The sequence below is a fragment of the Desulfosporosinus sp. BICA1-9 genome (genome assembly GCF_000802135.1).
Window position 1 is genome coordinate 1 of the sequence record NZ_JUEE01000261.1, and the last position, 57671, is coordinate 57671.

Genomic DNA, 57671 nt, shown 5'->3' on the forward strand with positions numbered 1-57671 from the left:
GCAGTCATGGCTTGTGTCGGCGGTGGAAGCAACGCCATCGGCATGTTTGCTAATTTCATCCCCGACTCAAACGTCAGACTCATAGGGGTCGAGCCAGCTGGTCTAGGCTTAGAAACCGGAAAACATGCAGCCCCCCTCACTGCCGGAGCACCTGGAATCGTGCATGGTTTTAAATGTTACGTCATGGCAGACGAACATGGAGAGCCCCTTGCCACCCATTCCATTTCAGCTGGTCTGGACTATCCCGGTGTAGGACCAGAACACAGCTACCTGAAAGATATCGGTCGTGCCGAGTATGTGAGCATTACCGACCAAGAATCCCTGGACGCTTTCCACAGACTTTCTAGAACTGAAGGCATCATCCCAGCCCTTGAGAGTGCACACGCAGTCGCCTATGCCCTTAAGCTCGCTCCTACCATGAATCCTGACCAAATCCTAATCGTCAATCTATCCGGCCGCGGAGACAAAGACGTCGAACAAATCTTCAACATGGGTCACTGATATAATTTCACATTCTTTAAATGCTCTGCGTACGTTTTAGCAAATGCATGATACCCGTCCTTTTTAGCCACGAAGTATAAAAAATCCGTTTTAGCCGGATTCAAGACTGCTTCTAAGGAGGCATGACCGGGATTGGCAATCGGTCCTGGTGGCAAGCCTGGGTGGAGATAGGTATTATACGGTGAAGGAATCTGAAGATCCTTTTCATAAAGCACCGGTTTGGGAGTGCCGAGCAAAAATTGGATAGTAGCACAGGATTGAAGAGGTTGGTTAATCTTTAGCCGATTCAGAAACACGGCAGCGATCAAAGGGCGATCTGATTCTTTCACCGCCTCTTTTTCGACTAAAGAAGCTAGGGTAACCCACTCGGAAACGGAAAACTTCTTGCTATCGAGTTGAGTCTGTACGTCAGAAGTGAGTTCTTTCTCAAACTGTTTAAGAAAGATATCGATTATTGCATGAGGGCTCGATTGCCTACTAATTTCATAAGTATTGGGAAATAAATATCCCTCTAGACGATGGACCCCTTTAGGTGTATTTTTCAGAAATGAATAAGGGTAGGTGTCTTCCGTAATCACCTTGGTCAAATCTGTTTTATTCGAGATCCCCTTCTGTACTAATAAATCAATAATTTGTTCTGTGGTATACCCTTCTGGAATAGTCACACGCTGGGCATCTAACATCGTTGCCCCTTTTGTCAGGCGATTGATCATTTCCTCCGGGGACATCATCGGAGCTAATTGGTAATCCCCAACATAAAGCTTGAATTCATCGTTCCGTACACGCGCTAAATATCTAAACGCCCATGCACTGCGAATCAGCTGACGCTGTTCTAATTCCCCAGCTAATTGAGCAGCCGTTGTTCCCGGAGCAATCGTAATCTTTACACTATTGTCAGTAGTCGAATAGGGCTTTATAGCCCAAGACCACCAAGACAATAAACCAAAACCCCCAGCCATGGAAAGTAGAATAACCCACTTTAAGATACCGATGCCGAAGGACTTTTTCTTTCTGGACATTTCTCACTCCCTCTCCACTATGTTTCAGAAATACCTCGAGTCCCCACACGAAAAATCTGGTTGGTCGGTGCATACCAGTCACGACCCAAAAACTGCTTGCCTTCATTGCCATCCTTGTCTCGAGTCACCTTCCAGGTGTTGACAACGATCCCCTTCGAACCTTTTTGCTCCTGAACAACTCGTCCTGCAGAAAGTTTGGAGTCAAGGCGGTTCTCTACCTTATAGTTGAGTTCTTTCTCCACTTGTCGTTCAATACTGATGGATAATCCCGTCTTCTTACCCCATAGCCGAACAGTAAGAGCACCTGCTTTTACATCTGTCCGCAAATAGACGATACTCGTGGAATTATTTTTAAATTTAAAATCAAGATTAGGATAACTGACGGTTGCATCTTGACCTGGAGGTACATAACTAACGACAACCTCATGAGGTTTCCGTTCTATAATTTCTAAATTACTTAGCAAGACAGCATTATATAACGTCGAAGAGACTTGACAGATGCCACCTCCGGTTCCTTGCACATATTCCCCTTTGACAATTACGTAGGCCTCTTTGTACCCTGTCTCAGGCTCTCGGGGACCTACTGTCTGGTTGAATGAAAGAGTTTCCCCCGGAAGAAGAACTTTGCCGTCCAAAGCTTTAGCGGCCGCAGTTAAATTTGCAGAACGATTCTCCTCTTTGACTGAAAACTTTGTAGTGAACTCCCCGATCACCGAATCAAAAGCCAAAGCTTTTATCGACTCAGTCGTCACTGTTGCCGGAACCTCTTTCATTGGAAGGTCTATCCTTAACGGAACCTCAGTTAGAGAGGATTTTAGAATATCCCCGATTAACCGATCAACTTCCACTGTCTGGCCACTCTCTGACGGCTGAATAACCACCTTATCCTTTTCGATCTTATAAGAGGCATCTTTTGCTGGGCGATTAAATTTCTTCAACCTTTCCTGAAGCGCCTGACTTGCAACTAAAGGATCGACTTTAAGCACACTTGACACTGCCAATCCAGGGATACGTTGGGCCTCTTCAACTACCTTCTCTGTATCTACTTCAATACCCATGTCTCTTAAGGAAATCGGAATCTCTTTTTCATTGTACAACAGGATTCGCGTTTCTTCCAGCTTGTCATTTGCCCAGGTATCTATTTTCGTGGGTGCTTCAGATACTAGGGTGCCGCTGAGATCTAAATCATCCACTTTTACGCCATTTGAAATAACAATAGATTTTGTTTTGGTTCCTACCTTATTATGCGACGTACTTTCATTCTCTAAGGTGTGACTTGAAGGGATACATCCGATTAATAGGAACGTTAGCAATAGAAAACCTAACGTTGTATAGAAAGTCCGCATCCATGTTTGTCGTATTTGCTTCAAAATCCACACTCCTCTGCTTTCATCAATCTTAGTATTTCCGCAGAGCTTAACGTTTATCTCCAGATTTATTAACTTTCATTATAAACTATGAAATTTTCTTTATGAAAACATAAGAACCCGCTGAGATCGTCTCAACAGGTTCTTTGCAGCTATGAAAACAAAGGTGACAAGAGTTTATTCTTTTTCGTCGTCTTCGGATTCAACTAAGTTCTCCCAAGCGTCAGCAACTTTTTCCCACTCTTCATCGTCTTCGATGTCTTGGAGCATTTCGTTGCCCTCAGCATCTTTGCCTAATTTAAGAATAATAGCCTCATCTGCATCCTCTTCTTCGGTATCCTCGTCTGTAATAGGCATCAGAACAAAGTATGTCGAGCCTTCAAGTTCCAAGGTATCGAGATGGAGAAACTCGTGGTCTTTTCCCTCGTCATCTGTGAGTACGACTGTGTCAAATTCCTCAGCGTCATGCTCATCATGGTTATGTGGTTGGTCGGACATGTATTTCACCTCTTATCAAAGAATATGGTCATTGTACTATTGTAGGTAATGATTGTCAAATATCAGCCTGAATATTTCTTGACTGTCGACGATCCAGATAACCTTGGAGTATAAAAACAGCTGCCATCTTATCAATCACAAGCTTTCGCTTCGAGCGCGACACATCCGCTTCCAGAAGCGTCCGCTGTGCTGCCACCGTGCTTAATCGCTCATCCCACAATTCCACCGGAAGCCCAAACTCTAAACGCAAAACCTCTGTAAACTCATCTGTCAAGGCACAACGGGGCCCCAAGGTTCCATTCATATTTTTAGGATAACCTACGACAATCTCCATCACCTCATACTCGCGAATGAGTTCACGCAACTCTTCGATTTCCTTCTTGGACCGTTTAATGGTTTTAACCCCCTGGGCCGTCCAAAATAAAGCATCACTCATCGCCACACCAATCGTCTTCGAGCCAAAATCTAACCCCATAATCCGCATAATAGTTTCCTCCAGATATTTACACAATTTTAAGACAAAAATGCGGACAAGCTCTCCCGCAATACCCACAAAGCACACAGACCTCATTATCCACAACGGCTATTTCTTCAATCCTCAATGCACCCTGAGGGCATGCTTCCAAACATAACCCACACCCTTGGCACCAATCAGCCACATATAGTTTTCGTTCTCTGCACTTGACTTTTTCCCGCAACTTCGGAGGGATTTCTTGTCCTGAAACCAAGAGCAAATTATAATCCACTTCTTCCCGGCTGGACATTCCCAGAGCTAAAGCTTGCACACCCGGAATCTTTTGGATAAAACCTACGGCTTTTTCTGGATCATTCGTCAAATGACCGCCCCCGAAAACTTTCATGGCGTAAATCCCAATCCCAATTTCCGCAGCAAAAGTAACTGCCTCAAGCATCTCCTCTAATTTACCATCGATAATCCCTAGACCCTGATAATTTAAGATGGGATGGATCACATCAAGCCCAGGCTGAAGCGCCCCAGCCCTGACTCCTGCCACGGCATGGGTTGAAAGGCCAATCCAGCGCACAATCCCCTTTTCCTTGGCTTTTAGGAGTTCTTCCCAAGCCCTAATGTGCCCCTTGAGAGTTAAAGCGCTTTCCTGCTCATGGAGTAGAAAAAAGTCGAGCGTATCTCGATTAAGAGCAGTACGAGCTTTTTCCAGGCTCAAACGCATTTCCTCCGCCGTCACTGCGTAGCTCTTACTAACAATTTGAACGTCAGGATAATCTTTGATGACCGTAGCAATTTGCTCATAATTGGCATAGATTTCTGCCGTGTCAATCCAGTTAACCCCTTGTTCAAGAGCATAGCGCAAAACATTAGCCCCTTCAGCCGCTGTCAAACGTCCTTGTAATGGGGATATAGCTAAACTTCCAAAGCACACCTCTGAAACTTCCGATCCCCATAAACCAAGTTTGACCTGACGCATCTCATACTCCTTTCGAAACGCGAGGTGCGAAGTCCGAAGTTCGAAGTCCGAGATTAGAATATCTCGTTTCAGACTCTTATTTCGCGTGCTTCGAGTAACGTGCCTCGCATGGTGTTACTCGCTTCGCCTCGTGCCTAATGCATCGCTAAAGTTGAAACCCTCACCACTTTGAGTGAGGGTTTCAGCTTTAGCATTACTTACTTTTACTTTACTTTACTTTAATTAGCTTTAGCTCTAGCTACTTTAACTTTACATTAGCTTTAGCTACTTTTCTTTACTTTTCTTGCAAGTAGGTTCTGACCAACTCTTCAATCAGCTCAAAGCGTTCAAGTTTACGAATCATCGCGCGTGCCTGATTGTGGCTCGTAATATATACGGGGTCGCCAGACATGAGATAGCCAACCATCTGATTTATTGGGTCATAGCCTTTTTCTTGCAACGCAGCGTACACCTTCTGCAAAATATCGCGGGCAGAAACTTCCTCATCTCCCACTGCCTTAAACATCATGGTTTCTTCCATTCGATCCATTTTCCTGTCCCCCTTTCGCCTTTCGTTAGCACTGATCACCCAACTGTACAAGGGTGTTTTAAGTTAAAGCAAGAGCTTCTCTATTTTTTAAGAAATCCTCTTACTATTGTTGATACACGATCAATGGCTTCACCCAGTTTACTAGGATCTTTGCCTCCAGCTTGAGCCATGTCCGGCCGGCCGCCTCCGCTTCCGCCCGTAATTTTAGCAACTTCTTTTATAATCTGTCCGGCATGTAACCCACTTAAACCTGTAGGGCTTACAACCGTCACAAAATTCACCTTACCTTCGCTTGCCGCACCTAAGACGATGACTCCAGACTTGAGTTTGGCTCGTAAAAGATCTGCCATTTGACGAAGGCCTTCCATATCAGAAACATGCACCGTAGAGGCTAAGACTGGAATTCCCTCGATCTCAGTAACCCGTTTTAGCAATCCTTCCACTTCATTCTTGGCGAGTTTTGCCTGAAGTTGGCCAATTTCCCGTTCAAGGTCTTTGACTTGAGTCATCAACCCTTGGACGCGTTTTCCTACTTCTAAGGGTTGGGCTTTAAGGTTTTGGGCAACTTCCATGACTTGTTCATCAAGAGCACGGAAATACGCTAAGGACTCTAAGCCTGTGATTGCCTCAATCCTACGCAGACCAGCCCCGATTCCACCCTCGCTGAGAATTTTCACCAGCCCGATTTCTCCAGTATTTTTAACATGCGTCCCACCGCACAGTTCTTTGCTGACCATTCCCATATTAACAACTCGAACTGTTTCTCCATATTTCTCTCCGAAAAGTGCCGTAGCCCCGCTCAGTTTAGCCTCTTTCAAGAGCATTTCAGTGGCATCTACCGGCAGATTTTTCAGCACGGCTTCATTAATAATACCCTCAACTGCTCTAAGTCCCTCCGCCGTCAGCGGAGAAAAATGGGTAAAGTCAAAACGCAGGCGTTCTGGAGAAACTAAAGACCCTGCTTGCTGGACATGTTCCCCCAAAACAGAGCGCAGGGCAAAATGAAGCAGGTGCGTTGCGCTGTGATGGCGAGAGGTGGCTTGGCGGGCAACGAGATCTATTTCTGCATCGACTGTTTCCCCAACGTGCAACACTCCTGTGGTTACCTGAGCACGGTGATAAAGGGTGCCGGTAACACCTTTTTTCACTTCAAGCACACGAGCCTCGGCACGAGGGGTTCGGATCACTCCCCAATCAGACACCTGACCGCCGCTTTCTGCATAAAAAGGAGTCTCAGCAAGGAAGATCAGGACCTCTTCCCCTTCACCGGCATCCTGCTTCTCCTCGCCACTAACAAACAACCCTTCAATTCGAGTCGCTACTGAAAGCCTCTCATAACCAACAAATGGAGTCAGCCCTAAGAGTTTAGCTTTTTCCATGAGTTGTGGGCTTTCAACCACAGCACGCATTTGCTGAGATTGCTCTTTTGCCTTCAGGCGATGCTCTTCTGCCGCAGTTTGAAATGCCCCCATATCAACGGTTAAGCCTTGCTCTTCAAGCATTTCTTCCGTCAACTCTACCGGAAAGCCATAGGTTTCATAGAGATAAAAAGCATCCGTTCCGGCTAGAACAGTCTCCCCTTGTTTCATAAGTGCTTTAACCTTTTCCTGCAACAGCTGAGTGCCTTGCTCCAAAGTTGCTTGGAAGTTCTTTTCTTCTAAGTTTAAGTGATTTAAAATAAAATTCTCATTTTCCTTAAGCTCTGGATAGGCCTCAGAGTAATCTTTTTGGATCACCTGAAAAGCTGATTCCAAGAACGGTTTGTCAATTCCCAGAAGTTTGGCGTACCGGACAGCGCGCCGCAGAATACGTCGCAGAACATACCCTCTACCTTCATTGTTCGGGCGAATCCCATCTGCTAACATAAACGACACAGCTCGAACGTGGTCAGACACCACTTTTAAAGCCAAATCATTTTTGGCATTTTCCCTATATTTAACTCCAGCTAAGGTTGCCACATGGTCAATAATGGGACGGAATAGATCCGTATCGAAATTGGTCTCAACCCCTTGCATCACTGACGCAATCCGCTCTAAACCCATACCTGTGTCAATGTTTTGCTTCGGAAGAGGGGTTAGGACACCCGCTTCATCGCGGTTATACTGCATGAAGACTAAATTCCAGATCTCTAAAAAGCGATCACAATCACAGCCCATAGCACAACCAGGTTTGTCACAACTCCTGGCCTCTCCAAGATCGACATATATTTCTGAACAAGGTCCACACGGCCCTGTAGGACCGGCGGCCCAAAAATTTTCAGGATCTCCTAAGATTCGATCGGACTTAACGCCCGCTTTCTCCCAAATCATTCTGGCTTCTTCGTCTTCAGGATAGATAGTTACCCAAAGCTTTTCCACTGGGATTTTCAATACCTCGGTTATATACTCCCAAGCCCAGGGAATTGCCTCATTTTTAAAGTAGTCACCAAACGAAAAGTTTCCCAACATCTCGAAATATGTATGGTGGCGAGCTGTTTTCCCTACCTCTTCCAGATCCGGGGTACGAACGCATTTTTGAGCAGTTGTGGCTCTGGGAAAAGGTGGTTCTACCCGGCGTTGAAAATAGGGTTTAAAGGGAACCATGCCTGCGACAGTTAATAACAAGGTCGGATCATCTTTAGGGATCAGCGAGGCACTGGGCAAAACATTATGTCCTTTAGCCTCAAAATACTTTAAAAACATGTCCCTTAATTCATTACCAGAATACATACGAACACCCCTTTAGAATTCAATCTAAAATTAGCCAGCACAATAAAAAATAACCTCACCCTATAAATCAGGGGCGAGATTTTTTTGAGATCACCCTGCATATTTTACGGTTCAAAGAACTTACATCTTCTATTCATCTGACAAATTCCCCATTGTTTATAAAGTATATACAGGGAAAGTCTTATTTGTCAACCAAATTAAACTTTTGTCGAAACTAACCTAAAATATACATGATTCAAGATGACTCGCACAACAGCCGCTAACGGAACTGCCAAGAACATGCCCCAGAAGCCAGCAATCTCTCCACATGCCAAAAGGGCAAAAACGACCCACAGGGGATGGAGGCCTACACTTTCACCCATGAGCTTAGGCGAAATAATATTGCCCTCGAGCTGTTGTACGATAAAAATAATCAAAGTAACTTTCACGGCCATTGCAGGTGACTGCGTTAAAGCCAACAAGACTGCTGGTACCGCCCCAATCACTGGTCCAAAGTAGGGAATGAGATCAAATATTCCGCAGATCAAACCAATTAACAGAGCATATTCCATCCCCACTAATTTTACACCAATACCGATTAATATCCCTACAATCACGGCGACGACTAGGTCTCCCCGTATGAATTGGCGAATCACATGGTTGATATCTTGCCACAACCGTCGCCATTCCATCCTCCAGCGTTGTGGAATAATTCGAAAGAAGCCATTTCCTAGGCCCTTCCAGTCAGCTAGGAAATAGATGGCGATCACCGGGGATAACATGTAAAGAGTGAATGTAGACAATACATTAGGTAAACTAGCTAAGAAAAGGTTAAGCCGATCGGCAATTATGATCTCGCTTTGCGCTAATTGTTGATCCAATACCTGCGCCACACGGCTTGGCAAGCCAGTCGCCTTAAATTGCTCACGAAAGCCATCTATCATGACTGTAATTGACTCAATTGTCTTAGGTAACACTACCACCAATTTACTAAGTTCATTATAAATTATGGGCAGGATAAAAAATATTGCAGTAGCTAAAATCGCTATAATTATAGTGAAAACAATCGCTATGGATTTGTTCCTGCTGATCCTATAGCGTTCCAAGCCTTCGACAAAGGGATTAAGAAGAAAAGCAAGGACAAAAGCAAGAAAAAACGGACCTAAAATTGCCTTCACCTTGAAAAGAACCAAGATTGCTATGAGTAGGCAGGTTCCTGTAAAGATCCATTTCCAATACTTATACTTCATCTTATCTCCTTCCTATTAAAATTGAAGAAGCTATATTTATGCGTTCTTCTGACAAGAACCTTTTTCATTAATCAGTAATACCGTGTATTATCATAGGTATTGACTTGCAAAAAAAAGCGCGCGATGCGCGCTTTTAATTTCTGAATCTTAGTGAAATAGTTTGGTTCTTTTCAGCAACATGCGGCTACCTTTGGTCAAGACATTCATGCCACGTCACATAAGCATCGGCTTTTTCTTTTGTCGTGGACGAAGACACTGTCTTCGCACGTATTACCCTTCATGCAGATGTATAAAACTAGAGCACTCACTAAAGCGACACTCCCAGTAACCAAACCGCTTAGCATATGCTTAGATCTCATTATTCATCTCTCCATCTTTGTTTAGATATGGGTTACTCCATAGCAGCGCTGGAAACACCCGAGTCAATGGCTGGATCATCCCAAGCAACGAGAGAACCATCTTCCGCGAGATCATAAATAACCACTTTGTCAGTTTGGGTAGTAAATTCAACACAACAATCCCAACAATAGAACTGCTCTACCCCCACTTTACCAATAGCACGTCCACCGCAAACTGGACAATTCATGATAGTATACCCCCTTCATTTGCTTGGTCCAAGGGGGATACTTGATTATCAACGATCAATATGTCTTTTCCATCCATCATAACATGGGGTCTAAGAATCGTTCCCCTGCCATGAAGTAGGTCAGCGAAGAGCCCGTCCGAAACTTCAAATCCTACCATTCTTTCTACGGAATCATCGAGAAAAACATCTTCGATCGTGCCTCTAGCCTCTCCACCTTGGGTATAGACTTCATTCCCGACTTTGTCAGACCATCGCGTCCCCTTAAGTACTTCAACTGTTTTCTTGTTCACGGTCAGAGCATCCTTTCCAACCGTTATGATGGCCTTTCGCGGGATGCCTTTTGTGGACTGGAAGAAGTGTCCGCCCTCTAAGAGAATTCCTACAACCTCATCTTTGTCATTGTCGAGGACCAAATCATGTACCCAACCAATCGAGTCCCCGCTTTTTAGATCCAAAACAGGTAGTCCGACAATCTCTCGAGTGCGTCGCATGTTACCTCCTCCTCGCCAAAAAGTACTACCTATACTCTGCCCGACTATTCTAAACTTTATGCATGCGCTGACCAAGACTCGAACAAGGATGTTCGAGATTAGAGCATCGCCATGGATGGCAAGCTGCCGTGATGGTCGAGTGTCTCTGTAGCCAGGGATGGCGGAAGGAACCGCCGCTATAGATGCAGGGACTACACGTTCGAACCTCGATCCTCGAACTTCGAGCCTCGCATTAGTCCTCGAGGATCGGAAATAATTTTTCCCCCTCCAACGACTAAATCCCCTTGATAAAAGACCACTGCTTGACCGGGAGTTACAGCACGCTGTGGTTCATCAAAACAAACCTTTAAGTCATAGTCTGCTCCCATCTCAGCAGGATAAAGAGTCGCGTCAGCCCCTATGGAGTTATAACGAATTTTGGCTTTGACCTTCAGAGGTTCCTTTAGATCCGGAATCGATATCCAGTTTGGCTCGATCGCCCAGAGCGTATCAGTATATACATCCGGATCCTCCCCCAAAACAACCTCATTGCTTTCAGGATTCAACCCCACTACAAACATTGGTTTACCAAAGGTAACCCCAAGCCCTTTGCGCTGCCCCACTGTGAAGTGTAGAATCCCCTCGTGCTTACCTAACTTATTTCCTGCAAGGTCCACGAAATAACCTGCCTTAATGGGAACCTTGATACGCTCTCGAACAAACGAGGCATAATCATCATTGGGAACAAAACAGATCTCTTGACTTTCTGCTTTGTTCGCCACCCCCAAACCACGTTCTCTAGCCATTTCTCGAACCTGTTCTTTTTTGTAGCCTGCCAAAGGGAAAAGGGTGTGCTCCAGCTGTTCTTGGGTCAACATATACAGTGCATAGGTTTGATCTTTGCGCTGATCTGCGCTCTTACTTAAAAGAAATCGTTCACTTCCCGGATCTCGTAATACTTGAGCATAATGTCCAGTGGCTATGAACTCAGCCCCCAGCCCACGTGCCTTGCGGAGTAGTTCCCCAAATTTCACATACTTATTACAGGCTAAACATGGGTTTGGAGTTTCTCCATACAAATAAGACTGTGTGAAATAATCCACCACAGTCTCCTCGAAATACGACCGAAAATTCATGACATAATGGGGAATCCCCAGGATAAAGGCCACCCGCCTGGCGTCATCAATGGCTGAGTTCGAGCAACAGCCCCATTCCGTCTCCGGGCCCGCTGATTCCCAAATTTGTAACGTAACCCCGATCACGTCGTATCCTTCTTCTTTAAGTAAAGCGGCGGCCATGGAACTATCCACACCGCCGCTCATCCCCACAACCACTTTTGGTTTCGTTGTCAGAGCCATAATTATCATCTATTCCTTTGTTTGTTGTTTATCGCGATAATTACCAATCGCTTTATGGAGTGCATCAGCTGCCAGATTAGAACAATGCATTTTCGTTTCAGGTAGCCCTCCTAAAGCCTCAGCAACAGCCGCATTGGAAATTACCATCGCTTCGTCAATCGTCTTCCCCTTGACCATTTCAGTAACCATACTACTTGTGGCAACGGCAGCACCACAGCCAAAGGTTTTAAACTTGACGTCCTTAATAATGTCTCCCTCAATATCTAAATAAATACGCATAATATCTCCACATTTAGCGTTTCCTACTTCACCGACGCCATCCGGATTTTCCATTTCGCCAACATTACGAGGATTATTGAAATGATCCATTACTTTTTCTGTATACATTTTTCCGTCACTCCTTATTGTGCTTGTTGCTTATGAATAACCTGATCGTACAGCGGAGACATCATACGCAAACGCTCTACAATCTTCGGTAATTGTTCAAGAAGATAATCAATTTCCGCTTCCGTGTTTTGACGTCCTAAGGTAAAGCGCAGCGAGCCGTGAGCAATCTCATGGACCAGCCCCATAGCCAGGAGCACGTGGGAAGGATCTAATGACCCTGACGTACAAGCGGAGCCGCTTGAGGCAGCGATTCCTAACATGTCAAGTGATAATAACAAGGACTCTCCTTCAACATAACGAATACTGACATTCACATTATTGGGTAAGCGCTTTTCTCCAAGAGGTCCATTAACTTTTACGTATTCGATGCGCTCACTGATTCCATTCATGAGTTTATCGCGCAGTTTCGTTTGATGCTTAGTGTCGTCCGCCATTCGTTGCCCAGCCAGCTCACAAGCTTTGCCAAACCCTATGATTCCGGGTGTATTCTCTGTTCCGGCGCGACGCCTCTTTTCTTGGCCTCCCCCATGAGCCATAGGTACAACCCGTACCCCTTTTCGAATATATAAAGCCCCTACTCCCTTGGGACCATAAATCTTGTGACTGGAAACAGTCATTAGGTCTACATTCATCTCATCCACGTTAATAGGAATCTTGCCTAACGATTGAACTGCATCCACGTGAAACGTTATACCATGTTCTTTGGTCAGTCTACCAATCTCAGCAATTGGCTGGATCGATCCCACTTCATTATTGGCATGCATCACGCTGATTAAAATCGTATCCGGGCGAATTGCCTTTTTAACCTCATCGACTGAGAGAATTCCCTCTTCGTTTACAGGTATAACCGTTAGATCAAAGCCGTTTTTTTCTAAGTATTCACAGGTTTCAAGAACTGCGTGATGTTCGATACAAGAAGTAATAATGTGTTTCCCTTTTTTGCGGAGCGCTTCAGCAGTGCCTAAAATTGCAAGGTTGTCCGCCTCCGTCCCACCACTAGTAAAGGTAACCTCTTTAGGGGTAGCACCTATGAGCTCTGCTACTTGGCTTCTTGCTTGCTCTAAGGCTTGTTTAGCCTCCCTACCAAAACCGTGAACACTAGACGGATTGCCATATTTCTCAGTGTAATAAGTCATCATCAAAGCAGCCACTTCTGGATCAACCGGAGTGGTTGCACTGTGGTCTAAATAAACTCGCATGACGGGGTTCACTCCCTTTATTATAATTTCTTGCGTGTGAAGCATTGCTTTAAATATAGTACATATATAAGCTCCGCTCCGTTTCAATTTTTTTGGCATCTTCGAGCATCGTTTCCAGAGTGATCGAATCAAGAACATCCGTGATGGAGTCTCTTACCTTTTCCCAAATTGTTCGTGTGACACAAAATTCAGCTTTGGAACATATTTCCGGGGCCTCTTCTGATACACAATCCGATGGCGCAATGGGCCCTTCTAGGACGCGAATAATATCTCCAATTCTTATTTTATCGGGTTCTCTTCCCAGTAAGTAACCACCTTGTGCGCCGCGAATACTCTTGACAAGCCCTGCTTTACGCAAACCTGAAATCAGTTGCTCTAGATAATGCTCGGAAATACCTTGTCTCTCTGCAATGCTTTTCAAAGAAGTCGGGCCCTCACCCACATGTTGAGCTAAATCAAACATGGCTTTGACACCATATCGCCCTTTGGTCGAGAGTTTCAACACCCTCACCTCTTTTCCGCTAGTTAAATTCTATATTCTTTAAATCTCTCTTTATATTGCTTATATCTTATAAAAATACTCGGGATTTGTCAAGTCTGATCTTGAACATAACACCTTTGTATTTTACACGAAAGTTTCCTCTTTAGAAAGGGCATATATATAGAGACATACCAAACTTGACTAAACTGAGCAAACTAACTTTGCCGGCAGGAAAAGGGGGGAAATTCATTGGAATCGTTACTTCTGAAGAATTGTCTTGTATTTCAAATTAATGGCGAAACAGAAAAAAAAGATATATTAATCCAGTCTGGGAAAATTTCTTGTATTTCAGATACCCTCTTTTCTGATTGTTGTGATGAAATTATGGATATGAAAGAACATTATGTCTTGCCAGGATTTATTGATTGCCACACTCATCTAGGAATAATCGAAGAAGGTACTGGGAAAATAGGCGTTGACAATAACGAAACATCAGATGCAGTAACACCCCATTTAAGAGGTATCGATGCAGTTAATCCTTTAGATATAGCCTTTCAAGATGCCGTCAAGTCAGGAATTACCAGCGTTATGACCGGCCCAGGCAGTAATAATGCGGTCGGTGGTTTATCTTTAGCCATCAAGACCGCCGGGAATATCCTTGATAAGATGATTTTAAAAAACCCGGTTGGCTTAAAAGTCGCCCTTGGTGAAAATCCAATCAGCACGTATGGAATAGATAGTAAATGTCCGGTTACAAGAATGGGTACTGCTTCCTTGATTAGGGAATTGTTCATGAAAACTGAGGATTATATGGGTTTAAAAGAACTAGGTAAGCTTAAGTACCGAGATATTCGTCTAGAGTCTGTAATCCCAGTTCTCAAAGGACTAATCCCCTTACGGGCACATGCTCATCGGGCTGACGATATTATTACAGCTATACGCATTGCGGAAGAGTTCAAAATTAGTAAACTTGTGATAGAACACGGTACTGAAGCGGATTTAGTGAAAGAGTATCTCAAGGAACGGGAGATTCCCGTCGCATTCGGTCCCATGTTAACCCCTAGGATAAAAATGGAACTAAAGAGTCGGAATTATAGGACTGCCATAAATTTAGTTGAAGCGGGCGTGAGAGTAGCACTTATTACAGATCATCCTTATAACTCTATTGATCAATTACGAACAATCGCTGCCTTGACCATCGCAGAGGGTCTAAATCAGGCAGACGCTCTCAGTTTGTTAACCTCTCATCCGGCAGAAATACTGGGCTGTAGTGATAAGGTTGGTGAAATTACTCCAGGTTACGATGCAGATGTAGTTGTATTCAGCGGAGAACCCTTTAATATAAATTCTAAAGTCCTTCATACTTTTATAAACGGTAAACTTGAATATTCAAGAAAACAATAAGGTTAGCAAAACAAGTCCGTAGTTTGCCCCGTCTCCATCATACTGTAAACGCAAGAATTACTAAGAGCCTTTCACGATTTTGTCAGCTCAAATACGTGAAAGACTCTTTCTTTTGTCATATATGCTTCAATAACCCTTTGAAGTGAATTACCTCCAAGCAAAGGTCCGTCTCACATGATATAATTATGTCACTCAACTAAAAACTCCACCAAGCATCTTTGTTAAAATGCAGGCAAGAACCGTCCCTTACTTGCACCTTACTTTCACTCTAGCTTGAGTTAACTTGCATCCACCGTTCTAACACCTCGGCCGACCCAAGCCAGAGGAAGTTTCTTAGCTTAGAGAGCACGATTAGTGGAATCGCGTCAATGAGCGCCGAGGATCTGGCGTTAAAAAACACAACGGTTCACATGCGACGGCACAGGACGTGCCTAGTGTCGAATGCGCCAAGGACGGCATAGCATTCGACCAGAAAGCCCAGAGGTTTTGTGTTTTAGCCATATCCTCAAGCGAATAGCGATGGAACGTTGTGTGAACGGGCTAAGAAACTTCCTCCACTTCCTCCACTTCCTCCCCTAGAAAGGAAAACTAAAAATGGATCTTTTCTCCGCCACATTTAATCAACATCAAGTAGCGCCCCTTGCGGAGCGTATGCGCCCACGCTCGCTTGAGGAATATATCGGTCAAAGTCATATCCTCGGCCCTGGGAAACTCCTAAGAAGGGCCATCGAAGCTGACCGAGTATCTTCACTCATCCTCTATGGTCCTCCTGGAACGGGCAAAACCTCTTTGGCGCAAGTTATTGCGGCCAAAACTGCCTCACACTTTATTCGTATCAACGCTGTCACTTCGGGCGTAAAAGACATTCGTGAAATTATTTCGCAGGCCACGAATGATTTGCATCTTTACGGAAAACGAACCTTGGTTTTTTGTGACGAAGTTCACCGGTTTAATAAAGGACAACAAGATGCCCTTCTTCCAGCAGTAGAAAACGGAACCATTACCTTTATTGGAGCTACAACAGAAAACCCCTTTTTCGAGCTTAATTCTGCCCTCCTAAGCCGTTCTACTCTATTCCGCTTAGAACTACTTCTCCCTCCAGAAATCCGCCTAGGCCTTGAACTAGCCTTGCAAGATACAGAACGTGGTCTGGGCAGATATCAGGTAAAAATAGCTCCTGAGGCCTGGGAGCATTGGATTAATTACGCTAATGGAGATTTGCGACGCGCTCTTAATGCCCTAGAATTAGCCGTTCTTACTACATCGCTAGAAAACGGAATTCGCCAGATAACCCTTGATATTGCCGAAGAATCAATTCAACAAAGGGCCATCCGTTTTGATAAATCTGGAGATAATCATTATGATATCATTTCCGCATTTATCAAAAGCATGCGCGGCTCAGACCCCGATGCTGCTCTTTACTGGTTAGCCGTTTTACTCGATGCTGGAGAAGACCCTCGTTTCATCATGCGCAGAATTATTGTCCATGCCTCGGAAGACGTGGGACTCGCTGATCCTATGGCTATGCTTCAGGCCCATGCTGCTGCCGCTGCGCTCGAATGGCTAGGGATGCCTGAAGCAAGAATACCTATAGCTCAAGCAGTACTTGCCATTAGCACCGCTCCAAAAAGCAATAGCGCCGTCCAGAGCATCGACCGTGCCCTAGCTTACGTAAGAAAACACCCCACCGGAGAAGTTCCCGCCCATCTTAAGGATAGTCACTACCCAGGTGCTGACAAATTGGGAAACGGGAAAGGGTATCTTTACCCACACGACTATCCGAACCACTGGATCGAACAGCCCTACCTCCCGCCAACAATCCAGGGACAAAGTTTTTATGTCCCGTCCGAAATGGGGAAAGAAGGTCTAAACCCCTGCAAAGCTAACGGGTTAAAAGATAACAAATAGGTTTAGGTTAGTTCACTATTCAACCCTTACCCTTGCACCTCCCTAAACTATAAAAGCGATGCCCTAATCAGTAGGGCATCGCTTTCGTTCTATCTGTAATTAGACCTGTGCATCGAGCATTTTGACAAGATCAGGTTTGCCACGGAAACCTACGATTTTGTCAACCATCTTGCCACCTTTGAAAATACCAAGCGTCGGAATACTCATGACTCCATATTGGCTGGCTATCGGACCGTTCTCATCGACGTTGAGCTTTCCAATAGCAATCCGTCCGACATACTCGTCAGCAAGTTCCTCGACAATAGGAGCAACCATGCGGCATGGACTACACCAGGGAGCCCAAAAATCCACTAAAACAGCTTGCTCAGACTTCAGAACGTCCGACTCAAAGTTTTCAGTAGTAAAGGTTTTAACATTTGCACCTGCCATAAAAATTCCTCCTAAATTCGACTACTTAATAAACTTAGTAAGCACCCCAATAAGCTCATCAATCGCAGCTTCCTGATCATTGTTTTCAACGGCATTACGCATACATCCGCGTGAATGGTGTTCAAACACAATTGTGCCAACCCTATTGATCGCAGCACGCACAGCAGCCACTTGAATCAACACATCGACACAGTATTTATCACTCTCGACCATGCGTTGAATCCCTTTGACTTGACCTTCGATTTTTTTCAGCCTTCGGACGAGGTCTTCTTTAGATTCAGAATATGTCGTTGAATTTTTCATTTCATGTCCTCCGATACCCTAAGGGGGTAGCTACAATAATATTATAGCTAAAAACCCCCTCCCCTGTCAACTCTTAACGCACACTGAGTTTATCGGAAAAATATGATATGTCCCCTGACTCATATAGGCGTTGAAGTTTTGTTTATTTTACTCCAGCGACCTCAATATTAGTCACAATATGCAAATCCTTTAATTGTCTTATTGTCACTGGCGAAGGAGCATGCACCATTATATCAGAAGCACTCTGCGTCTTGGGAAAAGCAATCACATCTCGGATGTTATCTTTACCTGTTAAAAGCATAATCAACCGATCGAGCCCAAAGGCAACTCCACCATGAGGAGGTGTTCCATACTCAAAGGCTTCTAAAAGATACCCAAACTTATCAACCGCTTCTTCCTCGGAAAAACCTAAGGCACTAAATAACTGTTCCTGAACCTTGCGGCGATGAATACGAATACTTCCGCCTCCCAGTTCTACACCATTAAGGACCATATCGTACGCTTTAGCCCGAACTTTGAGGGGTTCCGTCTCCAGAAGGGGTAAATCTTCATCCATAGGAGCAGTAAACGGGTGATGAATCGCAATATAGCGTTTTTGTTCCTCATCGTACTCCAGCAATGGAAACTCTGTCACCCATAAGAAATTGAGCGCATCCTCCGAAATCAGGCCCAATCGTTTGGCTAATTCTAAGCGCAGATGACCTAAGGCATCCGAGACAACCGGGTACGTGTCTGCGACAAAGAACACGATATCCCCTGTCTCAGCACCAACATGTTTGATAAGGGCATTCATTTCTTCTTCTGTAAAAAACTTGGCAATCGGAGATTTAATTCCTTCCTCAGCCATGACAATCCAGGCTAAGCCTTTGGCGCGATAGGTACTGACATACTTCGCTAAGTCATCAATCTCTCGACGGGGCATTCCAGAACAATCTTTGGCACAGATACATTTCACACTTCCGCCATTGGCTACAACATTGGCAAAAACCTTAAAACCAGTCTTAGCTACAAGGTCCCCAACATCAATGAGCTCCATCCCAAAACGCGTATCCGGTTTATCCGACCCATAACGGTCCATAGCTTCCTTATACGTTAAACGAGGAAAAGGCATCATTAACGACTTTCCAATCGTCTCTGAGAAAATTCGAGCCATCAATTGTTCCATCATCGGTAGAATGTCCTCCACCTCGACAAAGGACATTTCAATATCCAGCTGAGTGAATTCTGGTTGGCGATCCGCTCTAAGGTCCTCATCCCGAAAACAACGTACTATTTGAAAATACTTCTCCATACCACCCACCATCAGAAGTTGCTTATAGATCTGCGGCGACTGAGGTAAGGCGTAAAATTCTCCTGGATGGACACGGCTGGGAACAAGGTAATCCCTTGCTCCTTCTGGGGAGGATTTTATGAGCATCGGAGTTTCGATTTCATAGAAGCCTTGGTTATCAAAAAAATTGCGCATGATTTGCGTTACTTGATGCCGAGTTTTGAACACTGCCTGCATCTCAGGGCGACGCAGATCTAGATAACGGTGTTTGAGACGCACTGTTTCATCGACCTCAACTTGATCGACAATATAATAAGGAGGAGTCTTGGCTCCATTCAGGATTTCCAAGGATTCAGCAACGATCTCGATTTTCCCAGTAGCCAAGTTCGGATTAATCATCCCTTCAGGACGCGCAATCACTAGCCCTCGGATGGAGACTACAAACTCTGAACGAAGACTTTCGGCATCAGAAAATCCACTTCCCATTTTTTCTGGCCCAAAGACCACTTGCACAAGACCAGAACGATCCCGTAGGTCGACAAAAATTAATCCACCGTGGTCACGGCGACGTTGGACCCAGCCCAGCAACCGTACGACCTCACCTACTTTATCCAAGCCTAGCGCTTCATTGTTGATACGTTCTGAAAACATCGTCATGCTAAACACCCCTCTGATACTTCTTGTTGATTTCTTCGACAGCACTAGCTAAGGGAACCTCGTTTTGTTCCCCAAGTGTTAAATCCCGAACTAGGAGCACATTTTTCTCCAATTCTGCTTCTCCAAGCATAAGGGCATAGCGAACGTGTTGGCGATCAGCCGCTTTAAGTTGGGCTTTCAACCCTCGACTGAGCAAATCCATACCCACAGGGATCCCTTGATTTCTTAACTCACACAGGATAGAAAAAGCCTTGTTCTGGGCCTTTTCGCCCAAGGGGATCACCATAGCAAATAGTTTGGGCTTTTCTTGGGGAAGTTTGTTCTGTACTTGTAAGGCCGCTAAAACACGCTCGATCCCCATTGCAAATCCGATACCTGGGGTAGGGGATCCACCAATTTCCTCAACTAGCTTATCATACCGCCCACCGCCACAGATCGCGCTTTGTGCTCCAATTTCCTCAACCATCACTTCAAAGGCAGTTTTTGTATAATAGTCAAGCCCTCGAACTAAGCGTGGATTAACTCGGTACGCCACTCCCGCTGCACTTAATAAAGTAAGAACTCCCTCAAAGTGAGTGCTGCATTCCTCACATAAGGTATCCTTTGTGGTCGGGGCCCCTGTAGTAAGGGTTTGACAGGAGGTATTCTTGCAATCAAGAATGCGCAAAGGATTACGTTCAAACCGTTCCTGACAGTCGCTACAAAGTTCATTTTGGCGTGTATCCAAAAATTCCTGAAGCTGTTTGCGGTGCTCAGCTCGACAAGTTGGACAGCCAACTGAATTGACATGGACTTCTAGACCCACTAAGCCCAGACGTTTATATAAATTCCAGACTAAACTAATTACTTCTGCGTCAACCAGCGGCTGGTCTGCTCCCAACACCTCAACTCCGAATTGATGGAACTGGCGATAACGCCCGCTTTGTGGCCGCTCATAGCGAAACATGGGGCCCATGTAGTATAACTTGACCGGTTGGGGTTGACCGTGTAGCTTGTCCTCCACATAAGCGCGACAAACCGAAGCCGTCATCTCAGGACGAAGAGTCATGGAACGGTCTCCTTTATCTAAGAAAGTATACATTTCTTTCTTGACAATATCGGTCGTTTGACCTACTCCGCGCTGAAAAAGTTCAGTTGCTTCAAACATTGGTGTACGAATCTCTTCATAACCAAATTCACGACAAACGCTTCGGATCGTCTCTTCGAGATAATGCCATTGTTCAATTGTACCTGGCAAGAGATCCTGAGTCCCTTTAGGACGCTGTATCGCCATAATGATTCCTCCTCTTATAGTATAAAAAAAAGCCCTCGTTCCTTGCTTTGCTGCAAGGGACGAGAACTTCTCGTGGTGCCACCCTAATTGACGGAAGGTTTCCGCCCACTTTACAGTCCTTAACGAGACCACCCGATGCAAAACTATTCCCTTCAGGAGTGTCTAACCGAATATCTCCCAGGCTAGTTCCAGTCTTGCTAGCCCTCCCTGTCGAAAGAATAACCCGGATTTTTCCAAAGGTATTATGAATACTTTTACTTATTATTTAATGTTCATCCAACATATTATCAAATATTACGGCCATTTGTCAAATTATGAGTTGAACAATTTTTAGCTCTTGGACGATAACCTTACCCCAAAAAGGGATTATCGCGCTTTTCTTCTCCGATAGTGGTCGCCTCACCATGCCCAGGAAAAACAAGTGTCTCTTCAGGCAGGATTAGGAGTTTTTTCTTGACTCCAGCTAGGAGTTGATCTAACGATCCGCCGGGGAAATCCGTCCGACCAATCGACCCTGCAAAAAGAGTATCCCCGCTAAACAGCCCTTCAGAGCATAAAAAACATGCCCCCCCAGGAGAATGCCCAGGAGTGGAAATAACTTTGAGCCGTTCGTTGCCAATCACGAGTTCTTGCCCGTCCTCCAGCAGGATATCTGCTTTTTTCTGGACGAGATTCTGCCCCATATAACCTGAAAGGTTCTTCCTCCCATCGGTCAGCATGCCTGCATCGCCCTCATGAATCCCGACTTGGACATTTCCTCCTAATAAGTCTCTCAGTTCATCGACAGCACCAATGTGATCGATATGTCCGTGGGTCAGAAGAATATAGTCGACCTTTACACCCTTCTCTAAAATCCAGCGTTGAATCTTCTTAGCTTCAGCTCCTGGGTCAATGATTACGGCTTTCTTTGTTTCCATACAGGCATAGAGATAACAATTTGCACTTATAGGTCCTACAGCTCGCCCTTCAATCATTTACATTCCTCCTAGAATTTCTTTTCACTATCCAACAGTATCGTCACTGGTCCAGCGTTGATCAGTTCAACGTCCATTTCAGCTTGAAAGACCCCCGTTTCGACCTTAAGACCATAGCTGCGAATTGCTTCCACACTGCGCTCAAACATTTCCTTGGCCTGCTCCGGCGGTGCGGCTGAAGAAAAGCTTGGCCGTTTTCCCCTCCAACAATCTCCATAGAGAGTAAACTGAGAGACCACCAGAATTTCTCCACCTACATCCAATATCGAACGATTCATTTTCTGTTCTTCATCTTCGAAAATCCTCAGACCGACAAGTTTATCCACCATCCAGGTCAAATCGTCTGCTCCATCTCCCTGTCCAACAGCTAACAAAACTAGAAGACCACCAGATATCTGCCCCACGGTTTCACCATGCACGGTTACAGAGGCGCGTTTAACACGCTGAATCACACTGCGCATTTTATTTTCCTCCTGAATGGATCCGCTCTCCTGAATGGATCCGCTTAACCTCCGTAATATCCTTAACCTTACGGATTTTATGCATGACCATTTTGAGCTGATCAAGGTTTCGAATCTCAATCCGCAACTGAATATGAGCCAAGTTATCCTTACCCACCCGAGCGTTAATCCCCAGAATATGCGTGCGAGTATCTAAGACGGTATTCATGACCTCCGTAACCAGACGCGGCTTGTCCATCCCATAGATTTGAATATCGACAGGATAAGTAGAATCCACTTGTTCTGCCCAGACGACTTCCACAACCCGCTCACTCTCATCTTCAGAGTGGCTGAGGATATTGCTGCAATCCCCACGATGAATAGAAACTCCTCTGCCACGGGTAATGTAACCGATAATAGTATCCCCTGGCAGCGGGTTGCAACACTGGGCAAAACGAATTAACACATTATCAATACCCTTAACCCTTACACCGTGCGAAGCTTTACCGTAGGAAGTCTGAGTGGGTATTTTTCCTTCTCCTTGCTGCAGTGAAGCAAGCTGCAGCTTTTCGCGTTCCTCTTTGGAGAGATCCTCACGCAAACGCATCAAGACCTTATTGGTGGTAAGTACACCATCTCCAATAGCGGCATATACATCATCCAAAGCCAATAAATTTTGACTTTTGCCAATAGCTAGCAGACTTTCTGGCTTGAGAATATCCGAATCCACTCCAAGTTTACGGACCTCTCGTTCCAAGCTTTCTCGCCCTCGGACAATGTTATCCTCTCTTTGCTCTTTCTTAAACCATTGACGAATCCTATTCTTAGCCTGAGACGTTTTGACAAAAGCCAGCCAATCTCGACTGGGAGCGCCTCCTTGCTTCGAGGTAAGAATTTCTAGAATATCGCCGTTGGTAAGTTTAGTTTCTAGAGGAACAATCCGACCATTAATCTTCGCACCAATGCAACGATGCCCAACATCCGTATGAACCCGGTAAGCAAAATCAATCGGACAGGAATCCGCTGGTAGTTCAACCACATCTCCCTTAGGGGTAAATACAAACACCGTATCTGTAAATAAGTCAATCTTTAAGGATTCCATAAATTCTCCGGCATCCCGGGAATCATGTTGCCACTCGAGTAATTGACGCAACCAAGAAAGTTTTTGCTCAAAGTTTACGCTTGCTGTCTTGTTACCAGCCTCTTTGCCGCCCTCTTTACTACCTTCCTTGTACTTCCAATGCGCAGCGATCCCATATTCTGACGTGCGATGCATTTCGCAAGTCCGAATTTGAATCTCAAAAGGTTCTCCATGAACTCCGATTAGCGTAGTATGTAACGATTGGTACATATTAGGCTTTGGCATAGCAATATAATCTTTAAATCGACCTGGTAGAGGCTTCCACAAGGTGTGGACGATTCCGAGTGCGCCATAACAATCATTGACTGATTCCACAACCACTCGAATCGCCATTAGATCGTAAATCTCACTCAGTTCTTTATGCTGGGTGGTCATTTTACGATAGATACTGTAAAAATGCTTGGGACGACCAGCAATGTCCGCATAAATATCGACTTCTCTTAAACGTTCTCGCATGAGTACAATAACTTCGTTGATATAGGCTTCGCGTTCACGTCGTTTGAGGGCAATCCCTTCCACGAGATCATAGTATTCTTGAGGTTTTAAATATCGAAACGAAAGATCTTCCAACTCCCATTTAATCCGAAAAATCCCCAGACGGTTAGCCAGAGGTGCAAAGATTTCAAGTGTTTCTTGAGCAATTTCCTTTTGTTTTTCAATTGAATGATATTTCAAAGTACGCATGTTATGGAGTCGATCGGCAAGTTTAATGAGAATTACACGGATATCCTTGGCCATAGCCAAGAACATCTTGCGTAAATTTTCTACCTGTTGCTCCACTTTACTCTTATACTCAATCCGCCCAAGCTTGGTTACCCCATCGACTAATAACGCAATTTCCGAACCAAATTCCTTCTCAATATCTGCAATGGTGAACGAAGTATCTTCCACAACATCATGCAGTAGGGCAGCCGCAATGGTCGCCTCATCCATTTCCAGTTCAACCAAAATCTCCGCCACTTCAAGAGGATGGAGAATATAGTCTTCCCCGGAGTTTCGAAGTTGGTTCCGATGTGCCACTTCAGCAAATTCATAAGCCTTATCTACAATTGCCAGACGCGCCTGGGGGGATTTCTTTTGCAGTTTTACCCTTAACTCCGCGAAGGACATTGGCGAACTTCCTCTCATCCGATATCGATTAAGCTGATTTTATATTGCGGCTTTTTATATTAATACTCAACCAATGAAAAAACGGGATATTCTACAAGCTTTTCCCTACCCTTTAAAAACGTTAATTCAATCAAAAATCCCATGCCCAGCACGTCCGCTCCAATTTTCTGCATTAAATTTGCGGTTGCCAGCATTGTTCCTCCGGTTGCTAGCAGATCATCAACGATCACGACCCGTTCTCCCGGACGAATGGCATCGGCATGGACTTCTAAGGTATCAAAACCATATTCTAAGGCATAAGTTTCAGCGATTGTATTAGCTGGTAACTTGCCCGGTTTGCGGACAGGAACAAAGCCAATTCCCAAGGCATAGGCGACCGGAGCTCCGAATAAAAAGCCCCGTGCCTCTGGCCCGACGATCACGTCAGGTTGCCATGGTTTAATTTTTTCGACGAGGGCGTCTATTGCTGAGCGGTAAATCTCACCATTTTTAAGCAAGGTAGTAACATCCTTATAGGATATCCCTTCCTTAGGAAAATCAGTAATTATGCGAATATGATCTCTAAAATCCATTGTAATTAGGCCGCCTTTCAATTATAAACTATTCCAACACTATTTAATAATTCAAGCTGAAATTTTAGAGCTTTTTCTAAGCGTTCTTTGGCAAACCGAAAACGTAAAGAGGTCTCAAGATCTAGCTTGCTCTGCGCCGGAATCCACTCTATGGCAAGCTTATCAGTTCCCCCTAGAATACGGAGTAGCCCCAATTCTTCAAAAATCTTCAGGGCAAGCTTCCCATTTTGTGAGACTTTGGCGTCAAGCTCCCAATGAAAGGGGTTCCCTGTTTTCGATTTAGCAAGGAGCTCCCGATACAGATTGATAAGTTCTTCACGCGCTATGAACCTACACCGCTGACGAACCTTTTCCTCATTAGGACTTTGAAATCCTGCAAGGGCAATCCGAAAAACCCCTAAATTTTGTAGTTTCTCGACCGCTTCCCGAAAATCCTCTTCCGTTAGCGGTAAGCCAAGAATCACGCCAAAACCCCCAACCTGAATTCCAGTCTCTTCTTGATCCAACTGTGAAACGAGTTCACTCTTCCCTCGTCGCAGGGCAAGCTCGTTCTGATCCGTGTCCCATATCCAGACTGGCTCCTCATCTCGTAAAGGCCAATCTTCCTGGCTTAAGTTGCGCCAGTCCAACCATTCCACCGTGGGCTCATCATTCGTTGCAGCAATTTCCTGAACTGAAGACCATTGAGCTTCAGCTTGGATATCCTTGATCATTAATTGAACGTTTTCCCGCCCTCGAAAGGTATTCCAATCTAAGCTGAACGCTGCATCTAGGCTTATCTTGTCCTTTAGTTCATTCATGCGATCTCCCAGTCGAAAGGCAATTCCTTCCTGTTCTCCTTGAGCTCCGAAACGAAATTTTATATGACTCCGTTCTTTGCCAACCGCACTGACAGAATGCACGGGAATTGCTTGAGAAGCTAGAGTCGGTCCAGGATTTCCATAGCCAAACGGGGCCATTTGTTCAAGTTGACGGAGCAAATCCGCCGAAACCGCCTCGAGAGAAACTTGCCGGTCAATTTTTAGGACTTCTTGAAAAAGAGTTTCCTCAAAAACCAAGGCCTGATCATTTAATCCTGCTCTAAAATGTCCGATATCTGCTGTGAGAAGAGAAAAGCCAGCCGCCTGTCTATGCCCGCCAAACTTTATTAACAGTTGCGCTTGGGTACTCAGTTGTTCCAAGACAGGATAACCCGCTATCCCACGAGCCGAGCCCTTAGCTTCGTCCCCTTCTTCCGCTATCATAAATACTGGACGATAATAGCGTTCCACCAAGCGGGATGCCACGATCCCAATCACACCGTGGTGCCAATGATCTGCAGATAGAACAATTACCCTGGGGATAGGTTCACATTCCAGCATAGCAATCGCTTCAGCCAGAATCGCTTTCTCGATGTCCTGACGTGCTTGGTTTTCTAAAGTTAATTGATGAGCAAGCTCATTCGCTCGTTCCTGATCCCCCGTCAAGAGCAGTTCTAGTCCTGCTCGTGCGCTGTCCATCCGTCCAGCTGCATTAATCCGAGGTGCTACCATAAATCCAATCTGACCTGCTTTTAGAGGAGGGCCGTTCCTCAGCCCACACTCTTCGAGCAGAGCTAATAGTCCCAGGTGCTGAGTTTCTGCCATTTGGCGAAGGCCAAACTGGACAAAGATCCGGTTTTCTCCGACCAAAGGAACTAGGTCTGCAATCGTCCCTAAGGCCACTAAATCTAAGAGTTGGCCTTCAGTTTCTATACCCACTTCCTGATTTCCGAAGGAATGGAGTAACGCTTGGGCTAACTTGAAAGCCACCCCTACCCCGGCTAAATCTCGAAATGGATAACCTGAATTCTCAACTTTGGGATTTAAGATCGCAAAGGCTTCCGGTAAAGTCTCGGGAGGTTCATGGTGATCCGTAATAATGACATCAATCTTCAAGGTTTGGGCAAGTCTCACTTCCGAAACAGCTGTGATTCCGCAATCGACCGTTATTAGAAGACCTACACCGGCCTTTGCGGCCCGTTCAATAGCTTCAGAATGTAATCCATAGCCCTCGTCTTGGCGATGGGGAATATAGGCTACTGCATGAAAACCCAAATCACTAAGGACTTTGTATAAAATAGTAGTACTTGTCACCCCATCTACGTCATAGTCTCCATAAATGAGTATCTTTTCTTTCTGTGCAAAAGCTAAGGACAAGCGCTGGACAGTTTTTTTCATATCCTTAAAACAAAAGGGTGAAAGCAGATTCAAGAGTGTTGGGCGCAAAAATTCGATCGCTTCCTCTGGTTCTCGAAAACCCCTTTGGGCCAAAATATCGGTGACTACTGGAGAAATACCCAAGGCACCGCATAAGATTTCTGACATTCGTCCGGAAGATTGTTGCATGGACCATATTCGTTTCATTTATACTCCCCCAACTCGAGGCGCGAGGTTCGAGGCTCGATGTTCGAACTTCGGACCTCGACTTATTAATCTTCAACCTCTGACTTCTACCCTTTAATTAACCCCTGGTTTCTGACCTCTGGCTTCTGACTTCCGGTCTCTGGGTCAAGTCGACAACGTTGACAGACGGACGCAAGCCCGTCTTCAACAGGGCATTCCACATCCCTGGTACTGCAAGGTTCTGCGTGAATCAGGACAAACGCTAAATGTAATCTCACATTGATTTCTAGCTCAATCCTGTCACAAAGTTCATGCACATCAACGACTGGAGTGTACTTCGGAACGACCAAATGTAAATCGATATGTCTTTCCGCTCCGGCCTTCCTAGTGCGCAGCTTATGAAACTCCACAAATTCATCCGCATGTAGCAAGAGAACTTCGGCAATTATTTCACGTTCTTCATCTGGTAAACTAACGTCCACCAGGGGTGCAAAGGCTTTCTTCGTCAAATCGATGGATGCCTTAATAATCATTAACGCAACACCAAGCGCTATGATCGGGTCAAGAATGGTCCAGCCTGTAATTTTTATTAGTAATAGCCCTATAAAAACCCCCACTGAGGTAAACACATCGGTCCGCAAATGCAAGGCATCAGCTTCGAGGGCTACTGAATCAGTACGTTTGGCTACTTTCATAAGTCGTGTTGATACGATCAAATTAGTGATTGCCGAAACACCCATGACGAGCAGACCTAGGCTCAAGCCCAAATCTGAGACATGCCCACCTTGACCATAAATGATCTCCATAATCTTCTTAAACGCTTCAAAGATGATCATAAGGGCAGCAACAAATATCAAAGCAGCCTCAATCGTACCAGAAACATTTTCGATTTTCCCGTGTCCATAGGCATGACAGGAATCTGCTGGTTTTCCCGACTGCCTCACCGCAAAAAGGGCAATAAAAGCCGCCACTAGATCAATACCAGAATGAATTCCCTCTGACAGGATACTCATCGAACCGCTTGCTAACCCAATTACGACTTTACTAAATGTTAAGAAAGTATTAGAAACGACAGATAATAATGCCACCTGCGTCTTCTCATTCACGACCTACTCTCCTCACCTTCAAAACTCTGCCTAGGTATTAAAATCATGACAGCACATAAAAATAGGACCCCTTATATCAAGGAAGTCCCGCGGATTCCTCCGCTGCCTCAACACATTGAAGCCCAGCTATTGCCTGACAAAGATAGTTTATGTATAAGATATCAAAATTTATACCTTAAAGCAAGGTTTATTGTGGATCAGATTGTTAAGAAGTTACCATAGAAAATTAATGCCAGCCCTATAAGCAAGCGCATAATTGTGGGAGAATATATTTTTATGACCTGCCTCTTTCTATTTTTCGGAATAATTCCTGTACCAACCACCATGAACCATGCAATTAAAGCCGCAATCGGGGTGAGAAAAGCACCAAAGAGAACTAAGCTGATCAAACCTCCGACCAACCCGCTTACTTGGTTATTATGATTGCATATTTTCCCAATAATAAGTTGGAGTATTATGCCTATCGTTCCACCTATTAGAAATGGTATTTCCCATTGCCAAAATTGTACCGCATCATGAACAAGATAATTAAGCCCACTTAGAACAAGCATCGCTAAAGAAGTCCCCCAAATTCCTCCAAAAAAAATCAATCCTGCAGAAATAAGGAGCACCCCCTCTAATACTACCAATTGAAGAAATTCCAATGACCTCCCCCCCCTCTTTGCTCGTTGTAGTATATCCCAATAAAATCCAATCTAATCAATCTATGCCACTATCGCCGTAATTGTATTACGATTAAATTTGGAACCTTTTTCCTTTATTTTCATATTCTGTATTACGGATAACTTCTATAAGGCGAATTAGAACAAAAAGGAGGTTTTCTCTATGTGGTGGGGTCGCTGGGGCTTTGGTTTCCCTTGGTGGGGCGGTTTTGGATTTGGTCCATGGTGGGGCTTTCGTCGTTGGTGGTGGTAAGCGTTGCCTAACTAAAGGACTAATTTCTTTATGTTGATTTTTAAATCTTATGAATCTCTAAATTCTAAGCATAGATTCTAAATCAAAAGGATCGCACATGTTCTACATGTCAGCGGTCCTTTGTATTTCAATAAGTATCATTATTCCTAATTTAAAGAGGACCCCTAAATAAGGGGTCCTCAGCAAATTCGCTTTGAGATGGTTTAAAAGATAACACCCAAGGCAATAAGAATCAAAATCGCAATTGCAATAATCCCAGCTCCTACACATCCACCAACGCCAGCTCCATACCCGTACATAAACTCACCTCCAAGTATCACAACTTTCATTAGTTTCTTAGAATACGATTCCCATTGCAATCAGCAAAAGAATAATTACGACAACAGCAGCGATTCCAGCGCCAATTCCGGTTCCACCTGCAAACATAGTTTCGACCCCCTTCGTATAAATAATCTTTTAGTTTAGAAAATTACGCCTAAAGCGATTAATATTAGAATTGCGATAGCAATGATCCCAACACCAACACCACATCCAACTCCAACAGGTGCAACTACAGGTGTGCATGGAGGTGGGCAACAACCAACTCCATATCCTGTGCGACCTGCTGCATATCCTGCATAACCTGCTCCAAATCCGTACATGGTATACCCTCCTTTATTTTTTTAGTTATTAGAATTAATTGAATTTAGAATACAATACCCATAGCAATCAATAAGAGAATTATAACTACGACAGCTGCAATACCAGGTAAATAGTTTGGCGGACATACACATCCTACAGCTTCAACACCATCAACAACGCCTGCCCCATATGCCATATCGAACAACTCCTTTTCCATCTCTTGAATTATCGTGCTCTCACAGTACAATATGAAAATAAATACTCAATTGTTAATAATTTCCTTAAATATATTTTCTTTTCCTTTTTATGAAACCATGAGATATCCCTTCAACAAGGAGTGACATCTTTGAACGAGTGGCGATCGCATAACAAATCCCGCACTTCGAGTATTCGGAGTGCGGGATTTGTATAACTATTAATAGTCTGAGTTCTGTAGACGCCGAGCAAATTCGTTCTGCCCCATATTAGCATAGCAATAAACACGTTTAACCTGAAATTCATCGACTGTGAAGCTTGCCCAGCCTCGTTGTGTAGTAAAAGCCATCAGATACCCAGTATCCTGCACCGCTTTTAAAACAACAGAATTAAAGTCTCCATATGGATAAGCAAGGAAATTCACCGTCTTTCCTAACCCTTTTTCTAATAGATCCTTAGAGCTTTTGAGTTCCTGCAACAAAGATGCACCGTCAACTTTTGTTAAATAGGGATGAGTAGTCGTATGACCTTCGATCTCCCAGCCATTAGCGGCAAGCTCTTTGAGCTGCGGCCATGACAAAAAACCTTCTCCATCAATATAACTAGAGACCATGAAGACCGTAGCCGTGAACCCATACTTTTTCATGATAGGGAAAGCAGTCGTATAATTATCGACATAGCCATCATCAAACGTGATTACAAAGGGTTTGGGAGGTAAACTACCACCCTTATTATAGGCTTGGTACAACTGACCTAAGGTTATACTTTGATACCCATTGTCACGCAAATAAGCCATTTGAGCTTCAAACTGGTCGGGAGGCATTCTTACTTCGTTTCCGACCTCCAGCATAACTGAATGGTAGTAAAGGACAGGTACCGCTTGAGCTTCTTGTACGCTTGGTGCTCTCGATATTTTAGATGGCGAATCAGGCAATACATCGCTGGGATTTGTGACTTCCAATGGGGCTTGATAAGTAGGAGTGGACGCTATCCGATTCGACGGATCTTGTGACGGCATCATCGTTACCCCACCACAACCACTGATTCCAAGTACAATCATACTGTAGATGAGCACTCTGATAATTTTCTTCAGCATCATAAACTCCTTTGATGATATGTCGAACATTTCAAGTGATAATTAGAATACGCCCGTAGTTTAGTAGTGTAGTTCAGTATTTTCTATCTCATTTTAGCATATAATTCGGCGTTCATCAGTCATTTTTAGTCATCAATATATTTCATGTACCCGATTATTCTATTGTAACCGAATACTCCCCTGTACCGAAGCTTATTATCCTGATAAAAAAAGAGACCTCAAGAATAAATCTCGAGATCCCATTAATAACCTATCGTTCAGTTGAACTTAAGCGCGGACTACTTTACCACCCTTACGTGGCTTCTTCATACGCTTCTTGATTTCCAAGAGGATTTGGCTGGCGATAAAGATCGAGGAGTAGGCTCCTGTAAATACCCCGATCAACATAGCTAAGGAGAACAACTTTGTGGATACGCCGCCCAAGATAAATATCGAGAGCAAGGCGATCAGTACCGTAAGAGACGTGTTGATGGAACGGCGCATAGTCTGCCAAATAGATTTATCCACCATATCTTCGAAAGTGTCTCCCTTTTTCATCTTCGCTTCATTCTCACGAATCCGGTCAAAGATAATCACGGTATCATTAATCGAGTATCCGAAAACGGTTAAGATCGCCGCTACAAAGGAGGAATCAATTTCTAATTGGAACAACGAAAAAATTCCTACCACCACTAAAACATCGTGTAATAAGGCGATAATCCCAGAGATTGCGAAAACGAACTGGAACCTAATTGTAATATAGGCGATCATTAAACCCATGGCAATGAGTAATGCCCATAAAGCATTTCTGGTCAGCTCTTGCCCCATCGCCGGGCCCACTTTATCATCTTTAAGAGAAGTTTTGTCATATTCTCCCACGTTAGTTTGCAAGGCGACTAGTAATTCATTGCGTTTTTCTTCTTCGAGAGCTTCTGTTCGTATTAACGCCGAAGTATCCCCATTAGACAATTGCACAGGTCCTTCAAGTCCCACTGATTTCATCGTATCAGTAATTGCTGCCTGGGTCACTGGTTTGTTGAAGGTCATATCAAGCATTGATCCGCCCTTGTAGTCAATTCCTAAATTAAGCCCCTGCATGAAAAGGGAAATAATTCCTGGAATAAGGACAACTAACGAGAGGGCAAACCACCATAACCGTCTCTGCACAATATTAAAGTAAAGTGGGTGGACCTGCTTCACTTCATCGTATGTCGCTGGATGTCCAGTTTTCATTATCCATCCCTCCTAACGCCAAACCATGTTGTGTTCATTTTTGGGCTAGTACCCACAATCCATCGTAGTACTGTTCGAGTAAAGGTAATACCAGTAAACAGCGTGACAACAATCCCAACACCTAAGGTTAAAGCAAACCCTTTGATGGCACCAGTTCCAAAGTAGTAAAGAGTTAGCGCAGCTATCAGTGTTGTTACATGAGCATCAATAACTGTGATAAATGCGCGGCTAAAACCAGATTCCACGCCTGCTCTTAGGGATTTACCAGCCCGAATTTCTTCTTTTATCCGTTCATAAATTATGATATTGAAATCTACAGCCATCCCCACTGAGAGAATAAACCCGGCGATGCCTGGAAGGGTCAATACAACTCGAAAACCCCAAAAAACCCAAAGCACAATAAGGGCGTATACGAACAATGAGAAATTGGCGACAGCCCCTGGTATTCGATAGAAAACTAACATAAAGAGGAAGATAAAGATTAAACCGTAAAGTCCTGCTTGAATACTTTTGTTTAAGGAGTCTACTCCTAAAGATGCTCCTACCTGACGTTTTTCGGCAATCGACATGCTTACAGGCAGTGAACCAGAACGCATGAGCACAGCGTCGTTTGCTGCAGACTCTAAAGTATCATACCCAGTGATCTCAGCTTGACCATTTAGAATTGGTGTATTAACCGTTGGATTTGTTAAAAGATCATCATCCAAATACACACCAAGTCTTTGGCCGATTAACTGGGTGGTTAGATCCCCAAACTTTTTAGCCCCTTCAGATGAGAAGGATAAATTGACAACATATCCACTGACTTGACCTTGCCCCCCCTTAGCATCCTTGAGGTCATCCCCTTCTAAGACGACATTTCCTTGAGGATCCCTAAAGGTTAACTTAGCCGTCGTTTTCAAGATATCAACTGCTTTGTCTGGGTCGGTAACCCCGGCCAAATCTACTACAATTCGCATTTTATCATAATCCGTTTGGACTATGGGCTCGGATACCCCGAGATCGTTAACCCGTTTCTCGATAATCGCTTTCGCTTTGTCTATATCATCTTTAGTAATTGGAGTACCGTCTTTATTTGGCTCGGCTTGTAGCACCAAGTGCACTCCACCGCGCAGGTCAAGTCCCAACAGGACGCCCTTTACGGGATCCACTAGGGGTTTAATCGATAGTGCAACAGCTGCTGCCACTAATAGCACCAATACTACCAGCTTGATGATGTTTCCCCGTCTCATCTACTTTCCTCCCTTTTAATATGATGGGACTTGCCCATACCATCCACCATTATAAAACTTACTGGATTGCTCTGTCAATCATAGGAAAACAATGGCATTAGAGTAACTTAACCTCGTTAATCTTTAATTCGAATGTAGTAAGCAGAAATTCAGCTGCCTTACGGGACAAAAGCATCCGCGCCAGAAAGATCTCAAAGTACTCCATAACAGGGCAAATTTCAGTATCAATCGTAAGTTCTAACGCGATACGCTCTTGAGGATAGACTCGCAGAAAAGAGCGTTTAACCGCATAATTAACCCGGTCATGAATATCGAATTTTACCAGGTCATGGTTACGAACCCTTGAGCGATGAACATCCGATTTATCGGCTAGAATCAAGGCGGCAGAAATAACATTGACCGGATTCCCATCCTGCTCATCATGATTTCCAATAGCCCCAATGATAATCGCAATTTCTTCCGGTGTCATATCATGTCGTTCTAAAATCCCTGCCGCCAGTATTGCCCCCGAATGAGCATGTGCCACACGATTCACAGCATTCCCTATGTCATGTAAGTAACCTGCAATGGCTGCCAGTTCGCACTCCCTTTCGGGATGCTCCATTTTTACTAAAATATTCGAGGCAATATGGGAGACCAATCCCGCATGCCTTAACCCATGTTCAGTAAAACCAATGGCTTCCAGGTGACGGTTTCCTGCTTCAATCAAGGCATGAACATAAGGGTCCGCTTTTATCTCTTGCAGAGTAACCTTTGACAACCTATATCCCTCCAACAATTCGTAATCGATAACAATTCATTCCGATGGTTCCCAAATCATCTAACAGCCCATAGTTTGCCCAAGCACCTACCACAGCACCTAAACCCGGTATCAACTGAAGTGTTTTTCGAAAATCAATAGCATCCCTGTACTCCCGCTGAAACTGTTCCCAATCAATTTGCTGTGGATCCCCTGCCTCTGCAGGCAATTCACTCAAAGTCTTCTCCCAATTGAGGATAACCTGGAATAATTCCGGACGTTTCTCTTGACTAGAGAACGCCAATTGAAAAACATAGAGTAAAAATAACCGTTCCCGATAATCCTTGGTTGAAAACCCATAAATATGGGCCAACTCAAAGAGAAATTTCATTTTTATGACAATCAAGGCTGGGAAATCAGCAACCGCAAGGGTAAAGCCACCTGCACCTGTTCCAGCTCCTTCGGCTGCAGCAATCTTCCGATATTTTACAAGAAGTCTTTGCGCTCTTTGGTCGCGCTCTTGCAGCTGCATCCCATAAAAGGTAGGGCTATTAGGGATATACTCCAGTCCAAAGACGACGGATTTAACCAACCCTTTAACCGTTGCGGTAATGACAGTGTGAACTTTTTCCGGAATTTTATCATTAACCTTCGTTTGAATTACTTTCGAGGTGCGTTCTAAAAATCCAGGCTTTTGTAACAATTTCCTAATCCAACGGTTCAAGTCAGCTCGTACATGCTCTTCATAAGTATGATCATCATTTTTCGGATCTTTAGACAAGGGCACGGTGTTCACCTCGTTTTCACTCTATGTAAAAATAGTTCAAAAGCAAGTGGTCTACGCCACTTGCTTTTAGATTAGAATTCTTTTTCGTCACATATCTCTCTTTAAGATCTCTGTAGAGATTAACCACTATACCGTCATCGGTCAGGCATTTATTTATCCTTTTCCAAGTCGATCTCACGATTTTCGATGCTCACAATCCCACTTTTGGCTATTTCAACTTCAACCTTATCCGCGATCTGCAAAATAACGGAATCATCCTTCACTTTGGAGATTTTTCCGTAGATTCCTCCGGTTGTGATTACCTGGTCTCGCGCGCGAAGACTGCTCATCATGGCCTGCCGTTTTTTTGCTTGTTTTTGTTGGGGGCGAATCATGAGAAAATACATAATCCCAAAAAAGACGGCGAAATATAGGACTAAGGTTAATGTCGATTGATTCATTAATAATTCCTCCTTTATTCATATCCTGAACTATTCACCATATCAGAGTGAAAATCCTTCTGGTTTTTTGTAAAAAATAAACTCTCCGTAGAATTACGGCACCTGAAGTTTGGTTGAACTATATAAGGGCGTTAGACTAATTGCTTTGCTACTCAAGAAATTCGTTCTCTGACCCCCGGCATCTGACCTCTGACATCTTACCTCTGTCAAATGTACCCGTAATCTGTAAAACAGGTTTGACGATATTCAGTTAAACGATCTTCCTTAATCGCCTCTCGGATTTCACGCATTAAGTTCTGTAAATAACGCAAGTTATGAATCGTCATTAAGCGCAGACCTAAAACTTCTTCAGCTTTAATTAAATGCCGTACATAGGCCCGCGAGTAATTGCGACAGGTGTAACAATCACAAGTTGGATCAATCGGACCAAAATCATGGGCGGAACTAGCGTTGCGAATCGTCACCTTACCGAAACGAGTCATTGCTGTCCCATTTCGAGCAATCCGGGTGGGGAGAACACAATCAAACATATCTACCCCGCGGATAACCCCTTCAATAAGGGCATCGGTCGAACCAACCCCCATTAGATAGCGAGGTTTTTCCCTAGGCAGTAAGGGGACTGTATACTCTAAAACATCATACATCATTTCTTTCGGTTCCCCGACACTTAACCCACCGATGGCATAACCCGGCAAATCCAGTTCTGTGATCTCAGCAGCACTCTGCCGGCGAAGATCTTCATACATGCCGCCCTGAACAATCCCAAACAAAGCTTGAGTATCCGTCGTAGTCAAGGTCTCTTTGCAGCGCTTAAGCCAACGCGTCGTGCGCTCAAGAGAATCTTTAGCGTACTCATGTGTGCAAGGATAAGGGGCGCATTCGTCGAAGGCCATCACCACATCGGATCCAAGGGCCATCTGCACTTGAGTCGCTATTTCTGGGCTTAAGAATTGGCGTGAACCGTCGATATGTGATCTGAATTCTACGCCTTCTTCCTTAATCGTGCGCAAATCACCAAGACTAAATACTTGAAACCCACCACTGTCCGTCAAAATGGCTCCATCCCAGTTCATGAAACGGTGAAGTCCACCCGCATCGCGAATCAAGTCATGGCCTGGACGCAAGAAGAGATGATAAGTGTTACTTAAGATCATCCCAGCTCCGATCTCTTTGATCTCCTCTGGGGTAATAGTTTTTACCGTTCCTTGAGTCCCAACCGGCATGAAAACCGGGGTCTCAATCACGCCATGTGGAGTATGTAATTTTCCCAAGCGCGCTCTCGTTCGAGAATCTTCCTTAAGTATTTCCAAATGAACCGCAGCCAAACCCTTCACTTCCTTTAATTATAAAAGATAAACTAGCTTTCCGACGCTGAACTATGCCCAAAGACAGGATTTGAGCTATTTGCGCATCACGCATAGCATGGCGCTTAGATAGCGTACAGTATTAGCACATCACACGTCTCATAGAATTAGCATAGCATCCCCAAAACTATAAAACCGATAGTTCTCCTGCACTGCAATCTCGTACGCTTTTAGGATAAGTTCGCGCCCCGCCAAAGCACTCACCAACATCACCAAGGTTGATTTTGGAAAGTGGAAATTTGTCAAAAGCGCATCCACTATTTGAAACGAATAGCCTGGATAGATAAAAATATCCGTCCACCCTACTCCTGCTATGACCTTTCCGTCCTTGCCCACGGATTCTAACGTCCGCGCTGCTGTTGTCCCTACTGCAATGACCCGTCGTCCTTCTCGCTTGGCGCAGTTAATTCTCTCGGCCGCCTCTAAATCAACTCGGTAATACTCCGAATGCATTTCATGGTCACGGATATCGTCCATTTTTACTGGACGAAACGTCCCTAAACCAACATGGAGAAGGATCTCTACGATTTCCACACCCTTTTTCCGGAGTTGGTTCAAAAGTTCAGGCGTAAAATGCAACCCAGCCGTTGGCGCAGCGACTGACCCTCGTTCCTTAGCATATACTGTTTGATAGCGTTCTTGGTCTTCTAGTTGAGCAGTAATATAGGGGGGGAGGGGCATCTTGCCAAGCAGGTCCAGGATTGTTTCGAAAACCCCTGCATAGTTAAATACAATTTTCCGATTTCCGTTTTCTAAGATACCCTCCAGTACTCCCTCCAAGATACCCTGCCCAAAATGGACCTTCTGACCTAATTTAAGACGTTTCCCAGGCTTAATCAAAGCTTCCCAGACATCTAATTCCAGTCTTTTTAAGAGGAGAACTTCTATCTTTACTTCAGTCCCCTCTTTCACTCCGATCAAACGCGCAGGAATGACGCGTGTGTTATTAACTACAAGCACGTCACCTGATTTTAAAAGAGGCACTAGATCTCTAAACCTATGATGGTCAATCGTTTCATGGTCACGATTGACCACCATTAGGCGGGAAGTATCTCTTGGTTCCACTGGATGTTGAGCGATTAACGATTCCGGTAAATTAAAATCAAACTCCGAAACATTCAACGACAGATTCTCCTTTTTCTAATCAACATACTTTTTTGTCAAATTCATGATCCTTTAGAAATCAAAGCGTTGGAATAATAAAAATCTAAAATATCTTGATAATTATACCCTAATTGCGCCATATGGTAAGCACCCCATTGTGACATCCCCACCCCATGTCCCCAACCACGACCCTTAAAAATAAACACTCCAAAGGGCTGAGAATCAAGACTCGTTCCTAACGAGGTACTGAGAATTTTAGATAGTAACGGTCCTTGCTCTGCTTGATAGCCCTGGGTTATTCCCCGATCTCCCAAAGAACTAAGAAACACTGCTAATCCTGTTTCCCCGTAGGAATCCCATTTTGGGGAGATAATTTGAGCCTCAAAGAAATTCCCCAGAAAAGCTTCCGCTCGAATGGGCTGCCCAAAAGGATAAAACGCTTTGACGAACGTCCGACCTTTAACTGTCTCGATATTTCCAAATCCATCTTCCATACTTACACTTTTTACCCTACCAGAGGGGAACTTGTCAAGTTCAATGTTTCGTACCGGTCCTAAGCCAAAGGTTGACCCGAGAAGAGGAGCAGAAACAATAAACCGCCAATGATCGACAGGACCCCCGACGCCTTGGGAATAAGGATCAGGTTGGGATACATTGTGGATATCTGGATTTCCCCAGACATTATTGGCGTCCTCAGTATATCCCCCGCTATGCGAAGAATACAAGGCATCAATCGGTTGTCTGGTTTGAGCATCGACTAAGATTTCGCCCCGTGTAGCTTCAACTGCTGCAGAAGCTTCCCCTTCCACATTCCTACCCGCATAGGCCTGATCAATATCAGGAGAGTCGGTAATCATTTTTTTGCCACTCTCCGAATGTTTCATGAGATAGGTCCGAGCCGCAACCGCTTGAGCTTTAAGAGCCTCTGTCCCACTCCTAGCCCATTCGTTACTCATTTCAATGGGTACGACCCCTTTGAGGTAGTCTTCGCTATCGACTAGATTTATTATCCGCCAATGACCCTCTTGCCAATTGAGCTGGAGTCCCCCGCGATAAACTACCTCTTTATCCTCAGGAGTTTTCACCCGCAGAGAACCTGGCTTAAGCTCGTAAACCTTCAATTCTAATCCATTAAAAACTTGAAAATCCCCATGGTTAATCCTCACTACAGGGGTCCATCCCCCCCAGCCTACCTGAAGGGAAGAGCCAGTCGAAAACTTAACCGCTGTGTCATTTAAGACAAGTTGATAATCTCCCTTTTCAACCTCTATTTGTACCCATCCCGCCTGGCCTAATTTCCATACCAACTCGACTGAGACCATTGCTGCTTGACAGGTTGTAGCCTGGATCAGTACGAGTAATAACAAAGCCATCCACAAAAAGGGTAACCGATACACAATCCGGAGCATGCTCTTCACACCCTTTCTTACCTCATCAGAAAGTTAGCTTATTGGTGGAAGCAAGTTTCTTTATGCTCAGATTACCCTTTTTTCTCGGCATATATGCTCTTGACTTTTTTTGAATGGGGCAAACCAATCATCCCTCGTTCCCTTACTCTGGGAAAAGCCCACTATCCATTCTATTTTGGGGAAGAGAATAGCCAAAATGCTGATAAGCTCTTGCTGTTGCCATCCGCCCTCGGGGAGTACGTTGCAGGAATCCCATCTGCAGCAAAAACGGTTCGACAACATCCTCTAAGGTTTCTGACTCTTCACCAATCGTTGCGGCAAGCGTTTCCAAGCCCACTGGTCCACCTGCAAAGGTTTGGATAATGGTTTTCAGGGTCTTTTGGTCAATATTATCCAATCCTACCGGATCGACTTCTAACCTATTTAGGGCCTCTCTGGCTATCGTTTGATTGACAACGCCGTCTTCCCAAACTAAGGCGAAATCCCGCACTCGCTTCAACAAGCGATTCCCAACTCTGGGTGTTCCGCGTGAACGTCGGGCAATCTCATCAGCACCCTCGTCAGTTATGCCCAATTTTAAGATACTTGCTGTACGCAAGATAATTTCTTTTAAATCCTCCACCTCATAGAATTCTAGACGGCTTATAACCCCAAAGCGATCACGCAATGGCGACGTTAATTGTCCTGCACGGGTGGTAGCACCCACCAGCGTAAACGGTGGCAGGGACAAACGGATTGAACGCGCGCTTGGCCCTTTTCCAATCACGATGTCTAGACACCCATCTTCCATGGCAGAATAAAGAATCTCCTCTGTTGTACTGCTCAAACGGTGTATTTCATCGATAAAAAGCACATCCCTTGGCTCTAAGGCCGTAAGAATTGCGGCTAAATCCCCAGGCCGTTCGATTGCTGGGCCTGAAGTGGTGCGAATGCTAACGCCCATTTCTGCCGCAATAATGTTCGAGAGGGTGGTTTTTCCTAATCCCGGCGGTCCATATAATAAGACGTGATCCAACGCCTCTCCTCGAGTAGAAGCGGCTTGAATAAATATACTTAAATTGTCTTTTACTTTTCTCTGCCCAATATAGTCACTCAAGCGTTGAGGACGAAGTCCTTCCCCTTCATGATCTGTCAGTTGCTTTTGGGGAGCAACCAGACGCTCTTCCATCTCTTGTCCTCCTTACGAACCCATTAAAATTTAACCGCCAACTCCAACCTAAATCTAATTCTCCTTAAGTAGTGAATCTCCTGCAATAAGATTCACGTGATAATTCTGGATAGCATTTAATTTGCTCAATATCTTTCAAATCTATAGTAACTGCGGCTTGGATATTGGATACAAAAAACTCGCTTCATAAGCGAGTTTTTTAAAATTTATCAAATTTCAATTTTAAATAGTCATTCACCTCCAGTATGTCTATCTGTTGATGCCCTGTTTATTCTTGCAATAAATGGTAGCTGGTGTGAACATGTTAGACCCATTATAAAATAAACATCAGAAGCAACTAGGAGAATATTTTACTGTAACGATAATTACGCATTTCATCTTTTCATCAATCCTGTATACGATGGTAAAATTCTTAATAAACAACTGACGGTATCCTCTATTAGCATAGACTCCAACTTTTCTTTCCGATCCTCGATGCGGAAATTCTTCCAATCCCAAAATTGCGTCTTCAACGGATTTCACTAGGTTTTCAGCTGTTTCAGTTACCATAAATACTTCCAAAATATGCCCATAAATTTGATCGATATCCCTGTATGCTCTAGGAAGCAATTTAATTGTAAATTTATCCAAAGTGTTTCCTCCTTAAAGATGCAAGGGCTTCTCTTGCATCTAACAGGTCTACTCCGCTTTCATATTCTGCTTCTGAAATAGAAGCATCAGTCTCATTCACTTCAAGCATCTGTTCGTATGTTTCAATACTCATAACAACCAAATCACCATATCCATTTTTAGTTATAAAGACTGGTTCCATCTTGGCATGGCAAATATCAGAAATCTCATTCGTATTCCTTAAATCAGTTATAGGTCGAATTTGCGGCATATCAGCACCTCCCTTTGTACACTATTATCGCATTATTATGCTCAAATTACAATAGACAACACTTTTTATATTTTTTCCCGCTTCCACAAGGACAGGGATCATTTCTTCCAACAAAGCTTTCCCGCTTGAAAGGGACATTTATTGAAATTTCATTGCCCTCGGACTCGTTAAAGATACTCCTCATAAACTGCTCACCTTCCATCTCATATTCATCATCCTCATCAAACGGATATTCATCATCATAGTCCTCCTCACAAGAAAAGCCCCCAACCCATCCTTCCAACTCAAAGACATCTTCTTTGGTTATGAAAGAATAATCTTCATCTTTCTTTAGTTCATCCAGAACCTCTTTGATAGACCTTTTAAGTTGAAGATTGATAAAGTCCAAATCAGCAAGAAATTCCATAACCTTCCCATCAGCTACTGCTTTTTCTATATCGTCCGTTAGTCCTGCAGGGTGTATCAAAGAGCAGCACCTTAGAAGTGTGTCCCACACATCGCTATAGTCCACTTCAAGCTTTCCATTGAAAAGCTCTTTGAAATAGAAAACGAGTTGCTCTCTCGGAACCATTCCGTGATTCAATAGGATCAAAAGAGATTCCAACGCCTCTGATCTTACGTATTCATCCAATGAAGAATTCTCTATAATTCCTTTGATGGGTTCTATATTTCCATTACAGACTGAGGCAAGAATGTTTTTGAAATCCTCGGTAACAGAATCGCCTAGCAAGTCAAATATCTGTTCATCCGGCAGAGATGCAATCTTGATAAGACTTTCATATGCTTTTCCCTCTCGAAAGTATGCGAGGATATAAATCGCAGGAAAATGAACCAAGTAGCTTTCGTCATTTGATAAAATTTCTATATCACTCAGAGTATATTCCAATATTTCTAGCAACTCTGTAATCGCTTCTTCTTTATTCGATAAAGCATATTTTACAGCCTCTGTCGGGAAATGATCCTCAAATCGCTCATACCCCTTAAAGATTTTTAAGTTCATCCTTGTAGCTCCTCTCTAATATTCATTACTTTTATTTACCTTCCCTTTTTAGACGCTCTTGCATCTAATAACTAGGTGTTTGTACTGCCCTACCTAAAACCTATGCTTTCTAACTAGGTGCGAGTAAACGCAGAGCCTTTTTTACCTGCACTTCTGTCGTTAATTCTCCACTATCTTTCAGGACTTGACCGAGAACCAGCCTTGCTTCGTCTAAACCGAACCCTAACGCCAGCAAGGTTTGTAGTGCCTCAGAGAGAGTGTGGGAAGAAGATGGCTCTGAGAACGAGTCCCCTCCAGTTGGAAACGAACTATGCCCTTTGAATTTTTCCTTGAGCTCCAAAATAAGTCGTTGAGCTGTCTTTTTGCCGATTCCAGGAACTTTAGTTAATAAATTAAGGTTTTCACTTACAATAGCACTTTGGATCTGTACCGCTCCAAAGGTTGAGAGCAGAGAGATTGCTGCTTTCGGACCAATCCCTGAAACACTCAACATTTCCAGAAAGAGTTGCTTTTCTTCAAAGGATGAGAACCCATAAAGAGATAGATCATCTTCTCGCACCACTACATGGGTGTAGACGACAAGTTCCTGCTCAGGATAGGCCTTCGCCAAGAGACCGTAAGGCACAGTAAGCAGGTACCCAGTCCCGTTAACATCGATCACCAAACGCTCGGACTGGATCTCCCAAACTTTACCCCGCAACATTCCAATCATCGGAACTCCTCCATTCTCCTGTCTAAAGCGTAACTATGAGCATGACAAATTGCAATGGCTAAGGCATCGGCTGTATCATCAGGTTTAGGAATTGCGTCCAGTCTTAACAACCCTTTGACCATCTGTTGCACCTGGTTTTTCTCTGCTCTACCATATCCGACCACGGCTTGTTTAACCTGTAAAGGGGTGTATTCATAGATCGGAATACCCTGCTGAGCACCCGCCAATAAGATAACACCCCGAGCGTGTCCCACTGCTAGAGCAGTCGTGGTATTACGATTAAAAAACAGCTCTTCAACCGCAATGTGATCGGGTGTGTGTTCCCTGAGAAACGGATTAATCTGTTCATATAGCATTAACAATCGCTCTGCTAAGGGTGTGTGAGCTGGTGTCCGCCAGCAACCATGAGCGAGAGCGCTTAAATGATTCCCCTTTTGTTCAATTAAACCATAACCCATAATCGCTGTTCCGGGGTCAATCCCTAAAATAATCATCTCACGTCTTCCTTTCAGTGAACTCGTTCAACTAAAGTTGAACATCGAGACTTCGGTGGGGGAGTCTACCCCCACCGAAGCAGAGTTCGGGGTACCACTCCCACTTATAGAAGTGGGAGTCTCACGATTGGATGACTACTAGTTCGACAGAAGACGGACGATTCCCTTTCTTCTTATAGACTCTTACTCTAGCCACAAAGGTTCGTCGACCGAATCAATAAACGATTGCACCTCGTCCAAGGAATAAAACTCGACGTTAGGAGCCATTTGCAAAATCTCTGGGGGCCAAGACTCAACACTTACTCCGGTGACAATAACCTTACCGCTCAGGCCTGGCTTTCCTTCGATCACGGAAAGGACCCCTTGCTCCAATTCAAAATGATAGATTTCCTTGGCTGGAGCTTCCGTAGTCAAAACGGGTTCAACCTCTAAATCATTTATGGTAGATGCAGCGAATTTTTTCTCATCCCACCAAGCAGTGACATTAGGTACAAGGGTTCCAATTCCCAAGCCGAGAATAAGTACGATACTCATAACTTTCCATCGAGACATAAGAAATAAGCCCTCCTGACATTATCTTGTTTGTACTAGTCTTGCCAGGAGGGCTTTCTTTAATCATTTAATTATTGCTTTAAACTTATCTCTGTGACTGACTTATCTCTGAGCTCAGATTTTTCTCTACAAGTCTTCTTCTGCCAAAGCATCGGCCAATTCAAAGTTAGCATACACGCCTTGGGAATCTTCATGATCCTCAAGTTTATCCATCAAACGCATGATTTTGCGGGCCTGGTCAACATCCGTGATTTCGAGGGTATTTTCAGGAATTGGGCTGAGGACAGATTCGGCAACAGCAATCTGTTGATCCAAAAGGGCTTGATGCACTTCTTCCATAGTCTCTGGAGTCGTTAAGACCACAAAGCCATCCTCATCGATTTCAATATCCTCTGCTCCGGCTTCTAAAGCCAACATCATAAAATCATCGTCACTCACTTTGATTCCCTCACGCAGGACTCTCAATTGGCCTTTCTCCTTGAACATCCAACCGACGCAGCCAGTCTCACCCATGTTGCCACCATTTTTGGAGAAGATATAACGAACTTCTCCCGCCGTACGGTTTCGATTATCCGTAAGTATATCAACCATGACGGCAACCCCGCCTGGCCCATATCCTTCATAACGCAGTTCTTCATAGACTGTTCCTTCTGCGCCGCCAGTCCCTTTAAGAATAGCCCGTTGAATATTATCATTGGGCACATTGGCTGCTTTAGCATTTTCAATGGCAATCTTTAAGCGAAAGTTGTTTACGTCTCCACCACTGGCTCGAGAGGCAACTACCAATTCCCGGCCAAGTTTAGTAAACATTTTCCCCTTATGAGCATCCGCCTTACCTTTTTTATGCTTAATGTTTGCCCACTTTGAATGTCCAGACATGTCAAATCCTCCTTAAGCTAATCTTAAATAGTTTAGCATAAGCTGATTTCTCTTGTAAAGGTATATTAGCAAACAGGACTTGACAAGAGTCTCAGAAGTATTATCATGGAAGAATAGGGGGTTAAGATATGGACGATACTAAAGTCGTGGAGATGTTAGCTCAGATTTTACAGAATCAGACCGAGATGAAACTTGAATTAAAACAAGAGCTTCATGAATTAGTCGGTAAATTCGAAATCCGAGTTGAGAATGAGGTAATCGAGAAAATCCGCGGATTATATGATGACCGTCAAGTTCAGAAAGAAGCAACCCTCGATATCATGGATACCCTTAAGCGCGTGGAAGCAAAGCTTGATGTCTTGCAATTGGAGACTGCTCATATTCGCAGGATAAAGTAAATAGAGATATAATAAATGAGAATGAAAGTCCCCTCGTTCCAAATCGGACGAGGGGACTTTTTGCATTGCTTAGCGGTTGCTGAAAAGCTCAGTGCTCAAATAACGTTCTCCAGTATCCGGGGCTAAGACGACGAGGTTTTTTCCTTCTCCCAAAGTTGCAGCGACTTGGAGAGCTGCGCTGACTGCTGCTCCAGAAGAAATACCCACTAAAACTCCCTCTTCTCGTGCCATACGTCGCGCTGTCTCTAAGGCATCCTCATTACTCACTTGTATGAGTTGATCCAGGATTGTTTTGTTGAAAATTGCCGGAACAAACCCTGCGCCAATTCCTTGAATCTTATGCGGTCCGGGTTTCCCACCGGAAATAACCGGAGATGAAGCAGGTTCCACTCCGATTATCTTAACTTCAGGAAGGCGAGCCTTTAAAATCTCACCTACCCCGGTAATTGTACCGCCAGTACCAATCCCTGCCACAAAAGCATCCAGACCCGGGAACTGATCAAGAAGTTCTAAAGCAGTACTTTTTCGATGGACTTCAGGGTTAGCAGGGTTCTCAAATTGCTGAGGCATATAGAAATCTGGATTTTCGCCCAGTAATCGTTTCGCCTCTTCAATCGCCCCATTCATCCCCTTTGCTCCCGGTGTGAGCACAAATTCGGCCCCATAGGCCGCCATGAGCATCCTTCGTTCAACACTCAAGGAATCTGGCATTACGACAATTAGGCGATAACCCCGAGCAGCAGCAATCATGGCCAGTCCGATTCCCGTGTTTCCACTTGTCGGTTCAATGATTGTCCCCCCAGGACGGAGTGCTCCACTTTGCTCAGCATCCTGAATCATCCCCCAAGCAATTCGGTCTTTAACACTCCCGCCCGGATTAAAAAATTCAACTTTGATATAAACACTCGCCATTCCTGGCTTAACCATCCGTTGTAAACGAATCAAAGGGGTCTGCCCTATCAAATCCGTAATTGCATTAACTACTCGCATAAGTAAATACCCCATTTCTTATCAATTTAGTATGTTTTAATAATAGCAAGCAATATTATCTTTGTCAAGAAACTCGTTTAACTACCTAAAAGGAGCACTGCACGGCAGGGGAAGACTCCCCTGCCTAGAATGCCTTGACGTCTACTTCTGGAGTCGTTCTTCAACTTCTATCACCAAGGCCTCAATTTGGTGGGGCAAAGGTGAACGCGGAACCCCTACAAGGAGAATATTTCCGCGCTGGATCGGCAGCAACACTTTATCCGCTTTACTGGCAGAAATCGCAGTAGCTATAGTCGGAGTGATCTCGCCTAATAAACCATAAACCATCATAATTGCCAGTGAGCCAACAATAATATCCACTCGCTCGACATTGAAACAAATGGCTGATTCTCCCGAAGCTCCCTCGGTAGCTCCAGCGCGCACCATAGCGCCGGTGGCCAGGGCATTGGTGCCCAAGGCCAGGATCTCCAACTCGGGCATTTTTTTGCGTAACTGTTCAACTATATGTTTTCCAATCCCGCCACCCTGTCCATCAATGACTGCTATCCGCATAAATACCCTCCTGATTCCTTCTTAACAAATACGGGGAAGGTGTTCACCTTCAAGCATGCCAACAATTCGTTTTCCCCCCAGAGGAGTTTCTAAGAGAACGAGACCCGACTTACCTTCTTGTACTTGCCCGATACGAGCAGCCTGGCGTCCCAGTGGGTGTGCTTGCATATTTAGAAGGACTTCATCTGCCGCTTCTGGGGCGACGATGACCAATACTTTTCCTTCGTTTGCTAAGTAAAGGGGCTCAAGGCCTAACATCTCACAGGCCCCTTCCACGCTTGGAGAAAGTGGCAATTGTTCTTCTACTAAGAGCATACTTACTCCAGCTTGCCCAGCCAATTCATTGAGTGTCGTCGCTACACCTCCCCGGGTAGGGTCTCGCATACATTTAACTCCTGGCCTATAAAAGGCGTCAATAAGTCCGTTTAACGGTGCACAATCGCTAACCACCGGAGTTTGAAATTCAAGTCCTTCTCGCTCAGATAAAATCGCGATCCCATGGTCCCCTATCGTTCCGGTAATCAGAATTTCATCACCTGGCCGAATTTGCCCTGGACCCACTAAACGATCTGTAATATACCCAATCCCAGTCGTGTTTATGAAAATTTTGTCCGCACTGCCGCGTTCCACGACTTTCGTATCCCCACAGACAATCGCGACGCCTGCTTCCGCAGCTGTCACAGCAACACTCTCAATAATCCGTTCCAACTCATCCAGGGGTAAGCCCTCTTCTAGAATAAGCGCCAGTGTTAAAAACTTAGGGATCGCTCCGCTCACAGCCAGATCGTTGACCGTACCACATACTGCTAGCTTACCAATATTCCCTCCCCGAAAAAATAACGGAGAAACCACGAAAGAGTCTGTGGTTACGGCAATCTGCGCTTGCCCAGGCAACAAGGAAGCATCATTCATTTGATCTAGAAATGGATTTCCCAAGTGTTTCTGGAAAAGGGTTTTAATTAGTTCATGACTCAGCCGCCCACCGCTTCCATGGGCCATCATAATGCGTTCCATTAATCCACACTCCTCTGTGAGTATCTGTGATAAGCGGCACAAGACCCTTCATTAGACACCATACAAGGTCCCACAGGCTTGAGCGGTGTACAGTGTTTGCCAAACAAGGGACATTGAGTCGGATAAAGCAGTCCTTTCAAGACATCTCCACACCGGCAACCCGGAGTTTCCGGCGAATGAAAAACCGGTAGGGCAAATTTTCGCGCTGCATCCCAAGCCCAATAATCTTCTCGTATACCCAAGCCACTTAGAGGGATCATTCCTATCCCTCGCCAGGACGCATCTACCGGTTCAAAGACCCGTTCAACAACCCTTTGAGCATGTGGATTTCCCTCTGCTTTGGCAACACGTTTATATTGAATTTCAATCTCCGAGCGCCCCTCGGCTCGTTGACGAAGGAGCATTACGATGGCTTCCAAAATATCTAGGGCACCAAACCCGGTCACCACGCCTGGCAAAGCATAGTCTTTGGCCATAAATTCGATCGGTTTAATTCCGATAATAGAACACACATGTCCAGGGTCCAAAAAGGCATCGACAACCAGTTCCTTGTCTTCTGCTAACAATTTTAAGACTGGGGGAACGACTTTGTGCATGGATAAGACACTATAATTCTTGATTCCTTCTTGTTTGGCTGTTTCTAGACTTAAGGCTACTGTTGGGGTCGTCGTTTCAAACCCAATCCCCAGAAAAGCAACTTCTTTGTCTGGATTTTTACGAGCTAACTCTAAAGCATCCTGGGTCGAATAAACAATTCGAACGTCTGCCCCTTCTGCTCTTAAAATCTGCAAATTCTTATCTGTCCCGGGTACTCGAATCATATCCCCAAAGGTTGCGGTAATAACCTTAGGTTGGGCAGCTAAATAAAGATAACGGTCAATATCACTGCTATCTGTTACACAAACCGGACAACCTGGTCCGGAAATTAAGCGAACTGTCTCTGGCAATAACTCACGAAGGGCATTTTTGGCGATGGCCACTGTATGGGTTCCGCAGACTTCCATGATGGTCAATGGACTCTGGGCTAAGGCCTGGATTTCTGACAAATAGTCACCTGCTTTTGCTAAAAGCTCCTTACTCTCCTTCTGCATAGGCTTCAGCTACCTCCAATAATAGTTTTTCCGTTTCTTTGGCGCTCTCATCATCAATAATTCCAATGGCAAATCCAGCATGAACTAAAACGTATTCGCCAAGTTTAACCTCTGGGACCAAATCGATACTCACTAGACGTTCATTGCCCATCATATCCACTTTGGCCATTGATCTTTCGATGGTAACAATCTTAGCAGGAATGGCTAAACACATTTATAACACCTCATTCGCAATTAATACTTGTCCGAAGGCTAGGCCTCCATCCCCTGGAGGGAGGCTTCGAGAACGCAAGACTTTAATTCCTTGGGTTTGACAGTTCCGAAGGACTGCTTCACTCAAAAGTTTATTCTGAAATACCCCTCCACACAAAACCAAAGGACCATCACTAACCCCTAATTGCAGTGCTAGATCTACAATAGCCTGAGCCATAGTTTGATGAAAACGATAGGCTATTTCTCCTCGACTCACGCCCTGGCGAACGTCTCTAACTAGTTCTCGGAAGAGTGGTCTGACCCCAAGGATAAGCACCCCGTTCTCCTCTCTTACTTCATAAGAATAGAGTGATTCTGGGTTTTTCAGCTTACGTTCTACGTCTTCAGGTCGCTGTTGCTGCAAGAATCTTGTCCCAACGCTTTCTAGTTCGATTGCGGCTTGTCCTTCATAGGTTACCTTTGTACACACACCCAGTAAGGCGCTCACCGCGTCAAAGAGCCTACCTGCACTCGAGGTTTGGAAGATTTGAACACCAGTTTCCAGTTGACGATCTAAGATCTGACGTTCAAGGCCGGAAAGAGTTGACCAAAGGGGCTCAGTCTCTTCCCACGCTTCACTCGAAAAAAGAGTTTTGAGATAAGCATAAGCAATTCGCAAAGGCTGTTTGGCACCCGCATCTCCCCCGGGAAGCCCCAAGTACTCAAGATGTGCCTTACGTTCATAACCAGAGGCGTTGCCATACAGAAATTCAAATCCCCAGATACATTGATCCTCTCCGAAACCAGTTCCATCACAGATAACCCCCAGTGTCGGTTCGGTTCTGTCCCATTCCCCCAACACACTAACTAAATGGGCATGATGATGTTGTACTGCATGTTTAGGCCAAGTCTGTTCCAGGGCAAATCTCGTCAGTTGGTAGTTTGGATGTTTATCATAGGCAATCCCACTCGGCTTAATATTGACGACACGTTGAAAGGAGGCTAGTTCCTGGTGAAAGCGCTGGAGATTTTCATACCCTTCCATATCTCCAAGGTATTGACTTACAAAAGCCCTCTGCCCAGAGGCGAGGCAAAATGTATTTTTTAGTTCTCCCCCTACACCGAGAAGTGGGGTAGTGATCTGAGTCGACGACATTAGAATCGGCAACGGAACATAGCCTCGAGCTCGCCGAAAAAAAACCGTCTCGTCCCCAATAACTTGAACAACAGAGTCGTCACAGGGGTGATAAATATCTCGGTCATGGAACAGGAAAAAGTCGGCAATTCCCTTTAGTTCTTCTAAAGCTTCATCATTCTTGTAAATAAGTGGACGACCACTGAGATTAGCACTCGTCATGACTAAAAAATCATACGGTCCTGTAAATAAAAGCTGGTGTAACGGTGTATAAGGAAGCATAATTCCTAGGGAGTGGATACCTGGCGCGATATCCTCCGGTAAAGAATTTGCAAGCTTAAACTGCCTTTCCAAAATAACAATAGGGGCAGCAGGACTTCGTAACAACCTCTCTTCCTTAGAGCCAATGACCACCTCATCGCGAGCTTTTTCTACTGACCGTGCCATTAAAGCGAAAGGCTTGGCCCCCCGCTCTTTTCGTTCGCGCAAGCGGCGTACAGCTTGCGCATTGCGCGCATCACAAACGAGATGAAAACCCCCTAGCCCTTTTACGGCAAGAATCCCACCTTGAGCAAGCTGATCTATCCCTAGACCTGGGAGCAGGAGACCAAGAGCATCACAGAGTTGAACCTTGGGTCCACAATTTTCACAGGCCACGGGTTGAGCATGAAAACGCCGATCCCAAGGATTTTGATATTCGACGGCACAAGCTTGACACATTGGGAAATCAGACATAGTCGTTTGTGCTCGATCATACGGAACATCACGGATAATTGTATAGCGCGGACCACAATTGGTGCAATTCGTAAAAGGAAATTGGTAACGTATGTTCATCGGGTCCGCCATATCTTGTAAACAATCTCCGCAGGTTGCAACGTCAGGCGAAATTAAGACATCCGCCTTTTCTTCTGCTTGACTTTCAACAATTTCAAACATTCTATACTTATTAAGCTCTATCTCAAGGGTTCGTACACTTACAATTTGCGCCAAAGGAGGGGCTTCCTTAAGCAGACGATAATAAAATAATTCGAGATTATCCCCTTCGGCATGGATAGTAACACCGCGGCTTGAGTTATTCACCCACCCTTTGATACTCATTTCTTGGGCGAGTTTAAAAACAAACGGCCGAAACCCTACCCCTTGTACAATTCCATTGATGTAAATAGCCTTTGCCTGTAAAGTCATATCTTAACGACCAGCTTTCAATACTTTTCCTTGTATTACGTTTCCCTATAATCCTCTCTATTGTACACGCCTCACTGTATTTCCTTCAAGGGAATAATACTACATAATTTTCGTCAAATAATATCAGAATATTTTGGACCTTGACAAAGTTAGAATATTCCCTATAAACTAAGGAAAAGTGTACAATTATTAGACATTTATCTCGTGAGACTCCCTCTTCTCCAAGGAGGAGTGACTCGATGTTCAACTTTAGCTGAACGAGTTCACTAGATAAAGACCCCTTAGGAGGGTATTATCATGTCAATCGTTAGTACTATAGATGATAAATGCAAAGCCTGCTATTCCTGTGTGCGAAATTGTCCAGTAAAGGCTATCAAGGTAGAATTGGGTCAATCACGAGTCGTAGAAGAACGATGTATCAGTTGTGGCAATTGCGTTAGGGTATGTCCCCAAAATGCTAAGCAAATTGTCAGTTATGTCGATGAGACAGAAAAATTCTTGGGTCGCGAAAAGGTTGTGGCTTTACTGGCACCTTCTTTCCCGGCTAGCTTTCACTATTTGGAACCTAAAGAGTTTTTTGAATCACTTAATGAGTTAGGTTTTACAGATGTATTAGAAGTTACTCTCGGTATTGAATTAGCGGTACCCGCTTATCAGGAATTTTTGGCTACGAATCCTGAAATGGCCATTAGTTCATTTTGTCCTGCTATTGTTGGAATGATCGAACGGCAATTCCCATCCCTCTTGCCTTATCTGGCACCAGTTGATTCGGCTGTTTTAGCGGCAGCTAAATATGCATCCTGGAAGTATCCCCAGTCTAAAGTAGTTTTTATTGGTCCCTGTATTGCCAAAAAACAGGAAATGATTGATTTTGGTACTGGTTTTCTCGATGCAGTACTCACCTTTAAAGAGCTAAAAGAAATGTTTGATTCCCGGGGATTCCATGAAAACAAAGATCGGACCTATAAAGCGCCAGAGGGCGTCAGTTCTCTGCCTCCACTTTTTCCGATTAGTGGTGGTCTAGCCCGCAACCTGGATCCTAAGGGGATTCTATATCGAGAAGAAGAAATAGCCGTGGTAGACGGGAAAGAGGATTCTCTACAATTTTTACAAAACCTTAATAGTGGAAAGGTAAAATTCCGATTTGTCGATATACTTTTGTGCAAAGGATGTATCGATGGACCAGAAATGGACAGTCCTCTGGACTTATTCAGCCGGAAGCATAGTATTTTAAGATATGCCAAAAGCAAGGACAAAGACAGTTTGGGGGCATATCCTCCTTTTAGCTTGCATCGCCGTTTTACAAACAGGTACAATCCTTTGCCTGAACCTACTTCGACTAACATAAAAGAGATTCTACGCTTTACCAATAAATTTACACCTGAAGATGAACTTAACTGTGGCTCTTGTGGCTATAATACCTGCCAGGAAAAGGCGGTAGCAGTATACCAAGGCCTAGCGGAAATAGATATGTGTTTACCCCATTTGTTGGAGCAATCCCGCGGTGAATTTGAAATCTATAAAGAGCGCTTAAATTTCAAAAAGGTCTATAAAGAGAATGAGCAATTTCTGATCGGAGAGAGCCAAAATACTGCGGAATTACGACGTTTGGCAGTCCAAGCAAGCCGCAATGATGCCAACATTTTAATTCTAGGCGAAAGTGGCGTAGGCAAGGAGGTTTTTGCCCATTTTACCCATTTTCTTAGTAAACGGCGGGATAATCCTTTTATCGGAATAAACTGTACAGCTCTGCCGGAAAACCTTCTGGAATCAGAACTATTTGGGTATGAGGAAGGAGCTTTTACAGGGGCTAAAAAAGGTGGCAAACGTGGTAAGTTCGAAATAGCTGAAGGTGGTACCATTCTTTTGGATGAAGCGGGAGATATGCCTTTGACTCTTCAGGCTAAACTTTTGCGAGTTCTGCAAGAGAGAGAGTTTGAGCGAGTGGGAGGTACTCGAACAATAAAATTAGAGGCCCGAGTTATGGCTGCTACTAACCGAGATCTCCAGCAGCTTGTTAAAGAGGGAAAGTTTCGAGCCGACCTGTATTATCGCTTAAATGTCATTAATATTTATATTGACTCACTAAGGGAACGCAAGGAGGATATTGCACCACTAGCTATCAATTTTTTGCACAAAATTACTCAAACTAAAAAAATATCCCCTAAGATTTTCTCGGAAGAGGCCTTAGATTGCCTAATGCAATATCATTGGCCGGGAAATGTCCGTGAACTAGAAAATATAATTGAACGACTACTTTATTCAGTTGAAGATAATGTGATCAAAGTGTATCATTTACCGCAGTTTTTAGGCGGTTATATTGAGAATTACCAAGCTTCGGAGATTCAACCGCTTAAAACAGCTGTGCAGGATCTGGAAAGGAAAATGATAACCCAAGCCTTGCTCAATACGGGTAATAACCGCGCGGCCGCGGCCAACTCTCTAGGGATACCTAGGGCAACTTTCTACCTGAAACTGAAAGAGTATGGGTTTTTAGATTAAAACCCATACTCTTTCAGTGTCTATATCTTGCACATGTACAAAATATAGACACTGAAGTATAGGACAAGCTTAAAAAGGGCGTTAATCGAGAAATAGCGAAGGCTCAATAATACTGAATTGTCTAAATATTGGACAAAACGGCCATAATAGAGTCTTATTATGGTGGCACGCAATTTGCAAGTATTAAGTTCATTAAGAAAACTTCAAAATATTCAAAAATCTATTAAAGTATTTATAATGGAGGTGGAAATGCAATTTCTCCTATGTAAGCGTGAACATATCTTTTTTAATCGTTATTTGTCTCTCCATCTTATCGCCATTTATTTAATTAGTAACCATTGTTTTCTTTAATCCTTTTATCCATATTTACTAAACCCTTTATAAATAGGCTAGAAATAATTAAGCGTTAATACTCTTTGGTATTAATACTTGCCATCCCCAAACAATGAGACAACACAAATTTAGGAGGTGTTCTGCAAAGTATGGGTAATTTCGATTTACTCAAAGCCAAAGGGGTTTCTCGTCGTGATTTTATGAAATTAATTGCAGCAACAACAGCAGCACTCGGCCTACCCGAGCTTATTGTCCCTCAAGCGGCCAATGCCGTAGAACAAGCACTCAAAAAGCCACCTGTTATCTGGCTGGAAGGTATGGATTGTACCGGGTGCACAGAATCAGCCATTGCCACTTTAAACCCTTCACCTGCCGAACTTATTCTAGATATGATTTCCATTCGCTATCATGAAACGATTATGGCCGGATCCGGACAAACATCAGAAGAAGCCTACCAAGAAGCCCTTAAAGAAAAGTTTGTTCTCGTCGTAGAAGGTTCTTGTCCAGCCAAAGAAGACCGTTACTGTATGGTTGGAGGAAAACCATTCCGAACAACCCTTATTGAAGCTGCCAAAAAAGCTCAGGCGATCATCGCCATTGGAAGTTGCGCTTCCGAGGGGGGTGGAATTCCTGGGGCTTGTGCCACTGGTGCCGTCGGGGTAGGAGAAATCCTTAAAACTGCTGGGATTAACACACCACTTATAAATCTTCCCTGTTGCCCCGTCAAACCCACAACCTTAATTGGCACAATCCTTTATTACTTAACTTATCAGCAGGTTCCAGAGCTTGATGCGCAAAAACGCCCTAAAGTGTTCTATGGTAATTTGTTACATGATAATTGTCCACGTCGCGGTCACTTTGAAAATGGTAACTACCTAACGGATTGGAACGATCCTATCCAAAAAGAGTATTGCCTTATATTAAAGGGGTGCAAAGGACCGAAGACTTACACCGACTGTGCGCAAGTATGGTGGAATGACAACGCCAACTTCTGTATTAATGCTGGATCTCCCTGTTCCGGATGTTCAGAGAAGGACTTTTATAATGGATTTAGCCCATTATATTCCAAACAAGAAATGTTTAAGCTTCCAGGTATCGGTCAGGTTAATGCAGATACCGTAGGGACCGTTATCGGAGGGGCTGCGGCAGTAGGTCTAGGGGTCCACTTAGTTGCTACAGCAGCCAGCGGAAGACTGAGCAAAAAGGATCATAAGGAGGACATGTAGAGATGGCGAAAGTTGTTATCGATCCTTTAACACGCATTGAAGGACACTTAAGGATTGAAGTAGAAGTCGAGAATGGTAAAGTTACTGATGCACATGTCATTGGGACCATGTATCGGGGGATTGAACCTATGCTCCGCGGTCGTGATCCTCGGGATGCTACGTATGTTACAGAACGGGTATGTGGAGTTTGTGCTGGTTCCCATGGTTGGGCGTCCTCTTTAGCCCTAGACAAAGCCTTTGGGGCAAATGTTCCAGCTGGTGGTCGGATTATCCGCAACCTAATCCTTGGTGCCATGTGGCTACATGACCATCCACTGCATTTTTATCATCTCAGTGCCCTTGATTACCTAGATGTCATGGCTGTCGCGCAATATCAAGGTAAAGATCCAGGACTTCTAGCTGTTAAAGATAAAGTCGTAAAGCTCGTTACGGCTGGAGATACCGCTCCATTGACCCCTCGCTACAAACCGGATGCCTTCAGTGTTAACGATCCGGAATTAGTAACGATGGCTGTCGCCCACTACCTTCAAGCCCTGGAGATGCAAGCGAAGGCCAAGAAAATGTCCGCACTTTTTGCAGGGAAACAGCCCCACCAATCTTCGATTGTCGTTGGTGGCGTAACAATGCTTCCTAACATTCAAACAGTTGAGCAATTCCGGTCGATGCTCTTTGAGCAGCTCGATTTTATTGAAAAAGTTTATTTGCAAGATGTGTTAACGTTCGGTACTGGTCCACTTTTACCCTTAGCCCAAGCAGGTGTCGGTGGAGGAAGTCCTCACTATCTTTCGTTTGGTGCATTTGCTCGTGACAATGCTGGTAAAGATTTATTCCTTAAAGCTGGTGTCATCATGGATGGCAATTTAAGCAATATCTTACCGGTCGATGAGAAGAAAATCACGGAGGATGTTCAATATTCTTGGTATAAAGCCAGCGCTAATGGCAAAACCCCATACACTGAGGATACTGTACCCGATCTGGATAAGAAGGGTGCCTACACCTTTGTTAAAGCTCCACGCTATGCTGATAAACCGATGGAAGTTGGACCTCTCGCTCGCATGCTTGTTATGCAACCTAAAGGGCTTATGGACATCATTGGCAAGTATAATATCAAGCCGGGTGCTGTGGCACGTCATGCTGCCCGAGCCTATGAAACCCTCCTGCTCGCCAAGGAAATGTTCTCTTGGTTAGATGCTTTAGAGAAAGAAATGGGATCTAAGGAATTTCGTATCCATGATACTGCACATTGGGAAGCTCCGGCTACTGGGCAAGGTGCTGGTATGGTTGAAGCTCCAAGAGGTGCCCTTGGCCACTTTGTCAAAGTTGCCGATCACAAAATTGAGAACTATCAAATGGTCGTTCCAACCACATGGAATTTCTCTCCAAGAGATGACAAGAATGTCCGTGGTCCGCTGGAACAAGCCTTAATCGGAGTGCCCGTTCCCGACCAAGAAAATCCAGTAAATATTGTACGGGTAGTCCGTTCCTACGATCCATGCCTAGCCTGTGCAATTCACCTTATTAATCCAG

57 protein-coding genes (1 of these 57 running past the window's edge) are annotated in these 57671 nt (G+C 44.3%); 7 read left to right on the forward strand and 50 right to left on the reverse strand.

Annotated features, from left to right (window positions below; translation table 11 throughout):
• Window positions 1-501 (forward strand): pyridoxal-phosphate dependent enzyme (locus JL57_RS32355; RefSeq protein ID WP_034145982.1); only part of this gene is annotated, 501 nt, incomplete at its 5' end.
• Here JL57_RS32355 and mltG read toward each other — a convergent pair.
• The 14 genes from mltG to JL57_RS32425 form a co-directional block, all read right to left on the reverse strand.
• The gene (gene mltG / locus JL57_RS32360) at window positions 495-1520 is read right to left on the reverse strand and encodes an endolytic transglycosylase MltG (protein ID WP_034141396.1); all 1026 of its coding nucleotides are present in this window, start codon (window positions 1518-1520) and stop codon (window positions 495-497) included. The two genes, JL57_RS32355 and mltG, sit on opposite strands and share 7 nt — an antisense overlap.
• A gap of 17 nt (window positions 1521-1537) precedes the next feature.
• The gene (locus JL57_RS32365) at window positions 1538-2890 is read right to left on the reverse strand and encodes a VanW family protein (protein WP_291300858.1); all 1353 of its coding nucleotides are present in this window, start codon (window positions 2888-2890) and stop codon (window positions 1538-1540) included.
• Between the two features lie 174 nt (window positions 2891-3064).
• Window positions 3065-3385: a DUF1292 domain-containing protein gene (locus JL57_RS32370; RefSeq protein ID WP_034145983.1), complete on the reverse strand. Its 321-nt coding sequence runs from the start codon at window positions 3383-3385 to the stop codon at window positions 3065-3067.
• A gap of 55 nt (window positions 3386-3440) precedes the next feature.
• Window positions 3441-3869 carry a Holliday junction resolvase RuvX gene (gene ruvX, locus JL57_RS32375; protein ID WP_034145984.1) on the reverse strand — a complete coding sequence of 143 codons (429 nt, stop codon included), beginning with the start codon at window positions 3867-3869 and terminating at the stop codon, window positions 3441-3443.
• Between the two features lie 19 nt (window positions 3870-3888).
• Window positions 3889-4830: an aldo/keto reductase gene (locus JL57_RS32380; RefSeq protein ID WP_034145985.1), complete on the reverse strand. Its 942-nt coding sequence runs from the start codon at window positions 4828-4830 to the stop codon at window positions 3889-3891.
• 274 nt (window positions 4831-5104) lie between these two features.
• Window positions 5105-5359: an IreB family regulatory phosphoprotein gene (locus JL57_RS32385; protein ID WP_034145986.1), complete on the reverse strand. Its 255-nt coding sequence runs from the start codon at window positions 5357-5359 to the stop codon at window positions 5105-5107.
• A gap of 80 nt (window positions 5360-5439) precedes the next feature.
• Window positions 5440-8067, reverse strand: a complete 2628-nt coding sequence (alaS, locus tag JL57_RS32390) for an alanine--tRNA ligase (RefSeq protein WP_034145987.1) — start codon at window positions 8065-8067, stop codon at window positions 5440-5442.
• 197 nt (window positions 8068-8264) lie between these two features.
• Window positions 8265-9296 carry an AI-2E family transporter gene (locus tag JL57_RS32395; protein ID WP_034145988.1) on the reverse strand — a complete coding sequence of 344 codons (1032 nt, stop codon included), beginning with the start codon at window positions 9294-9296 and terminating at the stop codon, window positions 8265-8267.
• A 391-nt stretch (window positions 9297-9687) separates the two neighbouring features.
• Window positions 9688-9882, reverse strand: coding sequence for a hypothetical protein (locus tag JL57_RS32400; RefSeq protein ID WP_034145989.1), 195 nt, complete (start codon window positions 9880-9882; stop codon window positions 9688-9690).
• On the reverse strand, window positions 9879-10373 hold the full coding sequence (locus JL57_RS32405; RefSeq protein ID WP_034145990.1) for a PRC-barrel domain-containing protein: 495 nt from the start codon (window positions 10371-10373) through the stop codon (window positions 9879-9881). The genes JL57_RS32400 and JL57_RS32405 overlap by 4 nt, the downstream gene beginning before the upstream one ends.
• A 191-nt stretch (window positions 10374-10564) precedes the next feature.
• Window positions 10565-11710, reverse strand: coding sequence for a tRNA 2-thiouridine(34) synthase MnmA (gene mnmA / locus JL57_RS32410; protein ID WP_034146042.1), 1146 nt, complete (start codon window positions 11708-11710; stop codon window positions 10565-10567).
• A gap of 9 nt (window positions 11711-11719) precedes the next feature.
• Window positions 11720-12097: a Fe-S cluster assembly scaffold protein NifU gene (gene nifU / locus JL57_RS32415; RefSeq protein ID WP_034145991.1), complete on the reverse strand. Its 378-nt coding sequence runs from the start codon at window positions 12095-12097 to the stop codon at window positions 11720-11722.
• A 14-nt stretch (window positions 12098-12111) separates the two neighbouring features.
• Window positions 12112-13296 carry a cysteine desulfurase NifS gene (gene nifS / locus JL57_RS32420; protein ID WP_034145992.1) on the reverse strand — a complete coding sequence of 395 codons (1185 nt, stop codon included), beginning with the start codon at window positions 13294-13296 and terminating at the stop codon, window positions 12112-12114.
• Between the two features lie 49 nt (window positions 13297-13345).
• The gene (locus tag JL57_RS32425) at window positions 13346-13798 is read right to left on the reverse strand and encodes an Rrf2 family transcriptional regulator (RefSeq protein WP_034145993.1); all 453 of its coding nucleotides are present in this window, start codon (window positions 13796-13798) and stop codon (window positions 13346-13348) included.
• A 228-nt stretch (window positions 13799-14026) separates the two neighbouring features.
• Between JL57_RS32425 and JL57_RS32430 the strand changes: the two genes are divergently transcribed.
• Both JL57_RS32430 and JL57_RS32435 read left to right on the forward strand, forming a co-directional pair.
• Window positions 14027-15181: an amidohydrolase gene (locus JL57_RS32430; RefSeq protein WP_034145994.1), complete on the forward strand. Its 1155-nt coding sequence runs from the start codon at window positions 14027-14029 to the stop codon at window positions 15179-15181.
• A 594-nt stretch (window positions 15182-15775) separates the two neighbouring features.
• On the forward strand, window positions 15776-17089 hold the full coding sequence (locus JL57_RS32435; protein WP_034145995.1) for a replication-associated recombination protein A: 1314 nt from the start codon (window positions 15776-15778) through the stop codon (window positions 17087-17089).
• Between the two features lie 99 nt (window positions 17090-17188).
• Here the strand turns inward: JL57_RS32435 and trxA are convergent, their stop codons facing one another.
• From trxA to JL57_RS32585, 30 genes are all read right to left on the reverse strand, one after another.
• On the reverse strand, window positions 17189-17518 hold the full coding sequence (gene trxA / locus JL57_RS32440; RefSeq protein ID WP_034145996.1) for a thioredoxin: 330 nt from the start codon (window positions 17516-17518) through the stop codon (window positions 17189-17191).
• Between the two features lie 21 nt (window positions 17519-17539).
• Window positions 17540-17821 (reverse strand): metal-sensitive transcriptional regulator, encoded by a 282-nt coding sequence (locus tag JL57_RS32445; protein WP_034145997.1) that lies wholly within the window; start codon window positions 17819-17821, stop codon window positions 17540-17542.
• Window positions 17822-17963: 142 nt separating this feature from the next.
• A complete protein-coding gene (aspS, locus tag JL57_RS32450) occupies window positions 17964-19748 on the reverse strand; it encodes an aspartate--tRNA ligase (RefSeq protein WP_034145998.1) in 1785 nt (594 codons plus the stop codon).
• Window position 19749: 1 nt separating this feature from the next.
• Window positions 19750-21021 (reverse strand): histidine--tRNA ligase, encoded by a 1272-nt coding sequence (gene hisS, locus JL57_RS32455; protein ID WP_034145999.1) that lies wholly within the window; start codon window positions 21019-21021, stop codon window positions 19750-19752.
• Between the two features lie 350 nt (window positions 21022-21371).
• Window positions 21372-21995, reverse strand: a complete 624-nt coding sequence (locus tag JL57_RS32460) for an MBL fold metallo-hydrolase (protein ID WP_034146000.1) — start codon at window positions 21993-21995, stop codon at window positions 21372-21374.
• 11 nt (window positions 21996-22006) lie between these two features.
• On the reverse strand, window positions 22007-22456 hold the full coding sequence (gene dtd, locus JL57_RS32465) for a D-aminoacyl-tRNA deacylase (RefSeq protein ID WP_034146001.1): 450 nt from the start codon (window positions 22454-22456) through the stop codon (window positions 22007-22009).
• Window position 22457: 1 nt separating this feature from the next.
• The gene (locus JL57_RS32470; RefSeq protein ID WP_034146002.1) at window positions 22458-24686 is read right to left on the reverse strand and encodes a bifunctional (p)ppGpp synthetase/guanosine-3',5'-bis(diphosphate) 3'-pyrophosphohydrolase; all 2229 of its coding nucleotides are present in this window, start codon (window positions 24684-24686) and stop codon (window positions 22458-22460) included.
• Between the two features lie 59 nt (window positions 24687-24745).
• Window positions 24746-25258, reverse strand: a complete 513-nt coding sequence (locus JL57_RS32475; protein WP_034146003.1) for an adenine phosphoribosyltransferase — start codon at window positions 25256-25258, stop codon at window positions 24746-24748.
• Window positions 25259-25275: 17 nt separating this feature from the next.
• Window positions 25276-27642 carry a single-stranded-DNA-specific exonuclease RecJ gene (gene recJ, locus JL57_RS32480; protein ID WP_034146004.1) on the reverse strand — a complete coding sequence of 789 codons (2367 nt, stop codon included), beginning with the start codon at window positions 27640-27642 and terminating at the stop codon, window positions 25276-25278.
• A gap of 86 nt (window positions 27643-27728) precedes the next feature.
• The gene (locus JL57_RS32485; RefSeq protein ID WP_034146005.1) at window positions 27729-28727 is read right to left on the reverse strand and encodes a cation diffusion facilitator family transporter; all 999 of its coding nucleotides are present in this window, start codon (window positions 28725-28727) and stop codon (window positions 27729-27731) included.
• Window positions 28728-28924: 197 nt separating this feature from the next.
• Window positions 28925-29371, reverse strand: coding sequence for a hypothetical protein (locus JL57_RS32490; protein ID WP_034146006.1), 447 nt, complete (start codon window positions 29369-29371; stop codon window positions 28925-28927).
• A 732-nt stretch (window positions 29372-30103) separates the two neighbouring features.
• On the reverse strand, window positions 30104-30283 hold the full coding sequence (locus JL57_RS32495; RefSeq protein ID WP_034146007.1) for a hypothetical protein: 180 nt from the start codon (window positions 30281-30283) through the stop codon (window positions 30104-30106).
• 44 nt (window positions 30284-30327) lie between these two features.
• Entirely contained in the window at window positions 30328-30459 is a 132-nt protein-coding gene (locus JL57_RS32500; protein ID WP_034146008.1) for a hypothetical protein, read from the reverse strand.
• A gap of 219 nt (window positions 30460-30678) precedes the next feature.
• On the reverse strand, window positions 30679-31557 hold the full coding sequence (locus JL57_RS32505) for a polysaccharide deacetylase family protein (RefSeq protein WP_291300859.1): 879 nt from the start codon (window positions 31555-31557) through the stop codon (window positions 30679-30681).
• 264 nt (window positions 31558-31821) lie between these two features.
• Window positions 31822-32766 (reverse strand): protein translocase subunit SecF, encoded by a 945-nt coding sequence (secF, locus tag JL57_RS32510; RefSeq protein WP_034146010.1) that lies wholly within the window; start codon window positions 32764-32766, stop codon window positions 31822-31824.
• Window positions 32766-33998, reverse strand: coding sequence for a protein translocase subunit SecD (secD, locus tag JL57_RS32515; protein WP_034146011.1), 1233 nt, complete (start codon window positions 33996-33998; stop codon window positions 32766-32768). The genes secF and secD overlap by 1 nt, the downstream gene beginning before the upstream one ends.
• Window positions 33999-34095: 97 nt before the next feature.
• Window positions 34096-34758: an HD domain-containing protein gene (locus tag JL57_RS32520; protein WP_034146012.1), complete on the reverse strand. Its 663-nt coding sequence runs from the start codon at window positions 34756-34758 to the stop codon at window positions 34096-34098.
• 1 nt (window position 34759) lies between these two features.
• Window positions 34760-35524: an EcsC family protein gene (locus JL57_RS32525; RefSeq protein ID WP_045691364.1), complete on the reverse strand. Its 765-nt coding sequence runs from the start codon at window positions 35522-35524 to the stop codon at window positions 34760-34762.
• A 149-nt stretch (window positions 35525-35673) separates the two neighbouring features.
• Entirely contained in the window at window positions 35674-35964 is a 291-nt protein-coding gene (gene yajC, locus JL57_RS32530) for a preprotein translocase subunit YajC (RefSeq protein WP_034146013.1), read from the reverse strand.
• A 206-nt stretch (window positions 35965-36170) separates the two neighbouring features.
• Window positions 36171-37289, reverse strand: coding sequence for a tRNA guanosine(34) transglycosylase Tgt (tgt, locus tag JL57_RS32535; RefSeq protein ID WP_034146014.1), 1119 nt, complete (start codon window positions 37287-37289; stop codon window positions 36171-36173).
• 138 nt (window positions 37290-37427) lie between these two features.
• Window positions 37428-38450 carry a tRNA preQ1(34) S-adenosylmethionine ribosyltransferase-isomerase QueA gene (gene queA, locus JL57_RS32540; protein ID WP_034146015.1) on the reverse strand — a complete coding sequence of 341 codons (1023 nt, stop codon included), beginning with the start codon at window positions 38448-38450 and terminating at the stop codon, window positions 37428-37430.
• Window positions 38451-38494: 44 nt separating this feature from the next.
• On the reverse strand, window positions 38495-39841 hold the full coding sequence (locus JL57_RS32545) for a SpoIID/LytB domain-containing protein (RefSeq protein ID WP_034146016.1): 1347 nt from the start codon (window positions 39839-39841) through the stop codon (window positions 38495-38497).
• Between the two features lie 142 nt (window positions 39842-39983).
• Window positions 39984-41009 (reverse strand): Holliday junction branch migration DNA helicase RuvB, encoded by a 1026-nt coding sequence (ruvB, locus tag JL57_RS32550; protein ID WP_034146017.1) that lies wholly within the window; start codon window positions 41007-41009, stop codon window positions 39984-39986.
• Between the two features lie 327 nt (window positions 41010-41336).
• Window positions 41337-41639, reverse strand: coding sequence for a type II toxin-antitoxin system RelE/ParE family toxin (locus tag JL57_RS32555; protein ID WP_034146018.1), 303 nt, complete (start codon window positions 41637-41639; stop codon window positions 41337-41339).
• Window positions 41632-41889 carry a type II toxin-antitoxin system prevent-host-death family antitoxin gene (locus JL57_RS32560; protein WP_034146019.1) on the reverse strand — a complete coding sequence of 86 codons (258 nt, stop codon included), beginning with the start codon at window positions 41887-41889 and terminating at the stop codon, window positions 41632-41634. The genes JL57_RS32555 and JL57_RS32560 overlap by 8 nt, the downstream gene beginning before the upstream one ends.
• A 46-nt stretch (window positions 41890-41935) precedes the next feature.
• Entirely contained in the window at window positions 41936-42889 is a 954-nt protein-coding gene (locus JL57_RS36110) for a DUF1186 domain-containing protein (protein WP_291300860.1), read from the reverse strand.
• 109 nt (window positions 42890-42998) lie between these two features.
• Window positions 42999-43601 (reverse strand): Holliday junction branch migration protein RuvA, encoded by a 603-nt coding sequence (ruvA, locus tag JL57_RS32570; RefSeq protein WP_034146020.1) that lies wholly within the window; start codon window positions 43599-43601, stop codon window positions 42999-43001.
• Window positions 43598-44095: a crossover junction endodeoxyribonuclease RuvC gene (gene ruvC / locus JL57_RS32575; protein ID WP_034146021.1), complete on the reverse strand. Its 498-nt coding sequence runs from the start codon at window positions 44093-44095 to the stop codon at window positions 43598-43600. Before ruvC ends, ruvA begins: the two co-directional genes overlap by 4 nt.
• A 183-nt stretch (window positions 44096-44278) precedes the next feature.
• Window positions 44279-44647, reverse strand: a complete 369-nt coding sequence (locus tag JL57_RS32580; RefSeq protein WP_034146022.1) for a hypothetical protein — start codon at window positions 44645-44647, stop codon at window positions 44279-44281.
• Window positions 44648-44773: 126 nt separating this feature from the next.
• The gene (locus JL57_RS32585; protein WP_034146023.1) at window positions 44774-45526 is read right to left on the reverse strand and encodes a YebC/PmpR family DNA-binding transcriptional regulator; all 753 of its coding nucleotides are present in this window, start codon (window positions 45524-45526) and stop codon (window positions 44774-44776) included.
• Between the two features lie 128 nt (window positions 45527-45654).
• On the opposite strand from JL57_RS32585, the gene JL57_RS32590 reads away from it, so the two are divergent.
• On the forward strand, window positions 45655-45924 hold the full coding sequence (locus tag JL57_RS32590; protein ID WP_034146024.1) for a hypothetical protein: 270 nt from the start codon (window positions 45655-45657) through the stop codon (window positions 45922-45924).
• 69 nt (window positions 45925-45993) lie between these two features.
• On the opposite strand, the gene cysK is transcribed toward JL57_RS32590, so the two are convergent.
• From cysK to hypF, 6 genes are all read right to left on the reverse strand, one after another.
• Complete coding sequence (gene cysK / locus JL57_RS32595) at window positions 45994-46914, reverse strand: cysteine synthase A (RefSeq protein WP_034146025.1); 921 nt, start codon at window positions 46912-46914, stop codon at window positions 45994-45996.
• 141 nt (window positions 46915-47055) lie between these two features.
• Window positions 47056-47466: a DUF3842 family protein gene (locus JL57_RS32600; protein WP_034146026.1), complete on the reverse strand. Its 411-nt coding sequence runs from the start codon at window positions 47464-47466 to the stop codon at window positions 47056-47058.
• A gap of 21 nt (window positions 47467-47487) precedes the next feature.
• On the reverse strand, window positions 47488-48480 hold the full coding sequence (gene hypE / locus JL57_RS32605) for a hydrogenase expression/formation protein HypE (RefSeq protein ID WP_034146027.1): 993 nt from the start codon (window positions 48478-48480) through the stop codon (window positions 47488-47490).
• On the reverse strand, window positions 48480-49571 hold the full coding sequence (gene hypD / locus JL57_RS32610) for a hydrogenase formation protein HypD (RefSeq protein ID WP_034146028.1): 1092 nt from the start codon (window positions 49569-49571) through the stop codon (window positions 48480-48482). The genes hypE and hypD overlap by 1 nt, the downstream gene beginning before the upstream one ends.
• Window positions 49555-49785, reverse strand: coding sequence for a HypC/HybG/HupF family hydrogenase formation chaperone (locus JL57_RS32615; protein WP_034146029.1), 231 nt, complete (start codon window positions 49783-49785; stop codon window positions 49555-49557). Before JL57_RS32615 ends, hypD begins: the two co-directional genes overlap by 17 nt.
• Window positions 49786-52083, reverse strand: a complete 2298-nt coding sequence (hypF, locus tag JL57_RS32620) for a carbamoyltransferase HypF (RefSeq protein WP_034146030.1) — start codon at window positions 52081-52083, stop codon at window positions 49786-49788. It abuts the gene before it with no gap.
• A 297-nt stretch (window positions 52084-52380) separates the two neighbouring features.
• On the opposite strand from hypF, the gene JL57_RS32625 reads away from it, so the two are divergent.
• From JL57_RS32625 to JL57_RS32635, 3 genes are all read left to right on the forward strand, one after another.
• Window positions 52381-54585, forward strand: a complete 2205-nt coding sequence (locus JL57_RS32625) for a sigma 54-interacting transcriptional regulator (protein ID WP_034146031.1) — start codon at window positions 52381-52383, stop codon at window positions 54583-54585.
• 482 nt (window positions 54586-55067) lie between these two features.
• The gene (locus tag JL57_RS32630; protein WP_034146032.1) at window positions 55068-56144 is read left to right on the forward strand and encodes a hydrogenase small subunit; all 1077 of its coding nucleotides are present in this window, start codon (window positions 55068-55070) and stop codon (window positions 56142-56144) included.
• 2 nt (window positions 56145-56146) lie between these two features.
• Window positions 56147-57671, forward strand: the 5' portion of a protein-coding gene (locus tag JL57_RS32635; RefSeq protein WP_034146033.1) for a nickel-dependent hydrogenase large subunit. 38 nt of this gene lie beyond the right edge of the window; the window shows 1525 of its 1563 coding nt (coding positions 1-1525); the start codon lies at window positions 56147-56149; its stop codon lies off the right edge, out of view.

Bases quoted from the DNA above. Each gene is read 5' to 3' on its own strand.
- mltG (WP_034141396.1), bottom strand. From the start codon at position 1,520: ATGTCCAGAAAGAAAAAGTCCTTCGGCATCGGTATCTTAAAGTGGGTT.
- JL57_RS32370 (WP_034145983.1), bottom strand. From the start codon at position 3,385: ATGTCCGACCAACCACATAACCATGATGAGCATGACGCTGAGGAATTT.
- ruvX (WP_034145984.1), bottom strand. From the start codon at position 3,869: ATGCGGATTATGGGGTTAGATTTTGGCTCGAAGACGATTGGTGTGGCG.
- JL57_RS32380 (WP_034145985.1), bottom strand. From the start codon at position 4,830: ATGCGTCAGGTCAAACTTGGTTTATGGGGATCGGAAGTTTCAGAGGTG.
- JL57_RS32385 (WP_034145986.1), bottom strand. From the start codon at position 5,359: ATGGATCGAATGGAAGAAACCATGATGTTTAAGGCAGTGGGAGATGAG.
- alaS (WP_034145987.1), bottom strand. From the start codon at position 8,067: ATGTATTCTGGTAATGAATTAAGGGACATGTTTTTAAAGTATTTTGAG.
- JL57_RS32395 (WP_034145988.1), bottom strand. From the start codon at position 9,296: ATGAAGTATAAGTATTGGAAATGGATCTTTACAGGAACCTGCCTACTC.
- JL57_RS32400 (WP_034145989.1), bottom strand. From the start codon at position 9,882: ATGAATTGTCCAGTTTGCGGTGGACGTGCTATTGGTAAAGTGGGGGTA.
- JL57_RS32405 (WP_034145990.1), bottom strand. From the start codon at position 10,373: ATGCGACGCACTCGAGAGATTGTCGGACTACCTGTTTTGGATCTAAAA.
- mnmA (WP_034146042.1), bottom strand. From the start codon at position 11,710: ATGGCTCTGACAACGAAACCAAAAGTGGTTGTGGGGATGAGCGGCGGT.
- nifU (WP_034145991.1), bottom strand. From the start codon at position 12,097: ATGTATACAGAAAAAGTAATGGATCATTTCAATAATCCTCGTAATGTT.
- nifS (WP_034145992.1), bottom strand. From the start codon at position 13,296: ATGCGAGTTTATTTAGACCACAGTGCAACCACTCCGGTTGATCCAGAA.
- JL57_RS32435 (WP_034145995.1), top strand. From the start codon at position 15,776: ATGGATCTTTTCTCCGCCACATTTAATCAACATCAAGTAGCGCCCCTT.
- trxA (WP_034145996.1), bottom strand. From the start codon at position 17,518: ATGGCAGGTGCAAATGTTAAAACCTTTACTACTGAAAACTTTGAGTCG.
- JL57_RS32445 (WP_034145997.1), bottom strand. From the start codon at position 17,821: ATGAAAAATTCAACGACATATTCTGAATCTAAAGAAGACCTCGTCCGA.
- aspS (WP_034145998.1), bottom strand. From the start codon at position 19,748: ATGACGATGTTTTCAGAACGTATCAACAATGAAGCGCTAGGCTTGGAT.
- hisS (WP_034145999.1), bottom strand. From the start codon at position 21,021: ATGGCGATACAGCGTCCTAAAGGGACTCAGGATCTCTTGCCAGGTACA.
- JL57_RS32460 (WP_034146000.1), bottom strand. From the start codon at position 21,995: ATGATTGAAGGGCGAGCTGTAGGACCTATAAGTGCAAATTGTTATCTC.
- dtd (WP_034146001.1), bottom strand. From the start codon at position 22,456: ATGCGCAGTGTGATTCAGCGTGTTAAACGCGCCTCTGTAACCGTGCAT.
- JL57_RS32470 (WP_034146002.1), bottom strand. From the start codon at position 24,686: ATGTCCTTCGCGGAGTTAAGGGTAAAACTGCAAAAGAAATCCCCCCAG.
- JL57_RS32475 (WP_034146003.1), bottom strand. From the start codon at position 25,258: ATGGATTTTAGAGATCATATTCGCATAATTACTGATTTTCCTAAGGAA.
- recJ (WP_034146004.1), bottom strand. From the start codon at position 27,642: ATGAAACGAATATGGTCCATGCAACAATCTTCCGGACGAATGTCAGAA.
- JL57_RS32495 (WP_034146007.1), bottom strand. From the start codon at position 30,283: ATGTACGGATTTGGAGCAGGTTATGCAGGATATGCAGCAGGTCGCACA.
- JL57_RS32500 (WP_034146008.1), bottom strand. From the start codon at position 30,459: ATGGCATATGGGGCAGGCGTTGTTGATGGTGTTGAAGCTGTAGGATGT.
- JL57_RS32505 (WP_291300859.1), bottom strand. From the start codon at position 31,557: ATGATGCTGAAGAAAATTATCAGAGTGCTCATCTACAGTATGATTGTA.
- secF (WP_034146010.1), bottom strand. From the start codon at position 32,766: ATGAAAACTGGACATCCAGCGACATACGATGAAGTGAAGCAGGTCCAC.
- secD (WP_034146011.1), bottom strand. From the start codon at position 33,998: ATGAGACGGGGAAACATCATCAAGCTGGTAGTATTGGTGCTATTAGTG.
- yajC (WP_034146013.1), bottom strand. From the start codon at position 35,964: ATGAATCAATCGACATTAACCTTAGTCCTATATTTCGCCGTCTTTTTT.
- JL57_RS32545 (WP_034146016.1), bottom strand. From the start codon at position 39,841: ATGCTCCGGATTGTGTATCGGTTACCCTTTTTGTGGATGGCTTTGTTA.
- ruvB (WP_034146017.1), bottom strand. From the start codon at position 41,009: ATGGAAGAGCGTCTGGTTGCTCCCCAAAAGCAACTGACAGATCATGAA.
- JL57_RS32560 (WP_034146019.1), bottom strand. From the start codon at position 41,889: ATGCCGCAAATTCGACCTATAACTGATTTAAGGAATACGAATGAGATT.
- JL57_RS36110 (WP_291300860.1), bottom strand. From the start codon at position 42,889: ATGAACTTAAAAATCTTTAAGGGGTATGAGCGATTTGAGGATCATTTC.
- ruvA (WP_034146020.1), bottom strand. From the start codon at position 43,601: ATGATTGGAATGTTGCGGGGTAAAGTTTGGGAGATCCAGTCCGAGCGT.
- ruvC (WP_034146021.1), bottom strand. From the start codon at position 44,095: ATGATTATTTTAGGGATTGACCCCGGAACAGCGATTATGGGTTATGGT.
- JL57_RS32580 (WP_034146022.1), bottom strand. From the start codon at position 44,647: ATGTCTCGATGGAAAGTTATGAGTATCGTACTTATTCTCGGCTTGGGA.
- JL57_RS32585 (WP_034146023.1), bottom strand. From the start codon at position 45,526: ATGTCTGGACATTCAAAGTGGGCAAACATTAAGCATAAAAAAGGTAAG.
- JL57_RS32590 (WP_034146024.1), top strand. From the start codon at position 45,655: ATGGACGATACTAAAGTCGTGGAGATGTTAGCTCAGATTTTACAGAAT.
- cysK (WP_034146025.1), bottom strand. From the start codon at position 46,914: ATGCGAGTAGTTAATGCAATTACGGATTTGATAGGGCAGACCCCTTTG.
- JL57_RS32600 (WP_034146026.1), bottom strand. From the start codon at position 47,466: ATGCGGATAGCAGTCATTGATGGACAGGGTGGCGGGATTGGAAAACAT.
- hypE (WP_034146027.1), bottom strand. From the start codon at position 48,480: ATGGAACGCATTATGATGGCCCATGGAAGCGGTGGGCGGCTGAGTCAT.
- hypD (WP_034146028.1), bottom strand. From the start codon at position 49,571: ATGCAGAAGGAGAGTAAGGAGCTTTTAGCAAAAGCAGGTGACTATTTG.
- JL57_RS32615 (WP_034146029.1), bottom strand. From the start codon at position 49,785: ATGTGTTTAGCCATTCCTGCTAAGATTGTTACCATCGAAAGATCAATG.
- hypF (WP_034146030.1), bottom strand. From the start codon at position 52,083: ATGACTTTACAGGCAAAGGCTATTTACATCAATGGAATTGTACAAGGG.
- JL57_RS32625 (WP_034146031.1), top strand. From the start codon at position 52,381: ATGTCAATCGTTAGTACTATAGATGATAAATGCAAAGCCTGCTATTCC.
- JL57_RS32630 (WP_034146032.1), top strand. From the start codon at position 55,068: ATGGGTAATTTCGATTTACTCAAAGCCAAAGGGGTTTCTCGTCGTGAT.